The sequence below is a fragment of the Serratia quinivorans genome (assembly GCF_052113645.1).
In the GTDB taxonomy this organism is placed as follows: Bacteria; Pseudomonadota; Gammaproteobacteria; order Enterobacterales; family Enterobacteriaceae; genus Serratia; species Serratia quinivorans_B.
This window is the reverse complement of the sequence record NZ_JBIEIU010000025.1, coordinates 1-49,833: the sequence shown is the minus strand read 5'-3', so window position 1 is coordinate 49,833 and position 49,833 is coordinate 1. Positions and strand designations below refer to the sequence as shown.

Sequence of the window (49,833 nt, the reverse complement as noted above, 5' to 3'; positions counted from 1 at the left end):
CTGAGTCCGGTAGAATACCGAACCCAGGCCCTGAAAGCCGCTTAATATGAACCGTCCAACTTTATGGGGTCAGTCCACATGAACGGGCTTTTCGCTTTCTGCCATTCGGCCTTCTGCCGCTCGTCTCTCCCATCCTGTTCTCTGTTCTCTGTTCTCTATCGGTCGTTCTCCGCCTGAACGTTTTTGGGGCCATGTTGGCTTTTGACGACATCGACATGGCGCATTGTCGTCAGCTTGAGACATTTAACTTAATGATTTTATTTGATAAAAATCACTTTGGCTTAAGTCGTCGTTCTAAGGCGACATATCAGCAGACGTCATGCGGAGAGGGCAGAAAGGTATGCGGGGCGGTATTAATCGCAGTGATGATATTAAATTCTTTTAAATTCAACTAAGTAGATTTTTTGTCGCAAGGGTTGATGCGTTTTTTCCAAAGTTGGCACGCCAAGTGCAATATCTATGTTGTAGATGCTCATTCCACCTCTTATGTTCGCCTTAGGCTTCATAAACCCTGGGAATGACGCAGAGCCGATTTAGGGTGCCTATTGCCCACCAGAACGATGACGGCGTTGCTTGCAACACTGTCATCACACTCCGGGCATAACGTTGAGTGAGGCACCGCCCCTGTTGTCCTAGACCTGATTGCTTTTTTATACACTTGCCATCGCGGCAAGTGTTTTTTTTTGCCTGCGAGCTACCGACAGGCAAAAAAAAGCGCGACATAATGCCGCGCTTCGATCGTATTGATGATGTTGTCAGGGTTCGCCGTTTTGTTTCAGCGTTAGCATCAGGCCTTCACGACGCATCTGTGCGGCCTCGTCCGAGCGGTGCAGTTTCTCCAGCACATCAGCCAGCCAGGCATAATCGTAGGCATCCGGACGCTGTTTCAGCGCTTCCCGGAATGCATCGGCAGCTGGCTGCCATTCTCCGTGTTTCATCAACAACTGACCTAGCGTACTGTTCAGCAGCGGTGTTGCGCCATGCTGCTTCACCTGCTGGCGCAGCGCTTTCTCCAGCTGTTGCGGATTGCCGGATTTTAGGCGTGGGATCAACAGTACCAGGCGTTCGTCATACTGACGTTTCAGGCTGTCGAGCACGATTTCTTGCGCCAATTCATGGTCATTGCATTCGATCAGGTGTTCCACCATCGCAATTTGCAACGGCACCTCATGGCGGATTTTTCGGCTCTGATCTTTCCACCAACGTTTCAGGCCGTCGCTGCCTTCATCTGCCATCGCCTGATTCATCAGGCCAATATAGGCCTGCTGTTGCAGCGCCTGCAGCTCAGCCTCGGTGTGCAGGTTGATCTTGCTCATCGACGGCAGGATCTCCAACAGCGAGGCGAAGGCGCCGGTGCGCAAATAAGCCAGCTCTGCCAGCCGTAGCACTTCCGGATGACGTGGTGCCTGGTTCAGCAAGCGATCGACACCGTGGCGGGCGGCATGGTTTTCTCCCTGAGCCAGTTGGATGCGCACACGCGTGATATCTACTGGCAACTGGTCGGTGTCGGCGGCTTCGGCGGCGCGTTCCAGGTATTGGTTCGTGCGGAAGTCATCACCGCGTTGCTGCGCGGCTTCGGCGGCCAGCAGGTAGTTCACCACCGGCTGCTCGGCGTGATCGGCATTGCGCGTCAGCAATTTTTCAACCTGCTTGTAATCGCCTTCGGCCAGTTTGATCAGCGCGGCCTTGGTCTGCTTACGCGCACGGCTGCGTTTGCGGCCCAGGAACCAACCGCGGGTGCGGGCGCTGGTGCTGAAGATACGACGCAGGATCCATTCGATCACCAGCAGCACAACAAACAGCAGGATGCCCATGATCACCAGGCCGGTGACGCTGGTTTCGATGTTGTAGTTATCGGTCTGAATCAGCACATAGCCCTGATGGCCGGCCAACATAGGCCCGACCACTACGCTTGCGATCAACACCAGGAACAGAAATAGCACGCGTAACATGGCTTATCCCTCCTGATGAGTGGCAGGGGACTGGGCCATCAGATTACGCACCCGGGTCTGCATCAGTTTTTCCAGCAACGGCTGGCTTTTCAGCTGATCCGGCACGTCCATGGTGATCGACTGCTGGCTCAGGGCATCCAACTCTTCCAGGAAAGCTTTCGTGGCCGGGTCGGTGGTATCGAAGTAGGCGCGCACCCAGGTGGAGATGGTTTCCAGCGACTGTTTGTACACTTCGTTCTGATGGCGCGGGATCGCCTGTGCGGCGACCAGCAGGCGCGAACGGATATTTTCGCGCAGGTAAATGTCCTGATTTGGCGCCAGCAGCGGTTCGGCATTGCTGTCGCGGCGGCGGACGGTAATAAAGTCGGCCATAAAGTTGTGCCAACTTTTGGTCAGATTTTGCCGCCATTCGCCGATCGAGCTGGACAGCTCACTGCTGTCTTGATCCATCGGCGCTTCGTCGCTGTCGTTATCCGCCAGGCGCAGGTTATCCACCTGGTTGGACAACTGATTGGTCTTGAGAATGATGCCGTCGAAATCTACCTGAGTCAGGGTAGACAGCGTGCTGACGTCTTCGGTGATGGCGCGACGAACCTCGAGAAGGCTCGGGTCATTCATATCCGCCAGGCTGGCATCGGCGCTTTTCAGCAGGGCGGCGGCGGTAGTGACGTCTTGATCGCTCCACAGCTTACGCCCGGCCATTTTCACCAGAAAATCGGCCTGTGCCAGCAACCAGGTTTTGGCGTCGCTGCCGGAGATGACGGCGACTTTTTCTTGCAGCTCACTCAGTTGTCGCGCCAGGGTCGCCTGTTCGCGATCGGCGGCGTCCAGCGTTTTGCCCTGTTGTTGCAACAAGCCTTCCAGCGCACTTCTTTCCTGCTGTTGGCTCTGTTTCAACGTTTCAAGCTGTTGCTGCAAGGTTTGATTGGCGGCAATAAGCTGCTGCGCCTGTCGATGTGTGTGGTAATAACCACCGGCGGCCAGAGCGATAACCAGCACGATCGCGATCGCGCCCAATACCGGGCCGGTATTCTTACCTTTACGCTTGTCAGCGTCTGGCTGCTGGGGGCTCTCAACCGCAGAGGTTGGCTCTTCAACCGGGGCGGATGGGGTATTTTGTTCCGTCATAGTGGCACATCCCATAGTCAGGTTTATTGTAGCGCGCGGATCAGCGCGTCATTATCGGCGTTATCAGCTACCCGAATTGTGCTCCAGCCCAATTCCTGGGCGAGGGTAGCCAGGCGTTCACTCACTACGACCAGGCGGCAACGTAACAGCCACGAAGAACGGTAGTAATCAGGAACTAAAGTATAGAGCTGTTGTAACATTTCACCGCTGGTGACTACCAGCGTATCAACACCGGCGCGCTGCCAGTGGGCACTTTGCTCGCTGCCATCATAGTGCACCGGGCTGCGTTGATAACATTCATAATAGCTGACGGCAGCGCCGCGCTCGCTCAGCGTGTTGCCGAGCAGCTCGCGTCCGCCGTTGCCGCGCAGGATCAGCGCTTGCTTACCGTCCAGTTTCTGCAGGGCCGGCAGCAGTAACAAGGTTTCGCTGATCTCTTGATCGCGCGGATATTCCACCGGCAGGCTGCTGATGCGGTGCATCGCCAGCGCGGTGTTGCGGCCGATAGCATAATAGGCCAGCCTGGCAGGCCAGGTCAGCCCGGCACGACCCATCACCGAGTGGGCGTAGCTCACCGAATGCTGCGACAGGATAAACACCAGATCGCCATCATTAAGCTGTTGCAGCGCCAGCGGCAGTTTGGGCAGATCGCCGCCGGGGGCGAAGTCGATCAGCGGGGCATGATAGGCAACCCGGCCGAGTGCGCGCAGTCGGCTTACCAATTGCTCTCCTGAAGGAGAGGGGCGGGTTACCAGGATCGTCATGCCGGGGGATTTCCCTGATAAACGTCTTGGAGAATTTCACGAGCGCCTTGCGCCAACAACTCTTCCGCCAGCTCAATGCCCATCTGCTCGGCGAGAGCTGCCGGGCCGCGACGTTCGCCGCGCACCATCTGACTGCCGTCCGGGGAGCCCACCAACGCACGCAGCCACAGGCTGTCGCCATCCAGTTCGGCATAGCTGCCGATCGGCACCTGGCAACCGCCTTCCAGACGGGTATTCATCGCCCGTTCGGCGCGTACGCGGGTTTCGGTTGCGGTGTGATTGAGCGACGCCAGCAGCGCGCGCGTGGTTTCATCGTCGAGGCGGCATTCGATGCCCACCGCACCCTGACCGACTGCCGGCAGGCACTCTTCCGGGCTCAGCGGACTGCGGATGCGTTGCTCCAGTCCCAGACGCTTAAGTCCGGCGACCGCCAAAATAATGGCGTCGTAATCGCCGTTATCCAACTTGGCCAGACGGGTGCCGACGTTGCCGCGCAGATCGCGAACGATCAGATCCGGACGGCGCTCACGCAGCTGGCATTGGCGACGCAGGCTGGAGGTGCCGACCACGCTGCCCTGCGGCAGTTGATCGAGCGAGGCGAAACGATTGGAAACAAATGCGTCGCGCGGATCGTCCCGCTCGCAAATGGTCACCAAACCCAAGCCTTCGGGGAAATCCACCGGGACGTCTTTCATCGAATGAACGGCGATATCCGCACGGCCATCCAATAACGCCAGCTCAAGTTCTTTAACAAACAGCCCCTTACCACCGACTTTCGCCAGCGGCGTATCCAGAATAATGTCGCCCCGGGTGACCATTGGCACCAGTTCGACCTGCAGGCCTGGGTGGCTGGCCATCAGGCGCTGTTGCACATAATGTGCTTGCCAGAGAGCGAGCGGGCTTTGTCGGGTGGCAATTCGAATAATTTTGTCTAACATGCTTGTTACCGTTTTTATAATTCGCCGTTCATCCTACCACTGAGTGTGAAAACTGTCAGTGCCAGAAGCCACAGGCGAAGAAAGGACAACGGAATCAACGGGACGTGTGATGTGTTTTGGGGCAGTTAACACTGCGGGTAAATCGTTTGGAGTGGCGCTACAATAATAGTGAAGCGTTACTTCCTTTACGGTCAATCAGCAAGGTGTTAAATTGATCACGTTTCCAACAATAAGTCGCCAAATATTCTTCCAACACTAACGGCACTTATGGAATACGGGTTTTTTTCTAAACACCGGGATAATCAGGCGAGACGTCTTGTACCTCTACATCGAGACATTGAAGCAGAGACTGGATGCGATCAATCAATTACGAATCGATCGCGCCCTAGCGGCCATGAAGCCCGCGTTTCAACGGGTATACAGTCTGCTGCCTACCTTATTGCACCACCACCACCCACTGATGCCAGGTTATCTGAACGGTAACGTTCCCCATGGCGTTTGCCTCTACACGCCTGATGAAACCCAGCAAGATTACCTCAACGATTTGGAAGACAAATGGGGCAGCCCGTTTGACAAGCTGGCCAGCGGTGAACTGCCGATTACCGGCGTTTACTCAATGGGCAGCACATCGTCGATCGGCCAGAGTTGCAGCTCGGATCTCGACATCTGGGTGTGCCACCAATCCTGGCTGGACAACGAAGAGCGTAACCGCCTGCAACAAAAATGCAGCCTGTTGGAAAAATGGTCGGCGTCGATGGGGGTGGAAGTCAGCTTCTTCCTGATCGATGAAAACCGCTTCCGCCATAACGAAAGCGGCAGCCTGGGCGGCGAAGACTGCGGTTCCACCCAACATATCCTGCTGCTGGACGAGTTTTACCGCACCGCGGTGCGCCTGGCCGGCAAACGCATTTTGTGGAACATGGTGCCGGGCGAAGAAGAAGCGCATTACGATGAGTATGTGCTGTCGCTGTACTCGCAAGGTGCGTTAACGCCGAATGAATGGTTGGATCTCGGCGGCCTGAGCACGCTGTCCGCGGAAGAATACTTTGGCGCCAGCCTGTGGCAACTGTACAAAAGCATCGACTCGCCTTACAAGGCGGTGCTGAAGACTCTGCTGCTGGAAGCCTATTCCTGGGAATACCCGAATACCCAACTGTTGGCGATGGACATCAAGCAGCGCCTGCATCAGGGCGAGATTGTCTGCTTTGGCCTCGACGCCTACTGCATGATGCTCGAACGCGTTACGCATTATCTGAATCAAATCAACGACACCACCCGCCTCGATCTGGTCCGCCGCTGTTTCTACCTGAAAGTTTGCGAAAAACTGTCGCGCGCCAATGCGTGCGTCGGCTGGCGCCGTGAGATCCTCAGCCAACTGGTCAGCGAATGGGGCTGGGACGAAGAGCGCCTGGCGATCCTGGATAATCGCGCCAACTGGAAAATCGAACGGGTGCGTGAAGCGCACAACGAATTGTTGGACGCGATGATGCAAAGCTATCGCAACCTGATCCGCTTCGCCCGCCGCAACAACCTCAGCGTCAGCGCCAGTCCGCAGGATATCGGCGTGCTGACCCGCAAGCTGTACGCCGCGTTTGAGGCGCTGCCCGGCAAGGTGACGCTGGTAAACCCGCAGATCTCGCCGGATCTGTCAGAAGACGACTTAACCTTTATTCATGTGCCGATTGGCCGCGCCAACCGCACCGGCTGGTACCTGTACAATCAGGCACCGGCCATGGACTCGATCGTCAGCCATCAGCCACTGGAATATAACCGCTACCTGAACAAACTGGTGGCCTGGGCTTATTTCAATGGCCTGCTGACGCCAAAAACCCGTCTGCACATCAAGAGCGGCAACCTGTGCGATACCGCCAAGCTGCAGGAACTGGTGGCCGATGTGTCGCACCACTTCCCGCTGCGGCTGGCGGCACCGACGCCAAAAGCCTTGTACAGCCCGTGTGAAATCCGCCACCTGGCGATTATCGTCAATCTGGAAAATGATCCGACCGCCGCTTTCCGCAATCAGGTGGTGCATTTCGACTTCCGCAAGCTCGACGTGTTCAGCTTCGGTCAGCAACAGCAATGCCTGGTGGGCAGTATCGATCTGCTGTACCGCAACTCCTGGAACGAAGTGCGTACTCTGCATTTCAGCGGTGAGCAATCGGTACTGGAAGCGCTGAAGACCATTCTCGGCAAAATGCACCAGGACGCCGCACCGCCGGAATCGGTCGAAGTATTCTGCTACAGCCAGCACCTGCGCGGCCTGATCCGCACCCGTATACAGCAGTTGGTGTCAGAGTGTATTGAACTGCGCCTGTCCAGCACCCGACTGGAGCCGGGCCGTTTCAAAGCGGTGCGGGTTGCCGGCCAGACCTGGGGTTTGTTCTTCGAACGGCTGAGCGTGTCGGTGCAGAAACTGGAAAACGCAGTGGAATTCTACGGCGCCATTTCCAACAACAAATTGCACGGCCTGTCGATCAAAGTGGAAACCGATCAGGTGCATCTGCCGCCGGTGGTGGATGGCTTTGCCAGTGAAGGGATTATCCAGTTCTTCTTCGAAGACACCTCGGACGACAAGGGCTTTAATATCTATATTCTGGATGAGTCTAACCGGGTGGAGGTTTACCACCATTGCGAAGGCAGTAAAGAGGAACTGGTACGTGACGTTAGCCGCTTCTACTCTTCCTCGCACGATCGCTTCACTTACGGTTCCAGCTTTATCAACTTCAATTTGCCGCAGTTCTACCAGATAGTGCAGCTTGATGGCCGCACTCAGGTGATCCCGTTCCGCAGCAACGTGCTGTCGAGCCTGTGCGTTCCCCTGACTGACGGCGCGGCTCAGCCGCTGAAACAGCAGTTCCAGTTGCATTGATATCGTCAAGGTTCAGGATGCCGAACCTTGACGACCCATGCCGTTATGCTCAGGAAAACTCCACCTCTTCGCCGGCCTGCGCGCTGGCCGCTTCGCTCAATAACGGGTAGAAGGCGCGATCGCTGCGATCGCAGGTCCACACGCCATCACGGTAGTTAAAGTGGTAGCCGCCGGTTTTGGTTGCCAGCCAAATCTGATGCAACGGCTCCTGGCGATTGATCACAATTTTGGTGCCATTTTCGAAGCTTAACGTCATTACGCCGCCGTTAGTTTCGTAATCGATGTCCGCATCGCCGGCAAAATCGTCCAGTGTCTCTTCAATATTAAGCATCAGTTGGTCTGCCAACTGGTGAAACTCACTGTCGTTCATATTCAATTCCTATTGCTTTTCATGATCCACCTGCGATTATAGAGACCTTGGACGCATGAATTACAGGCATTAATGCAAATGAAAAAACAACTACGCTATGCGCTGATGGCAGTTCTGCTTGCCGGGCTCTCCGGCTGCGGTCTGAAAGGCCCGCTGTACTTCCCGCCAGCCGATCCGGCCAGCACGAAGAAACCGGCCACCCAGGTTCAGACCGGCGATCAGGTACAGAAAAATCAGCAGGATCTTTCTGGCTCTCAGCAAAAACCGTCGATGAGCGACCAGTAACACCTTGTTTGCGGCGGCGTGAGTCACCGCAAGCCCAAGACGGATAGCGGAGTATGATATGCAGTTCTCCAAAATGCACGGTCTGGGCAACGACTTTATGGTGGTCGATGCCGTTACACAGAATGTCTATTTTTCACCCGAGCTGATCCGCCGTTTGGCCGATCGGCATTTGGGCGTTGGCTTTGACCAACTGCTGGTGGTAGAACCGCCTTACGATCCGGAACTGGATTTCCATTACCGCATTTTTAACGCCGACGGCAGTGAAGTGGCGCAGTGCGGTAACGGTGCTCGCTGTTTTGCCCGCTTTGTGCGGCTGAAAGGCTTGACCAACAAGCGCGATATTCGCGTCAGCACCCAGACCGGGCGCATGGTGTTGAGCGTGACCGACGATGACCTGGTGTGCGTGAATATGGGGGAACCGAACTTCGATCCTCAGACCGTCCCTTTCCGCGCCACCAAAGAAGAAAAGACTTACATCATGCGAGCGGCGGAACATACGGTGCTGTGCGGCGTGGTGTCGATGGGCAATCCGCATTGTGTTTTACAGGTGGATGACGTAAAAACTGCCAAGGTGGAGTTGCTCGGGCCGGTGCTGGAAGGGCATGAGCGCTTCCCGGAGCGGGCCAATATCGGTTTTATGCAAGTTGTCAGTCGCGAGCACATCAAACTGCGCGTCTATGAGCGCGGCGCTGGCGAAACCCAGGCTTGCGGCAGTGGCGCTTGTGCGGCCGTGGCAGTGGGGATCCAACAGGAATTGCTGTCAGAAGAGGTGCATGTAGAACTGCCGGGTGGCAGCCTGCATATTCGCTGGAAAGGACCGGGCAGCCCGCTGTTTATGACTGGTCCGGCAACCCATGTATATGACGGATTTATTCATCTATGAAAAGCGTTGATGACCAGGCTGTCGCAGGCATTGAGCTTGATGACGACGCCGTAATGCAGTTTCTGCTGCAAAACCCGGATTTCTTTATCCGCAATGCGCGGCTGGTGGAACAGATGCGCGTTCCCCATCCCGTTCGCGGTACCGTATCGTTGGTTGAGTGGCATCTGGCCCGCCAGCGCAATCACATCAATCGGCTGGAAGAAGAAATCACCCTGTTGATGGAGCAGGCCAGCGCCAACGAAACGCTGTTTGCCAGCCTGTTGCATTTGCAGGCCAATCTGGCCACCGCGGACAGCCTGCAGGATATGCTCAACCGCCTGCAGCGTTGGGCGCGCGGTTTCGGTCTGGCCGGCGCCAATATCCGCCTGTTTTCCGAAAGCTGGAAAATCGGCGCGCCTTCCGATTTCACCCACCTTGCCCTGACGCGTTCTTCGTTTGAACCGCTGCGCATTCAGCGCCTGGGCGATCAGCAGCATTTCCTCGGCAGCCTGAATGGCCCCGAACTGCTGCTGTTGCTGCCGCAGGCCAAGCTGGTCGGTTCGGTAGCGCTGTCGATGCTGGGTGAGGACGGTGAACTGGGCATGGTGATTTTCAGCAGCCGCGATACGCAACATTATCAGCAGGGCATGGGCACGGTGATGCTCAACCAACTGGCGCGCATGCTGCCGGAATTGCTGGAACGCTGGGTCGAACGAGCATGATCCCGCTGGCGGCCAGCCTGCAACAGCCGGTGGACGCCTTCCTGCGCTATCTGAAGGTGGAACGCCAGCTCAGCCCCTTGACGCAGTTAAGCTATTCACGTCAATTACAGGCGCTGATGGCGCTGGCACAGGATATGGGCATCACGGAGTGGCCGTCGCTGGACGCCGCCAAAGTCCGCATGCTGGCGGCGCGCAGCAAACGTGCCGGCCTGCAATCTTCCAGCCTGGCGTTGCGTCTTTCGGCGTTACGCAGTTTTCTCGACTGGCAGGTCAGCCAGGGCATGCTGATCGCCAACCCCGCCAAAGGGATCCGAACCCCGCGCAGCGGCCGTCATCTGCCGAAAAACATCGACGTCGATGAAATGAATCAGTTGCTGGAGATCGATCTCAACGATCCGCTGGCGGTACGCGATCGCGCCATGCTTGAGGTGATGTACGGGGCTGGGCTGCGCCTGTCTGAACTGGTGGGGCTGGACTGTCGTCACGTCGATCTGGCCGCCGGTGAAATCTGGGTGTTGGGCAAGGGCAGCAAGGAACGCAAACTGCCGGTAGGCCGCACCGCCGTGACCTGGCTCGAACACTGGCTGGCGATGCGTGACCTGTTCGGGCCGACAGACGATGCGATGTTCCTGTCGAATCAGGGGAAACGCATCTCGACCCGCAACGTGCAAAAGCGTTTTGCCGAGTGGGGCGTCAAACAGGGCGTTAACAGTCATATCCACCCGCACAAGCTGCGCCATTCGTTTGCCACCCATATGCTGGAATCCAGCGGCGATCTGCGCGCGGTGCAGGAACTGCTTGGCCATGCCAACCTGACCACCACCCAAATCTATACCCACCTCGACTTTCAACATCTGGCGAACGTGTACGATGCCGCGCATCCACGCGCCAAACGGGGGAAATCCTGATGCACTTTTATCGTCCGCTACGCCCGCTGGCGGCACTGACCTTCGATCTGGACGACACGCTGTACGACAACCGTCCGGTGATCAAACAGACCGAATTGCAGTCGGTCGCTTTTCTGCAAAACTATCATCCTGGGTTGAATCACTTCCAGTCGGCGGATTTTCACCGCCTGCGGCAGGAGCTGCGCGAGCAGGATCCGGAGATTTATCACGACGTCACCCAGTGGCGCTGGCGAGCCATCCACCTGGCGCTGAGCCGTCAGGGGCTGCGCGATGCCCAAGCCGCTGAGGGGGCAGATGCGGCGATGCAAAATTTTGCGCTGTGGCGCAGCCGCATTGAAGTGCCTGAAGCCACCCACGCCACGTTAAAAGCGCTGGGCGAGCGTTTCCCGCTGGTGGCGATCACCAACGGCAATGCCGATCCTGCGCTGTGCGGACTGGACGGTTATTTTCAGTTTGTGTTGCGTTCCGGGCCGGATGGCCGCGCCAAACCCTATCAGGACATGTACCAACTGGCCGCCGAGCGGTTAGGGGTCGCTCCTGAACGCATTCTCCACGTCGGTGACGATTTAACCACCGACGTCGCCGGCGCATTGCGCTCCGGCCTGCAGGCCTGTTGGATCAACGACCGTCAGCGCAGCCTGATGCAGGCCGCCGATAGCCGGCTGCTGCCACATATTGAGATTTCGCAGTTGGCATCGCTGACAGCATTGTTATAATCCCTGCCAGAACTCTGTATAAATTCCCAGTGGAATCGCGTCGCTGACGCGCTTTCCCTTACCAATTAATGGTGCCTATGGACGTTTCCGATCTGCTCGACAGCCTGAATGAAAAACAACGCGAAGCCGTGGCGGCGCCACGTGGCAACCTGTTGGTACTGGCCGGCGCGGGCAGCGGTAAAACCCGGGTGCTGGTGCATCGCATCGCCTGGCTGCTGTCGGTAGAGAACTGCTCGCCGTATTCAATCATGGCCGTGACGTTCACCAACAAAGCGGCGGCGGAAATGCGCCACCGTATCGAACACCTGATCGGCACCAGTCAGGGCGGCATGTGGATCGGCACCTTCCATGGCCTGGCTCACCGGTTGCTGCGCGCCCACCATATGGACGCCAATCTGCCGCAGGACTTCCAAATCCTCGACAGCGACGACCAGTTCCGCCTGCTCAAACGCATCGTCAAAGCGTTGAATATCGACGAGAAACAATGGCCGCCGCGCCAGGCGATGTGGTACATCAACGGCAAAAAAGATGAGGGCCTGCGCCCGCAGCACGTTGAAACCTACAACAATCCGGTGGAAGCGACCTGGCTGCGTATCTACCAGGCCTATCAGGAAGCCTGCGATCGCGCGGGGCTGGTGGACTTTGCCGAGCTGTTGCTGCGTGCCCATGAACTGTGGCTGAATAAACCGCATATCCTCAATCATTACCGTGAACGTTTTACCAACGTACTGGTGGATGAGTTTCAGGATACCAACAGCATTCAATATGCCTGGATCCGCCTGCTGGCCGGCAATAACAGCAACGTGATGATCGTGGGTGACGATGACCAGTCGATTTATGGCTGGCGCGGTGCCCAGGTGGAGAATATCCAGCGTTTCCTGAAGGACTTCCCCGGTGCGCAGAGCGTCCTTCTGGAACAAAATTACCGTTCGACCAGCAATATTCTGAAGGCAGCCAACACCCTGATCGCCAACAACGGCGGGCGCATGGGCAAAAATCTGTGGACCGAAGGAGGCGATGGCGAACCCATCTCTATCTACTGCGCGTTCAACGAACTCGATGAGTCGCGCTTTGTGGTCGGCCGCATCAAAGCCTGGCAGGAAAATGGCGGCGCGCTGAATGACTGCGCCATTCTTTACCGTAGCAACGCCCAGTCGCGCGTGCTGGAAGAGGCGCTGTTGCAAACGGCGATGCCATACCGCATCTACGGTGGGCAACGCTTCTTCGAACGTCAGGAAATCAAGGATGCACTGGCCTATCTGCGGCTGATCGCCAACCGGAATGACGACGCTGCGTTCGAACGTGTCGTGAATACCCCGACGCGAGGCATTGGCGACCGGACACTGGATGAAGTGCGCCGTACGGCACGCGATCGCCAATTGACCCTGTGGCAGGCCACCCGCGCCTTGCTGCAAGACAAAGTGCTGGCCGGGCGTGCGGCGTCTGCATTGCAGCGCTTTACCGAACTGGTGGATTCGCTGGCACATGAAACCGCCGATATGCCGTTGCATGTCCAGACTGACCGGGTGATCCGCGACTCGGGGCTGTTCATTATGTATGAGCAGGAAAAAGGCGAAAAAGGTCAGGCACGTATCGAAAACCTTGAGGAACTGGTGACGGCAACCCGCCAATACAGCTATCAGGATGAAGATCAGGATCTGATGCCACTGCAGGCATTTTTGTCGCATGCCGCGCTGGAAGCGGGTGAAGGGCAGGCCGATGCCTATCAGGATGCGGTGCAATTGATGACCCTGCACTCGGCCAAGGGGCTGGAGTTCCCGCTGGTGTTTATCGTCGGTATGGAAGAGGGGATGTTCCCGAGCCAGATGTCGCTGGATGAAGGCGGGCGGTTGGAGGAAGAGCGTCGTCTGGCCTACGTTGGCCTGACGCGTGCGATGCAGAAACTGACGCTCACCTATGCCGAAACGCGCCGTTTGTACGGCAAAGAAGTTTACCATCGGCCTTCGCGCTTTATCGGCGAGCTACCGGAAGAGTGCGTGGAAGAAGTACGGTTGCGTGCCAGCGTATCGCGGCCGGTAAGCCATCGTCGTATGGGCACGCCGATCAGTGAAAACGACACCGGCTACAAGCTGGGTCAGCGAGTACGGCACGCTAAGTTTGGCGAAGGTACCATCGTCAACCTGGAAGGCAGCGGCGAACACAGCCGGCTGCAAATTGCGTTTCCGGGGGAAGGCATCAAGTGGCTGGTCGCGGCCTATGCCAAACTGGAGACAGTGTAAGGCGTAGTCAATCGTTAGCGGTATATACCCAAAATAATTGGAGTTGCAGCCAGGCGGCAAGTCCGCTCCCTCCAGGAAGTAAGTGACTGGAGGGAGTGGGCGCAGTCAACAACGCTGCAGCTTCAAGTATGAAGGGGATAGTGGTCGCCAATCTGCGCGGTGGCATACCACCGCATCACCGCCTCGGTTCCCTCACCGCCTTCCGGTGGCGCCCAGTGCATGCAATCGTCCTCCGACAGCGCCTGATATGGCCCCTGTTTGACTTCGAACACCACGCCACCCGGATCGACCGACAGCACGGCGTGCCAGGTAAACGCCGGCATCTCCAGCACTTTGGTTTCTTCGCCGAGCAAGGTGCGTTGGGTGACTACGCCATCCTCGTTAAACTGCAATACCACAAAACGGCCGCGCAACGGTGTCAGCAGCTCCCAGGTTTGCGGATGACGGTGCGGTCGGATATAGGTGCCAGGCTCCATGGCAATCGCCAGTCGCTGCACCGGATCGCTCAACTCGTCGTGTAACGTGCGGTGCGCGCGCAGGCGTGCCACTTTAGCGGCCTGCTCACTCATGGCGGTCAGGTCGTGGGCGGTAATCTGTTTCATCGTTAAAGTCCGCAAGCTTATCGTGGCTTCATATTAGCAATATTCACGGACGCGGTCAGAGATCCCCGCGACTTTTTCGTTACCCTTTATCGCGGATTAAACCGATTTTGTCCCGTGGGTTATGGCGATGAATTGTTGCGCAATTATCGTTCCTAACCGGTTGACAGACTTTTTCTTCTCGGCGTAACATGCGCGCACTATTATCAATGAGGACATACGCCTTGGACACACCCAGTAGATACTGGCTCACTGACCTGGACAACAACAGGTACAACTTCTAAGGCTATCCCATCGAGCTGATAGCCTTCGTGGTTGTCGGCGACCTCTTATGTGTCGCTACGAGTCAGATCCTTCATGGTCTGAAACAAGCTGGTGATGCAACACCCCTCTGTTTCTGTGCTTCCACGCGTTGTTTACCCCTGTCACCCTAAGGGAGTTTTAGCACATGCTGAGCGCGTTTAAATTAGATAACTGCCGCCTGTCCCGTCTGGAGTTGGATGACTCCGATGATCTCACCACCTCGTTGTGGGTTGATCTGGTCGAGCCGGAAGAAGGTGAGCGTGAGCGCGTGCAAAGCGAGCTGGGCCAAAGCCTGGCGACACGCCCGGAGCTGGATGATATCGAAGCCTCCGCGCGTTTCTTCGAAGACGAAGACGGTCTGCATATTCACTCCTTTTTCTATTTTGAAGATGCGGAAGACCATGCCGGTAACTCCACCGTGGCTTTCACCATTCGCGACGGCCGCCTGTATACCCTGCGTGAGCGCGAGCTGCCGGCGTTTCGCCTGTACCGCATGCGCGCCCGTAACCTGACGATGGTTGACGGCAACGCCTATGAGCTGTTGCTGGATCTGTTCGAAACCAAGATTGAGCAGTTGGCGGACGAAATCGAAAACGTCTACAGCGATCTGGAAAAGCTCAGTAGGGTGATCATGGAAGGCCATCAGGGCGATGAATACGACGAAGCGCTGTCGACGCTGGCCGAACTGGAAGATATCGGCTGGAAAGTGCGGCTGTGCCTGATGGATACCCAACGTGCGCTGAATTTCCTGGTGCGCAAGGCGCGGTTGCCGACCGGTCAGTTGGAACAGGCGCGTGAAGTGCTGCGCGACATCGAATCCCTGCTGCCGCACAACGAATCGCTGTTCCAGAAGGTGAACTTCCTGATGCAGGCGGCGATGGGCTTTATCAATATCGAACAGAACCGCATCATCAAGATCTTCTCGGTGGTCTCGGTGGTGTTCCTGCCGCCTACGCTGGTGGCCTCCAGCTACGGGATGAACTTTGAGTTTATGCCGGAGCTGAAGTGGTCGTTCGGCTATCCGGGCGCCATCAGCCTGATGATCCTGGCGGGGTTGGCCCCGTATCTGTACTTCAAACGCAAAAACTGGTTGTAAGCCGACGGGCGAAACTGTTCGCCCGATATTTCTGTCGCTGACCAACGCTTAGCCTGCTAAATAGAGGTAGAATGCCTCTTTGGCTTATCTGTCCGTAAGGCATGCGTTTTGATGGAGAGGTTTCCCCGCTTGATCCAATGGTCAATCCTGCTACTGGCTTCGCTGGTGCTGGGGTTTGGCCTGCAAACATTCCATATTCCCGCTGCGCTGTTGCTGGGGCCGATGATTGTCGGCGTGGCCATGGGGCTGCTGGGTGCCACGGTGCGCATTCCCGGTTACCTGTTTATCGCCGCACAGGCGGTGCTGGGCTGCATGATCGCGCAAAGCCTCTCTCCTGCCATTCTCACACCGCTACTCGATGACTGGCCGTTGGTGCTGTTGGTGCTGTTCGCCACGCTGCTGGCCAGTGGTGTTTCCGGCTGGTGCCTGGTGCGTTACAGCAGCCTGCCCGGGCCGACCGGTGCCTGGGGCTCATCACCCGGCGGCGCCTCGGCGATGGTGGCGATGGCCGGGGATTTTGGTGCCGACGTGCGGCTGGTGGCGTTTATGCAATACCTGCGGGTGTTGTTTGTCGCCACCGCGGCCGCGATGGTGGCGCGCATTGGGCTGGGTGATGAAGCCGGTCACGGCACTGCAATGCTGGAATGGTTCCCGTCGCTGGATTGGCGTTTCCCGGCGACGCTGGGCGTTGCCATTGTCGGTGCCTGGCTGGGCCCCCGGCTGCGTATTCCCTCCGGCGCGCTGCTGCTGCCGATGATCATCGGCGCGGCGCTGCACTCCAGCGGTACCATGGCGTTACAGGTGCCGGAATGGCTGTTGGCGCTGGCTTATACCCTGATTGGCTGGAGCGTCGGGCTGCGTTTCACCCGGCCGATCTTTTTGTTGGCGTTGCGCACTCTGCCGCAGATGGTGGTGTCGATCGTCGCCCTGATGCTGTTTTGCGGCCTGCTGGCGTGGATGCTGACGCGCTTCCTGCCGGTGGATTTAATGACCGCCTATCTGGCAACCAGCCCGGGTGGGTTGGATACCGTGGCGATCATCGCCGCCGGCAGCCGGGTAGACATGTCTTTTGTGATGGCGATGCAGACGCTGCGCCTGTTCACCATCTTGCTGACCGGCCCGGCGATGGCGCGATTCATTTCTAACCGCGCCACACCGGCCTCAACTTAGCTCCGTATCAACGCAGTTTGCGTTGGGTATAGAGCGCGTCGAGGATAAACAGCAGCAGCGCCGCCCAGATAAAGCCAAAGGTCACCAGCTTGTCCTGGCCGACGGTCTCACCGTAGAAAGTTACGGCCAGCAGGAACATCAGCGTGGGGCCGAGGTACTGGAAGAAGCCGAGTGTCGACAGGCGCAGGCGGGTGGCTGCGGCGGTAAAGAACAGCAGCGGTATGGTGGTGACGATGCCGGCCGCGACCAGCAGCAGGTTCAGTGACCCAGGGTTGGCACTGAGGTGGCTGGTCGGGCTGTCGGCGAACAGGAACAGATACGCCGCCGCCACCGGCAGCAGCCACAGGGTTTCGATCAGCATGCCGGTTTGTGCGTCAATGGCGATCTTTTTGCGCAGCAGGCCGTAGAACGCGAAGCTAAAGGCCAGCCCCAGGCCGATAATCGGCAGCGAACCGAACTGCCAAAGCTGGATCAGCACGCCGGCGAAGGCCAGAACTACCGCGATCCACTGCATACGGCGGAAGCGTTCGCCGAGGAACAACATCCCCAGCAGCACGTTCACCAGCGGGTTAATGAAATAACCCAGACTGGCCTCCAGCATATGGTGGTTATTCACCGCCCAGATAAACAGCAGCCAGTTACCGCCGATCAACACCGCGGTCACCGCCAGCAATAACAGCCGTTTGCGGTTGTGGCAGGCGGCGCGCACCTGCGACCAGTTACGGCCGAGCGTGATCAATGCCAGCATAAAGAAGAATGACCAGATGACCCTGTGGGTGAGGATTTCATCCGCGGGCACCTGTTGGATCAGTTTGAAATAAGCCGGAGCGATGCCCCAAATAAAATAGGCGGCCAGCGCAAAGAAGATGCCTTGCCGCGTTTGCTGTGCGTCCATGACGTTACTCGGATGGGAAAAACGGAGATGCGGTGAGTGTACTGAAGACCCTCACCGCATACAATCACCCGACCAGATAGGTCGCGGTGGCGCTGGCGATATGCAGGCCATCGTGGTTATGCAGTTCAACGCGGGCGACCGCGACTTTGTTGCCGCTGCGCAATACGCTGGCGGCAGCGACGAAGTGATCGCCACGGCCCGGACGCAAATAATCAACGCGCAGATCGATGGTGCCCATGCGCGACAGGCGGGTGGCGATTTCTTCTTCGAGCAGCGGATCCAGGCGCATCAGCACGCTACCGGCGCAGGCCAACCCGGCGGCGACGTCCAGCACTGAGGCGATCACGCCGCCGTGCAAGATCTTCTGGGCGGCATTGCCCACCAGCTTGGGTTGGTTGGTGAAAGTCAGTTCCACGTAGTCGTCATCAAAGCGGCGCAGCTCAAGGCCCAGTTCGCGATTAAACGGCATGTGATAAACAAAGATTTCGCCAATCTTCTGGCGTGCGGCTGCTAGTGTCAGTGGTGTGGTAGACATAATTATCCATTCTTGTTCTGTGTCGTAGGGAAAGCTAACTGGTCAGTCCAGGTTAACGGTTTGTTGATATTATGCCTATATTTTGTTGCTTTCCAGACTAATCCAATAAATACACGCCGTGCTGCTGTAAAACTCCCTTTGTGTGTAAAATGGCCTGTTTTTATTTCAGAGTTTGTCATTTTTGTTGGGGTGAGGAACGTTATGCGCATTTTGTCAGGGCTCGTTTTGGCCACGTTGGCGGCGGCGCCGCTGGTTCAGGCGGAAGAAGCCAAAGAGCAGCAAATTCATGATAAACCGGCAGTACGCGGCAGCATTATCGCCAACATGCTGCAGGATCACGACAATCCCTTTACGCTGTACCCGTATGAAACCAACTACGTGTTGTACACCGATACCAGCAACATCAACAAAGAGGCCATCCAGTCCTATAACTGGGCCGATAATGCCCGCAAGGACGAGGTCAAGTTCCAGCTCAGCCTGGCATTCCCGCTGTGGCGCGGTATTGCCGGCGACAACTCGGTGCTGGGTGCGTCTTATACTCAGCGTTCCTGGTGGCAGCTTTCCAACCACAGTGAGTCATCGCCGTTCCGTGAGACCAACTACGAACCGCAGGTGTTCCTCGGTTGGGCGACCGATTACAGCTTCGCCGGTTGGACGTTGCGCGATGTTGAAGTGGGCCTCAATCACCAGTCCAATGGCCGCTCTGATCCCACCTCGCGCAGTTGGAACCGCGGTTACGCACGCTTTATGGCGCAAAACGGCAACTGGCAGGTGGATCTCAAGCCCTGGTTCCGTTTCTCGGAAAGCAGCAGCAGCGACGATAACCCGGATATCACCAAATACATGGGTTACTACCGCCTGAAAGTCGGTTATGCCTGGGGTGACAGCGTGTTCAGCGTCGACAGCCACTACAACTGGAACAGCGGCTACGGCGGCGCAGAACTGGGCTGGAGTTACCCGATCAGCAAACACGTGCGTTTCTACACTCAGGTGTTCAGCGGTTACGGCGAATCCTTGATTGATTACAACTTCCGGCAGACACGGGTTGGCGTTGGTGTCATGCTTAACGATATTATGTAATCCGGCCGTCATACAGGCGGCGCATCGCCACAAAAAATGGGGAAGTGTGTGTCAACCGCAGCAGTGATAAACAAAGAGTTGCTGGCAGAGCAGGTATTACGCGATACCTTCGGCTATCAGCAATTCCGTCCGGGTCAACAAACGATTATCAACACGGCGATCGGCGGGCAGGATTGCCTGGTGGTCATGCCGACCGGCGGCGGTAAATCGTTATGTTACCAAATCCCGGCGCTGGTGATGGATGGCCTGACGTTAGTGGTTTCCCCGCTGATCTCGTTGATGAAAGATCAGGTCGATCAGCTGTTGGCCTATGGCGTCTCCGCCGCCTGCTATAACTCGACGCAAACGCGTGAGCAGCAGCTAGAGGTGATGGCGGGCTGCCGCAGCGGCCAGATCAAAATGCTGTACATCGCCCCCGAGCGGTTGATGATGGACAGCTTCCTCGATCTGCTCGACCACTGTCCACCGGCTTTGCTGGCGGTAGACGAGGCGCACTGCATTTCGCAGTGGGGCCACGATTTCCGTCCTGAATACCGTGCATTGGGGCAGTTGAAGCAACGCTTCCCCGCCATGCCGGTCATCGCCCTGACGGCCACCGCCGATGAGTCCACCCGTGGCGACATTGTGCGTTTGCTGGCGTTGCAAGATCCGCTGGTGCAGGTCAGCAGCTTTGACCGACCTAACATCCGTTACACGCTGGTGGAGAAGTTTAAACCTCTCGATCAACTGTGGCGCTTCGTGCAGGACCAACGCGGCAAAAGCGGCATTATCTACTGCAACAGCCGCGCCAAGGTGGAAGACACTACCGCGCGCCTGCAAAGCCGCGGACTGAGCGTGGGGGCCTATCACGCCGGGTTGGACAACGATCGCCGCGCCCAGGTGCAGGAAGCGTTCCAGCGTGACGATTTGCAGGTGGTGGTGGCGACCGTCGCCTTCGGTATGGGCATCAACAAACCCAACGTGCGCTTTGTGGTGCACTTTGATATTCCGCGCAATATCGAATCTTATTATCAGGAAACTGGTCGCGCCGGGCGTGATGGCCTGCCGGCCGAAGCGATCTTGCTGTATGACCCGGCCGATATGGCCTGGCTGCGCCGCTGCCTGGAAGAAAAGCCTGCCGGGCAACAGTTGGACATCGAGCGTCATAAGCTGAACGCCATGGGCGCATTTGCCGAAGCGCAAACCTGCCGCCGTCTGGTGCTGCTCAACTATTTTGGTGAGGGTAAACATCAGAACTGCGGCAACTGCGATATCTGCCTGGATCCGCCCAAGCGCTATGACGGGCTGGAAGATGCGCGCAAGGCTCTGTCTTGCGTGTATCGCGTCGGCCAACGTTTCGGGCTGGGGTACATTGTCGAAGTGTTGCGCGGCTCGAATAACCAGCGTATCCGCGAATACGGCCATGAAAAGTTGCCGGTGTACGGCATTGGCCGCGACCAAACCACCGAACACTGGACCAGCGTGCTGCGTCAGCTGATCCACCTGGGCTTTATCACCCAGAACATTGCCATGCACTCGGCGCTGCAACTGACCGAGGCGGCACGCCCGGTGTTGCGCGGCGAGCTGGAGCTGCAATTGGCGGTACCGCGTATTCAGAGCCTGAAGTCGCGTGGCAGTGCTAACCAGAAATCCTATGGCGGCAATTACGACCGCAAACTGTTCGCTAAACTGCGCAAGCTGCGAAAGTCGATTGCCGACGAAGAAAATATTCCGCCTTACGTGGTGTTTAACGATGCTACGCTGCTGGAAATGGCGGAGCAGATGCCCATCAAGGCCGGCGATCTGTTAAGCGTTAACGGCGTTGGGCAGCGTAAGCTGGAGCGTTTTGGCGCCCCGTTTATGGCGATGATCCGCGACCATCTCGATAATGACGAAGATTAAGGGCAGTAAATCATGCTGATGTTATTTCTGACCGTGGCGCTGGTGCACCTGATTGCGCTGATGAGCCCGGGGCCGGACTTCTTTTTTGTTTCGCAAACCGCCGCCAGCCGTTCACGCCGTGAGGCGATGATGGGGGTGGTGGGCATCTCGCTGGGCATCGTCGTTTGGGCGGGCGTGGCGCTGATGGGCTTGCACCTGATCCTGCAAAAAATGGCCTGGCTGCATCAGGTTATCATGGTGGGTGGTGGGATTTACCTGTGCTGGATGGGCTGGCAACTGCTGCGTTCCGCGCGTTCCCAGAATGCGCAATCTGCGCCTTCGCCGGAAGTGAAGGTAGCCCTGCCGAAGCCGGGACGCAGCTTTATTCGCGGCTTTTTGACCAACCTGTCAAACCCAAAGGCGGTTATCTATTTCGGCAGCGTGTTCTCACTGTTTGTGGGTGATGACGTCGGCGCCGGTGCGCGCTGGGGGCTTTTCCTGCTGATCATTGCCGAGACTTTTGTCTGGTTCAGCTTAGTGGCGGTGGTGTTTGCTCTGCCGGCAATGCGTCGGGGTTATCAACGCCTGGCGAAGTGGATCGACGGGTTGGCGGGCGTATTGTTCACCGGTTTCGGTTTGCACCTGATCTTTACCCGTTAATTATTTAGGCAGCAGGCGCTAAAGGTTTTGAAAAGAAATCAGGAAAATCAATTTATTGATTTTCGGCTGATCACACAAAGGGGGAAAAACCACGCTTTTATCCCCCTTTGTCAATAATCTGAGGGCCGAACAGCGATGTTCGGCCCTTTTGCATCAGGCTTTTCGGGCCGTAGCCAGCAGCCCTGCGACCAGGATGAACAGCGAGCCGAAGATGCGGTTCAGCAGTTGCATTTGGCGTGGGGTCTTCAGCCAACCGGCAATACGGGTCGCCAGGGTGGCGTAGCCAATCATGACGATGATATCCACCACCACCGTGGTGACACCGAGCACCAGGTACTGTTCGGTCTGCGGCTGGTTGGGCAAAATAAACTGCGGGAACAGCGCAGCCAGGAACACGATGCTTTTCGGGTTGGTCAGATTCACCAGGATGGCCCGGCGGAACAGGCGGCGACGCGGCATAGTCCCCGCCAGCGTATGCAGATCCAGCGAACCGGCGGCGCGCCACTGCTGAATGCCGAGCCACACCAGATAGGCGGCGCCCAGCCATTTCAGCAATTCAAACGCCATCAGCGACTGCGAAACCAGTGCCCCCAGGCCAATGCCCACCAGCACGATATGCAGGCTCAGCCCGACCTGCAGGCCGGTGATCGATGCCGCCGCGCCGCGATAACCGTGGCTGATGCCGGTGCTCATGGTGTTAATCGCCCCGGAACCGGGGGACAGGCTGAGGATAAGGGTTGTCAGCAGGTAGGTTAACCACCAGTCCAAAGTCATTGCAGTGCTCCCGGAAAGCGCCAATTTGTGCCAAAATGATTCGGTTTTTGTAAGAATTGAATCACAATACGCTAGTATTATTTCTTGTGCCAGCGGTCACATTTATACCGCTGGCGGCTCAGGGAAAAGCATTTGATGACGTCGTTTACTCTCAGCACCGATGACTGGTTAACGCGTGAAACGCAGTTTGCTGCTTTCGCCACCGGACCGCTGCTGGATTTTTGGCGGCTGCGTGAGGAAGGTGAGTTCAGCGGTGTCGGCGGTGTGCCCATCCGCTTCGTGCGGTTCAGCTCCGCGCGTCATCGGCGGGTGGTAGTGATCAGCCCCGGCCGAATCGAAAGTTACGTTAAATATCCTGAAGTTGCCTACGATCTGTTCCAGTGCGGATACGATGTGATGATCCTGGATCACCGCGGGCAAGGCCGTTCCGGCCGTTTACTGGCAGATACGCACCGCGGTCATGTGATAAACTTCGCCGATTACGTCGACGATTTCACCCGGTTTTATCAGCAGGAAGTCGCGCCACGCGGTTACCGGCAACGCTTTGCGTTGGCGCACTCGATGGGCGGCGCGATCCTGGCGCAGTTCCTGGCTCGTCAGCCACAGGCCTTTGACGCCGCCGCGTTTTGTGCGCCGATGTTCGGCATTTATTTACCGATGCCGGGTTGGATGGCGAACCGTATCCTTAACTGGGCGGAGAAGTACCCGGCGGTGCGCGATTACTATGCGATAGGCACCGGGCAGTGGCGGCCTCTGCCGTACGTGGTCAACGTATTGACCCACAGCCGTGAGCGTTATCGGCGCTGCTTGCGTTATTACGCCGATTATCCCGAGCTGCAGGTGGGCGGGCCAACTTACCATTGGGTGCGGGAAAGTCTTCAGGCCGGGCGGGATATCATCGCTCAGGCGGCTAATATCACCACGCCGCTATTATTATTGCAGGCCGGTGAGGATCGGGTGGTCGACAACCGTGCTCATCAGGCTTTTTGTCAGGCATTGTCAGAAGCGGGGCACCCTTGTGAAGGGGAAAAACCGCAGGTTATCGAAGGCGCACGGCATGAGATCCTGTTTGAGCGGGACGCGATGCGCGCCGAAGCATTGAACGCAATCCTGCATTTCTTTGCTCAACACTTAGGTGGTATCCCTACCGCCGACCACTCCATCAGAGGTTAGAACATACCGCTATGTATCACGTCGTCGCTTCCGATTTAGATGGCACGCTGCTATCACCTGACCACACTCTGTCCCCTTACGCCAAAGAGACCTTGAAGCTGCTGACGCAGCGTGGCGTACATTTCGTCTTTGCTACCGGACGTCACCATATCGACGTTGCGCAGATCCGCGATAACCTCGACATCAGCGCCTTTATGATCACCTCTAACGGCGCTCGCGTGCACAACACCGACGGCGAGCTGATTTTCAGCCATAACCTGGCCGAAGACATTGCCCGCGATCTTTACGGCATGCTGTATAATGACGCGGATATCACCACCAACGTCTACCGTAACGACGACTGGTACATCAACCGCGAAAGCCCTGAGCAGAAAGAGTTCTTCCAGGAATCCATCTTCCAGTACCAACTGTTCGAGCCGGGCCTGCTGGAAACCGACGGCGTGTGCAAGGTGTACTTCACCTGCGACGATCACGAAAAGCTGTTGCCGCTGGAAGATGCCATCAATGCACGCTGGGGCGATCGGGTTAACGTTAGCTTCTCGTTCCCAACCTGTCTGGAAGTGATGGCGGGCGGTGTGTCAAAAGGGCATGCGCTGGAAGAGGTGGCCAAGATCATCGGTTATACGCTGAAAGAATGCATTGCCTTCGGCGACGGCATGAATGATCTGGAAATGCTGTCGATGGCCGGCAAAGGCTGCATCATGCGCGACGCGCACCAGCGTCTGAAAGACAAGCTGCCGGAACTGGAAGTGATTGGCTCCAACGTCGACGACGCAGTACCGCATTACCTGCGCAAGATGTTCCTGGGCTGAAATGAACAGGGCGCCTTGAGGCGCCCTGAATTCGAGAACAACGTTGAGATTAAGCCCGAGATACCCGGGCCTAGCGCACCGAGGGGCGCTCCGGCAGCTAAAGCTGCTACGACCCCATCGGCACGCTCTCCCTAATAACGAACTTTATTCGTCATCTGGGAGAGGTTGATCTTTACTACTTGTGCTGGCCCTGCTTTTGCAGGAACTGCACACCCTTGTCAGGGAAGTCGGTGAACAAGCCGTCCACGCCCGCCTGGTTGTAAATCACGTCATACAGCTGATTCACGTCGGTCACGTAGTCTGGCAGCGCGTCGGCGCGGATGGTGAACGGGTGAACCGCCAGTTTGTTGGCATGTGCTTCTTTCACCATGTCGGTCAGTACCACTTTGCCCGGCTTGGATTTTTCCGCCACTACCAGCATGTGGTAGTCCGGCCCGATGCCGTCGGCGTACTGGGCGATCTGCTTCATCGCGCCCGGCTTGAACATCCAGTCATAGTCGTACTCCACCCACTTGCCGTCGGCCTTCTGCTCGTAGGTTTCCTGCCATTTGTTGTAGGCGATCAGTTGGATCAGCTTCAGATCCATGCCCATCTTCGGTTCCAGCTCGGTTTTAATCCGCTTCAGCTCGTTGGCGTCGAAGCATTGCAGATAAACGTTATCACCCTTGCCGGTGTAGCCGTACTGCTTCAGCACCGCCAGCACCTTGCTTGAGATGTCTTTGCCTTCCTGCTTATGGAACCACGGCGCTTTGATTTCCGGATAAATACCGATGTTTTTACCGGTTGAGTGGTTCAACCCCTGCACAAACTCGATCTCTTCCTGGAAGGTATGGACGCGGAAGTCAGATTTGCCCATCGGGAAACGGCCCGGGTAACCCTGTACCTTTTTACCGTTTTCGATCTCAAAGCCTTCGGTGAACTTCAGCGATTTGATTTCAGGCAGCGTAAAGTCGATGGCGTAATAACGGCCGTCTTTGCGTGCGCGGTCCGGGAAACGTTCGGCTACGTCGGTGACGCGATCGAGATAATGGTCATGCAACACCACCAGCTCGTTGTCCTTGGTCATCACCAGATCCTGCTCGAGGAAGTCCGCACCCTGCGCATAGGCCATGGCCTTTGCCGGCAGCGTATGTTCCGGCAGATAACCGCTGGCGCCACGGTGGGCGATCACCACCTTGTCGGCGGCATGTGCGGCACTGACCATTGAAGTGGCCAGGATAATCCCTGTCAGCAGGGCTTTGACTTGAGTCCGCATTCTGTTGTTCTCCATATAGTAGGGGCAGGGGTAGTAAAAAGGCCGGTGATTAACCGGCCTTTAAATAATGCGAAAGTTGTATGACGCTTAACCGCGTTTGTTGGCAGCGATTTCCGCGTGGTGTTTTTTCTCGCTCATCATGGTCAGCAACAGCAGCACGACAGCCCCGATGCTACCGCCAATCATCACCATAAAGCCGCCGTCCCAACCGAAGTAGTCAACGGTGTAGCCGACGATGGCGCTGGCCGCAACGGAACCGCCCAGGTAGCCGAACAGACCGGTGAAGCCTGCGGCGGTACCGGCCGCTTTCTTCGGCGCCAGCTCCAGTGCGTGCAGGCCGATCAGCATGACCGGGCCGTAAATCAGGAAGCCGATGGTGATCATACAGGCCATATCGATGCCAGGGTTACCGACCGGGTTCAGCCAGTAAACCACGGTAGCGATGGTCACCAGCGTCATGAAGAACACGCCAGTGGCGCCGCGGTTGCCCTTGAACACCTTGTCCGACATCCAGCCGCACAGCAGGGTGCCCGGGATACCGGCATATTCGTACAGGAAGTAGGCCCAGGAAGACTTGTCCAGCGCGAAGTGTTTCACTTCTTTCAGGTAGGTCGGTGACCAGTCCAGAATGCCGTAACGCAGCAGGTAAACGAACACGTTGGCCACGGCGATGTACCACAGCAGTTTGTTCGGCAGAATGTATTGCATGAAGATTTGCTTGGCTGTCAGCTCTTCTTCCGCTTTATCGCTGTAGTCGTCCGGGTAATCGTTTTTGTATTCTTCAATCGGCGGCAGACCGCAAGATTGCGGGGTATCACGCATCAGCGCAAAGGCGATCAGGGCCACCAGAATGGCGCCGAAGGCCGGCATGTACAGCGCAGCGTGCCAGTCGTTGAACCAGGCCATGCCCAGCAAGAACAGCAACGGTGGCAGACCGCCACCTACGTTATGGGCGCAGTTCCAGACCGAAACGATACCGCCACGCTCTTTCTGCGACCACCAGTGCACCATGGTGCGGCCACAAGGCGGCCAGCCCATGCCCTGGAACCAACCGCACAGGAACAGCAGCACGAACATGACCGCGATGCTCGATGTCGCCCATGGAACGAAGCCCATAAACAGCATGACCGCAGCAGCCAAAATCAGGCCGGCGGGCAGGAACACGCGTGGGTTGGAGCGGTCAGAAACCGACCCCATGATAAATTTGGAGAAACCGTAGGCGATGGAAATACCGGAAAGCGCGAAACCGAGGTCACCGCGGCTGAAGCCCTGGTCAATCAGGTAAGGCATGGCCAGGGTGAAGTTCTTGCGCACCAGGTAGTAGGCGGCATAACCGAAGAAAATCCCCATAAATATTTGCCAGCGCAATTTACGATACAGCGGGTCGACTTTGTCGACCGGCACACGTGAAATGTGTGCTGCCGGCTTAAAAATACTCAACATGAGCGCCTCCGATGGCTTTATCTAGTTATCACATCAATATGATCTTTTACGTTCATTTGATGATTGAGCGGATATCGAATGTGGTGTTTTTTTGTTCCATAACGAGCGTCATCCTAGTCAAAACCGCCTGGTGTCGCTGTGATGAATGGCGCAAATGTTACACTTTTATGAAACACCGGCGGATTTTGAGCGATTCGTTAACGTTATGAAATAGAAAAACGCCTAAAAATCGTGATTGTGATCACATTCGTGGTTTTTTGTGGACATTTTACTTTCGTTTTAAGTTCGTTATTGTTCCTTATCAAACAAAGACCCCAATGACTGTGGCCCAATAGGGCAATAACCACGGATCCAGAGGGAGCGTCATGAGCAGCCATTCAGCAGAAAACGAAACGGATGTGATCATCATTGGCGGCGGCGCGACCGGCGCGGGCATTGCTCGTGACTGCGCACGCCGCGGCCTGCGTTGCATACTGCTGGAGCGTCATGATATCGCCACCGGCGCGACCGGGCGCAACCACGGCCTGCTGCACAGCGGTGCGCGTTATGCGGTAACCGACGGCGAATCGGCGCGCGAATGCATAGAAGAGAACCGCATCCTCAAACGCATTGCGCACCACTGCATCGAGCGAACCGACGGGCTGTTTATCACCCTGCCGCAGGATTCACTGGCTTATCAACAGCAGTTTATTGTCTCCTGCCACAGCGCAGGTATCAACGCTGAAGCTATTGATCCGCAGTTGGCGTTGCGGCTGGAGCCGGCGGCTAATCCGGCGCTCATCGGTGCCGTGCGCGTGCCGGACGGCACTGTCGATCCTTTCCGTTTGACCGCCGCCAATATGCTCGATGCCCGTGAGCATGGCGCACAGATCCTCACTTATCACCAGGTGGTCGGTTTATTACGCACGGGCGATCGCGTTACCGGAGTGCGTGTTTTCGACCATCAATCGTCGCGCCGTTATGATATTCACGCCGAAGTGGTGGTCAACGCCGCCGGTATCTGGGGTCAGCAGATTGCAGAATATGCCGATCTGCGAATTCGCATGTTCCCGGCCAAGGGCGCTTTGCTGATCCTGGGTCATCGCATCAACAACATGGTGATCAACCGCTGCCGCAAGCCGGCGGACGCCGACATTCTGGTGCCGGGCGACACCATCTCGCTGATTGGTACCACCTCCACCCACATTGACTATGACCAGATCGACAACATGCTGGTGACCCCGCAGGAAGTGGACATTTTAATCCGCGAGGGCGCGCTGCTGGCACCTGAATTGGCGCAAACCCGAATTCTGCGTGCTTATGCCGGCGTTCGGCCTCTGGTAGCCAGTGACGACGACCCTAGCGGTCGCAACGTCAGCCGTGGCATCGTGCTGCTCGATCATGCCAGCCGCGACGGTCTGGAAGGCTTTATCACCATCACCGGCGGCAAGCTGATGACCTACCGGCTGATGGCGCAGTGGGCGACCGATAAAGTGTGTGAAAAGCTTCGGGTAGACAGCCCCTGCACTACCGCACAGGAGGCGTTGCCGGGTTCTCGTCAGTCGGCGGAAGAAACGGTGCGTAGCGTGGTGTCTTTGCCTGCCAGTATTCGTGGCTCGGCGGTTTATCGCCACGGCGACCGTGCAAACCGCGTACCGGCGGGGGATCGGTTGGACAACAGCCTGGTGTGCGAATGCGAAGCGGTGACCGCCGGCGAGGTGCGTTATGCGGTTAACTCTCTCACCGTCAATAACCTGGTCGATTTGCGTCGCCGTACCCGCGTTGGCATGGGCACCTGCCAGGGGGAGCTTTGCGCCTGCCGTGCCGCGGGGCTGCTGACACGCTTTAACGTCACCACCCCGCAGCAGTCGATCGACCAGCTATCGCATTTCCTCAACGAGCGTTGGAAAGGCGTCCGGCCTATCGCCTGGGGCGATGCGCTGCGCGAAAGTGAATTTACCAGTTGGGTTTACCAGGGATTGTGCGGGCTCGATGCCCGGGGGGAACAGGAGGCCGATGATGCGATTTGACGTAGTGGTGATTGGCGGTGGCCTGGCGGGTATGGCCTGCGCCATCCGCCTGGCGGAACAGGGCAAGCGCTGTGCGGTGGTCAGTTCTGGCCAGAGTGCACTCTATTTTTCATCCGGCTCGCTTGATCTGTTGGCGCAACTGCCCGACGGCACCCCGGTGACAGAGCCATTGGCGGCGCTGTCCGCACTGGCAACACAGGCACCCCGGCATCCCTATGCGTTGATCGGTGCCGAGCGGGTGGCGGCGCTGTCGGGTGAAGCCGCTTCACTATTGCAGCGCTGTGGGCTTGCTCTGCAGGGTGACAGCGAACGCAATCATCTGCGCATCACGCCGCTGGGCACGCGCCGGACCACCTGGCTCAGCCCGCAGGCTATCCCCGTTACGCCGTTAGGCGGTGAACTGCCGTGGCGGCACATTGCGGTGATCGGCATTGAAGGATTTTTGGATTTTCAGCCACAGTTGGCCGCCAGTTCCCTGACGCAGGCCCTGGACGTTCGGGCTGAGGTGGCGGATATGCACTTGCCGGCGCTGGACCGGCTGCGCAATAACCCCAGTGAGTTCCGAGCGGTAAATATCGCCAGGGTACTGGATCTGCCGGAAAACCTGACGCCAATGGCGGACGAGCTTCGGCGGTTGGCTGCGGACGCCGAGGCGATATTCTTGCCGGCTTGTCTGGGGCTGGAGGATGACGCGCCATTGGCGGCGCTGCAGGCGGCGGTCGGCAAACCGATTCGCCTGCTGCCGACGCTGCCGCCTTCAGTGCTCGGGATGCGGTTGTACCAGGCACTGCGCTCGCGATTACAGCAATTGGGCGGCGTTTTTATGCCGGGGGACAGCGTGCTGCGGGCGGATATTGAAGCCGGGCGAGTCACCGGTGTTTATACCCGTAACCACACCGACATTCCGTTGGTGGCGCAGCAGGTGGTGCTGGCCAGCGGCAGTTTTTTCAGTAATGGGCTGGTGGCGGCCTTCGACGGCATACGTGAACCGGTATTTGGACTGGATGTCGACAGTAAGGCGGAGCGTGCAGACTGGAGTTGTCGCGAGCTGTTTGCTCCGCAACCCTATTTGCAGTTTGGGGTACGCACCGATAACCAGCTGCGTGCCCTAAGGCAGGGAGAGCCTTTGAGTAACCTGTATGCCATAGGGGCGGTAACCGGCGGCTACGATCCGCTGCAGCAGGGCTGCGGTGCAGGTGTTTCGTTGGTGGGAGCATTGCATGTCGCGCAACAGATTGCGGCACAGGAGGAGCAACCATGAGCCTGCACAAAGACAACAGTTTTGAGAACTGCATCAAGTGCACCGTCTGCACCACCTATTGCCCGGTGGCCAAGGTCAATCCGCTTTATCCCGGGCCCAAGCAGGCGGGGCCGGACGGCGAACGCCTACGGTTAAAAGATCCGGCGCTGTACGACGAAGCGCTGAAGTATTGCACCAACTGCAAACGCTGTGAGGTGGCCTGCCCGTCCGACGTCAAAATTGGCGATATCATTCAGCGGGCGCGTGCCGACTTTGCCCAGAGCAAGCCGACGCTGCGCGACGCCATCCTCAGTCATACCGATATCATGGGCTCACTGTCGACGCCGTTTGCGCCGATCGTCAACGCTGCCACCGGGTTAAAGCCGGTGCGCGTTCTGCTGGACAAGGCGTTGAAAATTGATCACCGTCGCGAACTGCCCAAATACTCGTTCGGCACCTTCCGCCGCTGGTACCGCCAGCAAGCGCAGGCCCAACAGCGTTACGCCGAGCAGGTGGCTTTTTTCCACGGCTGCTTCGTCAATTACAACCATCCACAGCTGGGTAAGGATCTGATCAAAGTCTTCAATGCGATGGATATCGGCGTGCAGCTGCTTAAGCGCGAAAAATGCTGCGGTGTGCCGCTGATTGCCAACGGCTTTATCGCCCAGGCCAAGAAACAGGCCAAGGTGAATGCCGAATCGCTGCATGAGGCGGTGTTGGAGCGCGGCATCCCTGTTGTGGCCACATCATCAAGCTGTACTTTTACGCTGCGTGACGAATACCCGCATTTGCTGGAGGTGGATACCTCGGCGGTGCGTGAACGGGTGGAGCTGGCGACGCGCTATCTGTACCGCCTGCTCAATCAGGGGCGCAGCCTGCCGCTGAAGCGCACGCCATTGCGGGTGGCCTACCATACGCCCTGTCACATGGAGAAAATGGGCTGGACGGCTTATACGCTGGAATTATTGCGGCAGATGCCGGGGCTGGAGCTGGTGGTATTAGATTCACAGTGTTGCGGCATTGCCGGCACCTACGGATTTAAATCCGAGAACTATGCGACTTCGCAAGGGATTGGCGCATCGCTGTTTAGCCAGATTGAGGAGAGTGGGGTCGATTTGGTGGTGACGGACTGCGAAACCTGTAAATGGCAAATCGAGATGTCGACCAGCAAGCGCTGCGAACACCCGATTACCCTGTTGGCACAGGCCCTGGCGTAGGGCGCAGCAGTGTGAACTGCGCCCTATAGGCTGAGTCAGTAAAAGTTTACTTGTTCAGTTTCAGCGTTTTGATGATGCCTTCGGCTTCACTTTGCGCCTGCTGCTGGTTATCCGCCGGCAGCGTCACCTGAATGGTCAGCATGTTGTTATCCAGCGTGCCAATCAGGATGGAGGAGTAGGCCTTCTCGCCGCCGCTGGTAATGATGCTGTCCAACTGACGCAGCGGCACGCCGTTAACGTCGATGGCTTTGTTGGTGATCACCTGCAGGTTGGCGTCACGCGAGCGCTGGGTATCTTCCAGACGCTTGCTCAGGGTTTCCAGGCTGTCGGCGGTTTTGTCGCCGAGGATCACGATCACCGCGCGTTGGCCGGTGCTGTCGGCGTAAACGTGCATGTTGTTCGCCTGATTACCCAGCTTGCCGCTTTGGTCCGCCATGCCGGTCGGCAGGGTGAACGCCAGCTTACCCTCCAGCAAGCTCACCTGTTGCCCGGCCGGCGCGCTGGCCGCCGCATCGCCCGCCGGCGCCTTGGTGTCTTTGGTGTCGCCGTCACAGGCCGCCAGGCCAAGCACTAACAGGCTGATACCCATCAATTTTGCTACTTTACGCATTGGGCTTCCTTATTCCTTTCAGGTAGGGTTTCACTGCCGTATCGCAACCTATTCCAGGGTGAAATGCAAGGCAGATGTTGTCACAAGGTTTTTTCAAGTAATAGCCGATAATCAGCCACTTCGCCTTTCTTTTCCAGTTGAACAATCTGATAGTGATGGCCGATGAGCATCATCAGCATCGCGCGGAACTGATTCCGGGTTTTTACCCTCAGTTGGCAATAGCCTTGCGCCCGCGCCCAGCGTTCCTGTTCGGCCAGTAACGTCAAGGCCACACCGTGACGACGAAACCCCGGCACTACGCCGCCCAGCCAGCTGTAAAACACCCTGTCTTGCTGCTGATAACCGAGTTTGAAACCGGCCGCCTGGCCGTCGACTTCGGCGATCAGCGCGTGCATCGGGGCTGCACCAATACGCTGTTGCAGGTCGCTCAGACTGTGCAAATTGCCGAATTCGGGGATGTGCTGATACAGGCGGTGGATATCTTCGAGGGTGGCGTGGCGGGTGGTGACGGTCATGGCGGCCTCCGGATGGGTAGGCCGCCAATGATAACACGGGTTAGCTCGGTTGCAGGCTGCTGTCACCCTGACGGGCGGCAATGCGTTTGAGCAGCATATTCAGCAGCACGCCGTACATCGGCAGGAAGAACAGCATGCAGATCAGCACTTTGAAGCTGTAATCCACCAAGGCAATCTCGACCCAGTTATTGGCCATAAAGGCGTCGCTGCTCTTGTAGAACGCGATAAAGAAGAACGACAGGGTATCGCTGATATTACCGAGGAACATGGCCGCGGCAGGGGCTACCCACCAGGCGCTGCGCTGGCGCAACCGGTTGAAGACGTGTACGTCGAGGATCTGACCGAGCACGTAAGCCATAAAACTGGCGACGGCGATGCGCGCGACAAACAGATTAAAGCTGCCCAGTGCGGCAAATCCCTGCCATTCGCCCTGATAGGTCACGGTAGAGATCACGTACGAGATGAACAACGCCGGTACCATCACTGAAAGAATGATACGTCTCGCCAGCGGGGCGCCAAAAATACGCACCGTCAGGTCGGTCGCCAGGAAGATAAACGGGAAGGTAAACGCACCCCAGGTGGTATGAAAGCCGAAAATGGACATCGGCAACTGCACCAGGTAGTTACTGGAGGTAATGATGACAATATGGAACAGCGATAGCCAGACCAACGCGGTGAGGCGCTGTCGAGCGGTAAACGAATACATGTTGTAGCCTTTTTAATAGTGGGGTGAGGGAACCCAAAATGTCTTGTCAGTGCAACTAAATAAGCTGCGGGGCCGCATGATACGCGTTTGCGCAACCAATGCAATGGTTAAATTTAACGCAAACGTTAACGCATCTTGCACAGAAAAACTACCGGCGTAAACTAGGCGCTAATGAGATGCGGCGAGCGTACGCCGATCGCTTTTGACCGAGAAAAATTGCATGACTGACTTGTTTGCCCAGGCTGACCAGACGCTTGATGCGCTGGGGCTGCGCTGTCCGGAACCGGTAATGATGGTGCGCAAAACCGTGCGCCACATGGATAACGGCGAAACCTTGCTGATTATTGCTGATGATCCGGCGACCACCCGTGATATTCCGGGTTTCTGTCGCTTTATGGAGCATACGCTGGTGGCGCAGGAAACCGATAAGACACCTTACCGCTATTTACTGCGTAAAGGGGTTGAGCGCTGATCACCGCGCGCCCGCCTGGCGTTGTTGCAATATTTGCAGTGCGTCCGCTGCGCGAGCATGCAATGCCAACCCATCGAAATCCAGTGGGCGGTAATAGTGAGGCGGCACCGGCAGATTGCGCATGGCATCCGTCGGCCAAAGTTGCAGCTCGCCCAGGTCTGCCAGCCTGACCCCCTGAACCTGCAGTGGCAACATCAGGCGTTGTGGGGCGGTATTTTCGAAGGGGGGCAGAGCAGGCAGGCGATTGCTGCCGGTCGTGTAATCCCGCTTTAACACCAAAAACTTCTCCGGCACCCGGCGATGGCTGTCCCACCAGTCACCGTCAATGCCGTCAAACTGCCGCTGGGTTGCCGTGATGGACACGGCGCCGAGCTGGTGCAGGGCCTGAGGGAGCAATTGCTCCATGGCGTTGTTATAAGCGGTGAGCGATACCCCTTGCCCTTGCAAGATAGCGTCGACGGCCAGGCGTGATCCCAGCAGGTTGGAATACAAATCTTCCGGTGAAAAAGCCGAGATCTCCTCGGGGAACCCCGGTACCGACCGGTAGCCATACCACTGTGCCACCTCATGCCATGCCGCCATTTGAAAGGCCAGCTCACCTGCCAGATAAGCCGCCAGCGTATAGCGCTGTGCTGCGTCCTGCGGCGGCGTGAAGGCATTCAGTTGTATGCGGCGCGTTGCCAGCTCAGGGCTAAGGTCGATATGCCACTGCCGGCCCAGCCGGGGTAACAGTTGGCTAAACAGGAACAGGGTATTGTCGGCGGTATCGCGTACGTGAGCGATATCGATAAATCCGCCCCTGTGGGTGTAGATCAATCCCAGTTGCTCGCTGCCTAACCCCAGCAGGTTGTCGATGGCGCTGAAAGCACTGTCGTTATAGTGGTGGGTGCCAAGCCGGTCGGCGTCCACCACATTACTCAATTGGTAAAACGGCACCGGGATACCCAGGGCTTGCGCCTTGAGGTTATAGCCAAAGGCGCAACAGGGGCGCAAACCATCCGGCGGTGACAGCGGTGCAGCTACCGGCCAGGCAATCCGGCTTTCGCGGGTGGGTTGCGAAGTCATCAAGGTTTCCAGCGGCTTGGCCGGCAGCGCCGGGGTAAACAACAATAAAAATGCCAGCGCAACAGAACGCATCAAAAAGCTTCCCCAACCTGAAAGTAAAATCCCGTGCTTCCCCGTCCGATGCCAAAATCGAGCCGTACGTTCATTTGCGGTTTGAATTCAAAGCGGTACCCCGCACCCAGCGTGGGTAACCACGGGCCCCGGCCCAGATCGCCGCTCTTGCTGCTGAGCGTTCCGGCACCGGCCCAAAGCACATAACCGTGGCGCCAGTTCAGCTTGCGACGATACTCAATCTGGCTGCTGAACACATTTCTGTCGCGATAGCGGCCTTGATAATAGCCGCGCATCCGTTTGTCGTCGCCCAGTTCAGACAACCTGTCCCAGGGAACCTCGCCCGTGGTCAGGCGGCTGTAAGCATCCAATGCCAGTACGCTTTTCGCACTCAAACTGTGGTAGGCATTGTATTGGCCCTCTACGGCATTGAAACGGCTGTCGCTGCCCAGCTCCGGCGCAAAATAGGTGTCGCTCAGGCGAAGATACTGACCACGGCTGGCATTGGAAACGAAATCGCGCGTATCGTAACTCAGCGAACCGCTGACTCCTGAACTTAGCGATGAAACGCCGGCTTTTTGGGCCCTTAACAGGCTGCTGTTATCCTCATCAGTTTTGCTGGCGTGCGTCGAGGAAAAATCCCAGCCAACCCCGGCGTAGGTGGCGCCGGCAATGCGATACAGCAGCTGTGGCGCTATCTGGAATGACTGCTGAGTGTACTTTTCCTTGTTACCGTTGTTGCGCCCAGCCTGGTAGCCGGTGCCCCAGAAATAGGTGGGCATGTTATTGAGCGAGCCATCGGCAAAGAAGCGCCATTGGTCGTCCGCAAAAAAGCTGTGATTTTGGAAACCGACACCGAAGGCGCCGGTGGAGCTGAAAAAGCCCTTTAACGCCAGCGTCGAATTTTGGCTGACTTTATCCTGGCTGTCCGGTCGGTAAATCCCCACCACGGCGGTGCCGATGCCCAGGCCGAGTTCTGGCGTATAAAACGGGCCGGGCAAGACACCCCAATCGATGGCTTTACTGCTGTCGAAATGGTTGTCAGACCCCAGAGGGGCCAACATTTCATCTATCTGCTGACGTGACAACAAAGCGGCGTGGGCACCGGGCAGCAGAACCAACAAGGCCAGCGGCAAACTGCGGATCGATATCGCCATCAGAAGCGATATTCACCCGAGACCATAAAGCTGTTGCGTTCGCTAAAGCCAAACTCGGTCAACAGGTTAAAATGTTTGGTGATCTCGTATTGCGCGCCGATCAGCACGTTCCACGGTGATTGCAGGTGCTGCTTCACGTCAAAACGGCCTTCCCCCTTTTGATTGGCCATCATCATCAGGCTCTGAAGTTCTGTCGGCATTTTTAAATCGCTCAGGCTGCCTTTAAACCTTTGCTGCACGTCCTGATACATGGTGCCGACCCACAGGTTGAGATGGCTTTGGCCACTGATACCCGGCACCAGGAAGCGGTAACCAACCCGAGGCGATACCGTCAGCGCGGAAATCTGGCCATCAAGGATATCGAAATTGGTGCGGGTGTAGTTGGTATCGACCGAGGTGAACCAGTTCTCATACCCGCCGACCAGCGTGAAACCGGCGCCGTAAGTGGTACCTTTAAAATCGAGTTTGAAATCCAGATCGCGCAGTTGCCCGCTTTTGTTCATGTTGTGAACGACCCCGGCGATCATTTTGTCCATAAATCCTTTTTGTTGGCTGGGATCGGCGTCTACGGAGACCTGGGACAAGGAGCTGCCTTTGGTATGGCCCACGATGCCGTAAACATTGAGGAATGGCAGCACCCAGGTGTCCAGACGCATGGTTTCCGTTTTGCTCTTTTCGCGGGTTTTGCCCACGTCGATGTTGAACAAATTGGATGGCAGGGGGCTTTTACCCAGGCTCAGCCCGGAAAATTGGATACTGTCGACATCGATATTCTGCCGCATGTTCATGTAGTTGAAGCCGATCCCGAAGGGTTCCGGCAGATCATAACCGCGGGCTCGTGCTTCATCTCCCCAAATCGGCAGCAGGCGATGCTCAGGCTGGGGTTTTGCCTTGGGCACATCGTTATGCTGGGCTGCCGGCAGGGCGTTTTGAGCGACAAACAGGGGGCGATCGGCGGTATCAATGAGCTGCTCGGTGGCGGCAGAATCAGGCTGCTGCGCCAGAGCCAGTGTAGGGATAAAAGGGACGACGATCAGGTTCAGGAGTTTAAAATATAGCGGTTTCATTCATTCGGCCATGACTCTGATAAGTATAAGTAGGCTTATCGGGTTTCAGGAATAGGTGGCGGAAGAATATAGAAAGGCATGTTATTTTTATGGTTATTACGTGCGACTTGCCGATGTTATTTTTCGGCTAAGTGAATCAGGATGCCATTGCCGGCATCCTGATATGTGCTTCTTATTACTGACGTTTCTTCAGCAAGCGCAGGGCATTGGCGGTAACCAGTGCGGTGGCGCCAGAGTCCGCCAGTACCGCCAGCCACAGCCCGGTCAGGCCCATCAGGGTGGTGATCAGGAATATCCCTTTCAGCCCCAGCGCAATGGTGATGTTCTGGCGGATATTGGCGTGAGTGGCGCGTGATATGCGGATCATTTCCGCCACGCCCAGCAGCCGATTGTGCGTCAGCGCCGCGTCGGCGGTTTCCAGCGCCACGTCGGTGCCGCTGCCCATGGCAATACCGATGCTGGAGGCTTTCATCGCCGGCGCATCGTTGATGCCGTCGCCGATCATCGCCGTTGGCCGCAGTTCGCTCAGCTCGGTTACCGCCCTCACTTTATCTTCCGGCAGCAAGCCGGCACGGTAATCCAGCCCCAATTCAGCGGCAATCGCCGCCGCCGCGCGCGGGTTGTCACCGGTTAACATCACCCCGTTGATCCCCAGCGCATTCAATTCGGCAATCGCCTGTTTGGCGTCGCTGCGCAGCGTGTCGCGCAGTGCCAGCAGGCCGATAGGCAACCCCTCTTCCAGCACCACTACCGCCGTTTTACCGGCATTTTCCAGCCGTTCCACCTGATTGGCACCCTGCTGATTGAGCAAGCCTGCGGCCAGTTTGGCCGGCGTGCTGATCAGTACGGTTTTGCCGTCGACCATGCCTTCCACACCGACGCCCGCCAGCGCACGGCGATTTTGTGCCGGAGGCAGAGGAGCACCATATTGTTCGGCACGGTTGATAATGGCCTGCGCCAAGGGGTGATGGGAACCGGCCTCTACCGCGGCGGCAAGGGTCAGCAATTGCTGTTCGCCGATGCCGTTGAGCGGCAGGACATCGGTGACCGTCGGTTTACCTTCCGTCAGAGTCCCGGTTTTGTCGAAGGCGATGGTCTGCACCTGGCCCAACTGTTCCAGTGCCGCGCCCCCTTTAATCAATGCGCCGCGACGGGTTGCCGCCGCCAGTCCGGAGGTGATTGCCGCCGGCGTAGAGATCACCAGCGCACAAGGACAGCCGATCAGCAGCAGGGTCAGGCCGCGATAAATCCAGACATCCCAGGGTTGCGCATACATCAACGGCGGCACCAGGATCACGGCGATAGCCAGCAGCATGATGGCCGGGGTGTAGTAACGGCTGAAACGGTCGAGGAAACGCTCAATCGGCGCACGGCGCTCTTCGGCTTCCTCAATCAGTTGCAGGATGCGGTCAATGGCGTTTTTGCCCGGTTCGGAAATCACCTTCATCTGCGCGGCCTGATCGACCGACAGGCTGCCTGCGGCCACTTTCTGGCCCTGCTGACGTTCGACCGGTACCGACTCGCCGGTCAGGGCGCTTTCATCGAAGCTGGCGAACGGGTTGAGCAGTTCGGCATCGGCCGGCAGGCGGCCACCGGGAGCGATTTCAATCACATCGCCGGGGCGCAGACTGGCGACCGGTACGCGCTTGCGTTCAGTTCCCTGCAGCAGCAGGGCATCTTCCGGCACCAACTCCATCAGTGCCTTCACCCCACTGCGGGCACGATTGGCGGCGTAGGATTCGAGCATCTCGCCGACCATAAACAGCAACAGCACCATCGCCGCTTCGGCGGTAGCGCCGATAAACAGCGCGCCGATGGCCGCCACGCTCATCAGCGTTTCAATGGCAAACGGCGTGCCGGAACGGATCAATCGCAGCGCTTTGGTGGCAACCGGTGCCAGCCCCACCAGCGTAGTGGCGATAAAGGCAATACGGCTCAGCTCAGGGTTGACCATGCTGAGCGCCCAACTGACGATCATCAGCGTGGCGAGCAACAGCAACGGGCCGAACTCCCCCAGACGCGAAGCTTTTTCGGGTTCGGCTTGGGTCGCTTGGCTGCCGAGCAGGGTAAAACCAGCCTGTTTTACCGCATCCTGAATGCGCAGGCTGAGATCGGACTGGCCATCAACCACCAGTTTTTCAGTGGCAAACAGTACGCGTGCGTTTGCCACGCCTGGAATGGCAGTAACGGCATTCTCAATTTTTTTGGCGCAGCTCGGGCAGTCCATGCCAGTGACTTTCCAGCTGTAGCGCTGGCTACCGGGGAGAGGGGCGGCGGCTAGCCTGTCGCTTTCCTCGTCCGGATCCCCATGATCGTCAGTGCTGCAACAGCCGGCACCCTGATCGTGGGTATGTGCGTGTTCGCCAGAGTGGGTGACGTTTTGTTTTTCACTGCTGCAACCGTGCTGGGTTTTGCTGTGGCTGTGATTGCACCCACAGCCGCCTTCGGCAGAGTGATGTTCCTGGTGATTATGGTTTTCATGGTTATGCATAACGTCCCCCCTCAGGGCAGTTAATGAGCTTCTTGGCACAGACTCTACACCCTGGAGTCAACTCCAGAGTCAAGCGGCGGATGAGAATAATTGCTAACTGTGTGGAGAAGGGGAAATTAGGGCGATGCAGGCCCCTTAGGCGAAAACAGAAAATGTTATTCCTGCAGGCACCCAAAAAGTTACTTCGGCTAATAATAAAGCGCTATTAATCTATAACTCTTTAGCAAAATTTAACTTTTAGCCATCTAAAGACCAGCACGATCCGCTTGACCCTGCAGGCCGCATTTTTGTTGGAGTTTGTTACCAACTAATGTCAGTCAGGTTTCATTATTATTGTAAAGAATGCAAAAAACCAGCATAAACCTCCTTCGTAAGGATAATAAATGGCTGATTATTTTATGTTCAGTTTTTCACCCCTGCCTATAATTGGAATCGATTACCCGTTATGGGGGTAATCTTATTTGCTGATATATATGCATTAATTCTCTCTGGTACATTGCCGGTAACGGCGCATAAACCCCTTCCGTAAGCCTGGGATAGGTCTTCCGTGGCTTTCTGGCAGGTTATGTCTATCTGTCTGATTGAAAACAATCAGCTAATGAGTGGAATCGAACCAATGCAATCGACTAAAAAGGCAATTGAAATTACTGAATCTAGCCTTGCAGCTACGGGCTCGGGTTACAATGCTGTAGATGATCTGCTGCATTACCATGAGCGCGGCAACGGGATCCAGGTTAATGGCAAAGACTCATTTTCCAACGAACAAGCTGGGCTGTTTATTACCCGTGAGAACCAAACCTGGAACGGTTACAACGTTTTTGGCCAGTCGGCTAAATTAACGTTTTCCTTCCCGGATTATAAATTCTCCACCACCAACGCCGGCGGTGATACCGGGTTGAGCAAATTCAGCGCAGAGCAGCAGCAGCAGGCTAAACTGTCGCTGCAATCCTGGTCCGACGTGGCTAATCTCACCTTCACCGAGGTGGGCGCCAACCAGAAGGCCGATATCACCTTCGGTAACTACAGCCAGGATCGTCCCGGTCATTATGACTACGATACTCAGGCCTATGCTTTCCTGCCGAATACGGTTTATCAGGGCCAGAACCTGGGGGGGCAGACCTGGTACAACGTGAACCAGTCCAACGTGAAACACCCGGCCAGCGAAGACTATGGTCGCCAGACGTTTACCCACGAGATTGGTCATGCGTTGGGGCTGAGCCATCCGGGCGACTACAACGCCGGTGAAGGCAACCCGAGCTACGCAGACGTCAGCTACGCCGAGGATACTCGCGAGTTCAGCCTGATGAGCTATTGGAGTGAAACCAACACCGGTGGCGACAACGGCGGGCACTACGCGGCGGCACCGCTGCTGGACGACATTGCCGCTATTCAGCACCTGTATGGCGCCAATCAGTCCACCCGTACCGGCGACACCGTGTATGGCTTCAACTCCAATACCGATCGTGACTTCCTCAGCACCACCAGCAATTCGCAAAAAGTGATCTTTGCGGCCTGGGATGCGGGCGGCAATGACACCTTCGATTTCTCCGGTTACACCGCCAACCAGCGCATTAACCTGAACGAGAAATCTTTCTCCGACGTGGGTGGGTTGAAAGGCAATGTGTCGATTGCGGCGGGCGTGACCATTGAGAACGCCATTGGCGGTTCGGGCAATGACGTGATCGTCGGCAATGCGGCCAACAACGTGCTGAAGGGGGGCGCGGGCAACGACGTGCTGTTCGGCGGCGGTGGGGCCGATGAGCTGTGGGGCGGTGCGGGCAAAGACACCTTTGTCTTCTCGGCGGTCAGCGATTCTGCACCGGGCGCTTCCGACTGGATCAAGGATTTCCAGAAGGGCATCGATAAAATCGATCTGTCATTCTTCAACCAGGGTGCACAGGGCGACGATCAGATCCACTTCGTCGATCATTTCAGCGGCGCAGCGGGCGAAGCCTTACTGTCCTACAATGCGTCGAATAACGTCAGCGATTTGGCGCTGAATATCGGTGGCCATCAGGCAGCGGACTTCCTGGTGAAGATTGTCGGCCAGGTCGACGTCGCCACTGACTTTATCGTGTAACAGCTACGGACATAACGCCCGGTGCGGGTTGGCCGGGCGTTAGGCCGGGGGCGATATGCAAGGCCGCTTCGCGCCCCCGAACCTTACAGGTACAGCGAACGTACGATCAGGAAATGGCCGGAGAAGTAGCAGAAGGCCACCAGCGCATCCGCGGCGCGGAAGGTAAAGCGATAGCGGTTAAGCAGCCACACCACGTTGGCCAACAGCAGCAGTGAAGTGCCCGCCAGCAGCGAGAAACCGAAGTCGGTGCTGCGCATAAAGTATTGCTCGCCCGCCAGCCATACCATCAGCAGCGTCATCGCGACATAAGTGGCGATCGGCCAGCGCATCTCTTCCAGCCGCGTCCAAATCGTCGCCAGTAACAGCACGCCGATAATCAGCAGCGCCAACGGCAGCGGCCAAAACAGGCTGAAGGTCATCTGGCTGGCGAAGCTCAGGGTATACAGCAAGTGCGACAGGAAAAAGGCGCCGATGGCATACAGCACGCGTTCACGTGGCAGCAATAAAAGGGTGTCGGCAATCAGCGTTGCCAGCAGGCCAAGGACGATCAAATACCCCGCGGCACCCAGAACCGGTGCTTGCCAGGCCAGCAATAACAGCAGCAATAGAGTGATGGGTTTAAACACCCAGCGTTGCCAGCGCGGTCCGCGGTAGGAGGCATCGACGAACAGCCAACCGGAAAAGAATACGGCAAGGAACGGCCAACTCATTATGTCTTCCTTATTCATTATGATAGGAACCGCAGCCTCCGGCTCCAAAGGGTCACCAGTGTCACTTCTGATTGCAGTGTAGGCAGGCCCTCTGCAATCGACAATGCTTTCTTGCGCATGAACTGTAACTTATTACGTGATAAGAAATGAACGAGAGCTTTCTTTTGATCAAACCTGCGGATAATAGGCAGCTCGAACGCTACGGAGCCTTTGCGGGGAGTAATAACTGTTTGATACGAATGCTAATTACTTCGGAAATAAATACGGCGCATGACAATAATAGCTAAGGATTAATCCTAGAGCGACATTACTATTTTCAAAGTGGATAGGTGCATTCACCATTTTTGGCTGTTTTTTATACCAGTAACATGCTTCTTGATAGGGAGGCATTTTTAGGGACTATATACAATTGGAAGTAAGAAAATATCTGAATGAATCGGAAATAAAAAACATGGTTAAAAATATAACGGGGGGGTTGAACTCGATAAGAGACAGCTGCATGATCACCATGTGTTTTATTCACGGCCTGCGGGCCAGCGAACTGAGCTCTCTTACCGTAGATAATATTGAGCTTGCCGAACGGCGAATTTTTATTCCACGTCTCAAAAATGGTTTATCGGTTCAACACCCATTACAGCGGGATGAAACCATAATGCTTGAACGCTGGTTGGATTTTCGCAAAGACAGCCGGCACGCCGGACAGCCTTGGTTATTTTTGTCGCGCAAAGGGGGTCGATTATCGCGTCAGCAAATTTATCGACTGATCCGCGATTATGGCAAAGCGGCGTGTCTTGAAGTCCCTGCCCATCCTCATATGTTACGCCATGCCTGCGGTTATAGTTTGGCGAATAAAGGTATGGATACCCGACTGATACAAGATTATTTGGGTCACCGCAATATCCAGCATACGGTTTTATATACTGCCAGTAATTCCCAACGTTTTAGGAAAATTGAATTTTAACTTCTGGCTAAGGTCCGTATTTATTGCAATAAGTGGCTGACATCAGGGAGCCGGTCCGTTTGGGGCAAGTGGCGTTGTCTGAAGGCCATTGTGGGCCGGCAATATTCCCTGATGGGGACCGACTACAATTGAAGTTCGCTCCATGGTCGCTGCAACAGCTGCGCCCAGATGCTTTGTCGGTCTTCACTGCATACCCTGGGGCTCTTCGTTCGCAGCGGCAAAGATTGGCTTACCGTACGTATCCAGACCCGCAGTTCCTGACGATGCGTGCGCGGGTGGGTGTAAACGTATTGATCACAGGTGATGCACGGGCTATGAACGATATAGCGCAGAATGTAACCCGCTTTGCGGCGCGGTACGTTAAAGGCCTGCATGATGCGTTGGCGATTTAAATAGTGATTTTGCAACATCCCCCAGGTCGCGACAATACGACACAAGGGCTGCTCAGCCAGGTGTGCGACCGTTTCTGGCAGGGTAATATTCTCGTCATGCTGAAGCTTCATAAAACCCCCAGCCTCCTTAATCAGTGAATTGTTGTTGGATAGCCTTTAGACACCGAGGTGTGACGTTGGCCTTCATCAAGCTGTCTTGCATCTATTTTTTATTTTATCCTTTAATTTCAATGTAGTAGATTGGTTTTGGTCATGCGAAAAATGCGACAATTTGGACCAAAGTGTGACATTTAGTGAATTAAACTGCTTTTTTTGTTTTTAGAGGCACAATATGACCGGATATAACGATTCGAACCGGTGGTATTAGTGGAAGTATCTGAAAATAAAATGACGTTGCCACGCTGTTTAATTGAGTTAATTTATTTAACAAAGGTTCGCTTCGGCGGGCCTTTTTTATTTTATTGCATGGGTTATTGATATTGAAGGGAATAAAATTATTGTGCAGAAATGGGGGGTATTCTTATTGACTCGAAATTGTACAAAACTAAGATATGTAACACTTTGGTCCAAAGTGACCTATTTTTTACCCCACTTTTTTTGCCATAATCCAATAAAGCGATTGGGGTTACTGGCAGTATATATCACCGTATGTCGGATGTTTCGGTGCCCCAGATAATCCTGAATCAAACGTGTGTCGACGCCAGAATCCGCCAGTGCATAGCCACAGGCATGTCGCAGCATATGCGGATGCGATGACACCGTTATATTGGCAGCCTCGCCGTAACGTTTAATCAGGTAATGCACGTGCTTACGTGTCAATTTACCGCCTTTTTGCGACAGGAAAAGCCATTCGCTGTCGGCATCGCGCCACTTGCTGCGCAGATTCAGCCAGCACATCAAATCCGGCAATTCATCCTTCGCCAGGGGATGCACAGTAGAAAAACCGTTCTTCAGGCGACGGATATAAATCACGTTATCGCGCAGATCGATATCGGATATTTTCAATTGACAGGCTTCGCTGGCGCGCAGCCCATGAATAAAACACATCTTTATTAAGCAACGGTCACGCTCCGGATGTTTTCCGATATGTGTGGCAGACAGGATGTCATCTATTTCACCGAGGGTGAGGTGTTTTCGAGTTTTCATTATTTTGGCTCCATATGACCTCTCAGGCCCAATGCCGGATGAGGATCTTACTGGAGAGAAAATAGCCTGTTTCCATTTTTACGCATCTCTTTTGTTGCGTACGAAGGGCGACAGCTGATCTGACAGGAGGAGTAAAAACCACCATGCAGCAGGAATTAACCGCGATGGCAGCACCAACCATACTCACCCGCAAGGCCGCCCGTGCCGTTGCCGGAAAAGCCGCAAATCTGGAGCAGCGCATCATGCAACTCAGCGGCATGGCTTACGGCGTAGAAGATTGGCTGTGCGCTTTGCACAAGGCCGCCGAATTGTGGCGTTGCCTCAGTGAGACGCCCCTGTTGGCTGAAAACGAACGTCACTATGCCCGACTACGTCACCGCCATTGCGCACACCCGGCGACCCATTTGCTGGTACGTCAACGCTATCAGGCCGATCGCCAGCAGTTCTGAATCCACAACAGAGGGACTCACTTATGCCAGCAACCTCTCTTCCACCGCGTCTGCGCGTGGTCGTGATGATGGAGCCGGGACTGGTGCGTGAAGGCACCCTGAAGGTGCTCGAATTTACCCAGCAGGCTATCGCATCGTTAACCGTGGTCGACGATCTATTGACTCTGCGGCAGGTGCTGTCGCAAGACGCAGCGGATGTCATCCTGACCGGCCTCACCGGGCATCGCGACAGGCTGCGCGATTTTTTCCTTTTCTATTCCCACTACTTGCGCTTCAACATCGACACCACCTGGCTGCTGTACAGCGAGCCGCTAACGCCGTTACTGACGACCCTGAGTCCGTTGATGCCAAGTGAAGGGCCGTTGTGCCTGCCGCATGATCTGCAGCCGCACCAGTTGCACGACTTGCTGCTAAAGCGCCAGACCCTGGGCCACCCGGCTTTTATGGCTCAGGATCTGTCGTGCTGGACGCCATCCGATATCGTACTCAGCTGGCCGGAGCTGCAGGTTCTCAGTCACTTTGTCTGTGACGCGCTTGAACACCTCACTACGTCGGCCGGCGGATTCACCACGAAGACCCTGAGCGCCCATAAACGTAGCGCGATGCGCAAACTGGGTGTGCACTGTGATCAAGAACTCCATGCGTTGCTGCATGGTTCCCGGTTATGCCCCACAAGGAGGCTTCCTGATGTTGCCCTCAGCCAGGGATAAAGGCATCCGCCGATACACCTGGCTGGCGATGCTGCTGGTTTGCGGCATGTTTTGGTGGGGAGTGATTTGGTGTGTCCTGAAATTCGTCGGTCCTTAATGACGGCTCGGTCGGCAACGCGCAGGGAGAATAAAAGTGACGACCTCTGTTTGTTCTTATTCGTTATGGGCAAAAGTATTGAGCTGCCGCCGGCCATTGCCGAGCCGGCTTGTGACATGTTTTACGGACAGGCTTCCCGCGATCCACAGCTGCGTACTTTCTGCTGGGGTGGCAGTGGTCTTGTTGGGGGCGGGAACCCAGGCTGAGGGGAGCAGGCTACCGCAGTTACTGGCGCAGTGTCGTCATGATGCCAGGACGCTCGACGCTTCGCCCGCGCGCAACTCTGGGCATTATCTCCATGCGCTGGGTGACCGATTCGCTCAATGGGGGATTGGCCCAGAAAACGGTGCCGACCCTTCGCTGACTCGCCGCCAGCGCTGCGAGATCTATCGCTTCTGTGACCAGTTGCATCGGCAGGCCGGCAGGCAACTTTTGGACCAGCTGTTTCTGCCGCAAGGCGGGATGGCGGAAGTGGATTACCGTACGGTGGCCGTCACGGCCCCTCGTTTAAGGAGAAACAATGACGCGTCTAAAAGTGATGGTTATGGAGCCAGATCCCTGGTTTCGACTCGGGGTGTTGACGGTGCTGGCGTCACTCCCGGCCCAGTTTGAAGTCTGTGGCGTGACTGACCGGCTGTCGGGATTGCGTGGCCTGTTGCAGCAACGACCGCAGCCGCTCGACCTGTTGTTATCAGACACCCATGGGCAGGGCGAAAGTCTGGATGACTTCTTCGCCTTCCGCGGGCGATTCTGCAACCGGCACTCTAAGGCCACTTGGCTGATGTGGAGCGACGGTTACACACCTTTTCTGTCGGGCCTGTCTACCAAACTGAAACTGCCGGTTTGCCTGCAAAAAACGCTGCGTCCGGCCGAGCTGAACGCGTTGTTGGTGCTGCGCCATCGATTGGGGCACCAGCGTTTCCTGACCGAACACTGTCGGACCCAGATGCGCGTCTGTTGCCATCTGACGCAAAAAGAGCTGTTGGTCATCAGTGCGCTGGCACATGGCGAACCGCAAAAGCAACTGGCGCGGCGGCTGGGCCGCAGTGAAAAAACCATCAGTTCACACAAGGTCCATGCCTTGCGCAAGCTGGGGGCCACCAGCGATCGGCGGTTGTTTCATCATCCGGGGGAAAATCGCCTGCTGGATATCCTGCGCTATGCGGGCATCAACATTCCCCACACTCCTCAGGGAAGTTACTCGGCATGAGCGTATCTAAATGATATGCATGAATTTGCGCCAAGCAACACCGGTGTCAGGTCAGGGGGGTTGTGCTATGTTTACGCTGATGACACCGCGTAGGGAATGGGAATGAAAGATGAGTAAGCCGCCGCTGTTTTTTATCGCCGTGATCGCGTTGATCGCCGTACTGGCGACACATCGCTATTTCAATCAGCGCCGTACGGAAGCGGAAAACGACCGCGCACCGGTGCGCAGCCTGCAGGTCACGGTGAGTGATAAACGTGAGTTCCCGGTCGCCAAGACCCGTTCGCGTCAGCGCGAACAGAGCGTCAATGAGCCGATGCATTATGAGGTGGTATTCAGCCCACAGCGTGGCGGCGAGGAGATCCGGCTGCGGTTGAAGCCGTGGCAGTACAACCCGATCGAAAAAGGGGCGCAGGGTACGTTGAGCATGCAGGGCACGCGTTTCGTCTCCTTTACTGTCCAACCGTAGGGCGCCGGAGCCAGCGCCCGTGCAGCGTTATTTTCTTTTGATCGGCGGCTGTTTTTTCTGCCAGGCCAGCAGTTCGAATACGCCAAAGATGAAGATCTTGGCTTCCTGCCAGTAGCTTATCGGCTGATCTTTCGGCTGCGTGGATTTCAGCAGAACCAGTTGCAGCCCGTGCATCACCACCATAAAGAACAGCGCCACGTCGATGAAGTACTTCAGCGGCTTGGGGAAGGGGTGAAACAGGTTGGAGAGCAGAAAGCCCCATACGCACAGCATCAGCAGGCGACCCAGATTAATCAGCATTTTCGGTTTTCTCTTGCGAACGGATATAAAGACGATAAGCCACCTGACCGGCGACTTTTTCACGGTGTAATTGCCAGTTGGCCGGGACGTCAGTGGCGGCGCTTTCGGCTTCGGCTTCTACGTAGACCCAGGCCTCATCGGCCAGCCAGCCTTGCTGCTCCAGCAGCGTGACGGTTTCAGCCAGCAGCCCTTTACGAAAAGGCGGATCGAGAAATACCACGTCAAACGGTTGGGCATTGCCCGCCAACCAGTTCAGCGCGTTGGTATTGACCACCGTGCCATTTCCCTGCAGCAGGGCCAGATTTTTTTCCAGTTGCTGCGCCACCGGACGTTCAAACTCCAGCAGCGTGACGCTGCCGGCATAGCGCGACAGCGCCTCCAGGCCGAGCGCGCCGCTACCGGCGAAACAGTCCAGGCAGCGTGCGCCCTGGATCACCGGCGCCAGCCAGTTGAACAGGGTTTCACGGACGCGATCGGTGGTCGGACGCAGTCCCGGGCTGTTTGGCACCGGCAGTTTTCGCCCGCGCCATTGGCCGCCGATAATGCGAATTTGTCCGGCTGCCGCCTGGGGCGATTTTTTTGCCGATGCCCGTGGCGATATTCTTGTCATAGATTTGCTTTGATTGTTTCTCTGGCGGTGAGGCCGAATAGGTTAACGATAAGTTGGCTCTATTCTACCGGTGAGACGCGTCGGGGGAAACGGTAAAACTTTGTTGCCTGATTTCACAGTGGAAAGCATGCCGGATGCGTGTTGCTGCGCGAGGGAAAGTGATAGACTCGGCGAATTATTGTCTGCATAAGCAAGCCTTAGGTACGGAGTAGAGTCATAACATGGCAAAAGATAAGAAACGTGGGTTTTTCTCCTGGCTGGGCTTCGGCCAGAAGGAAGAAGAGCAACAGCAACCTGAGACGTCGGTAGAACCGGCGGAAAATCAGGCCGTGGAGACCCCGGCTGAACCGGTCGCTCCCAAGCTGGATGACCAGCTCCCCGCCCAGGAATCTGAACCTGCCGCCTCCGTAGAGACCCCTGGGGAGTGGGATGGCAGCCTGACCGGCGAGCACATCGCAGAAAGCGTGCCGACCCTCGTCGAGCACCCTGCACCGGCAGAAGCGTTGGCACAAGAGATTGTCACCCTCACCGAACAGGTGGCGGTGGAGCAGCAGCAACCGACAGAGGAAGAGATTGTCGAACCTGTTGCCGTGGCACAGCCAGAACCGGTTATCCTGCCTGAGCCTGAGCCTGAGCCTGAGCCTGAGCCTGAGCCTGAGCCTGAGCCTGAGCCTGAGCCTGAGCCTGAGCCTG

General features: G+C 56.6%; 47 protein-coding genes and 1 pseudogene. 25 read left to right on the top strand and 23 right to left on the bottom strand.

Translation table 11 applies throughout. The annotated features are described in order from the left end of the window. Nucleotides 1-755: 755 nt before the first annotated feature. Genes hemY through hemC form a run of 4 tightly spaced genes read right to left on the bottom strand, consistent with a single transcriptional unit; the run spans nt 756 to nt 4,782 of the window. The gene (hemY, locus tag ACGS9J_RS25745; protein WP_442233449.1) at nt 756-1,952 is read right to left on the bottom strand and encodes a protoheme IX biogenesis protein HemY; all 1,197 of its coding nucleotides are present in this window, start codon (nt 1,950-1,952) and stop codon (nt 756-758) included. 3 nt (nt 1,953-1,955) lie between these two features. Then, the gene (hemX, locus tag ACGS9J_RS25740; protein WP_442233448.1) at nt 1,956-3,080 is read right to left on the bottom strand and encodes a uroporphyrinogen-III C-methyltransferase; all 1,125 of its coding nucleotides are present in this window, start codon (nt 3,078-3,080) and stop codon (nt 1,956-1,958) included. A gap of 23 nt (nt 3,081-3,103) precedes the next feature. Then, nucleotides 3,104-3,844, bottom strand: coding sequence for a uroporphyrinogen-III synthase (gene hemD, locus ACGS9J_RS25735; protein WP_442233447.1), 741 nt, complete (start codon nt 3,842-3,844; stop codon nt 3,104-3,106). Beyond that, nucleotides 3,841-4,782: a hydroxymethylbilane synthase gene (hemC, locus tag ACGS9J_RS25730; protein ID WP_442233446.1), complete on the bottom strand. Its 942-nt coding sequence runs from the start codon at nt 4,780-4,782 to the stop codon at nt 3,841-3,843. Before hemC ends, hemD begins: the two co-directional genes overlap by 4 nt. A 316-nt stretch (nt 4,783-5,098) precedes the next feature. Here hemC and ACGS9J_RS25725 point away from each other — a divergent pair, with 316 nt between their 5' ends. Continuing rightward, a complete protein-coding gene (locus tag ACGS9J_RS25725; RefSeq protein ID WP_442233445.1) occupies nt 5,099-7,651 on the top strand; it encodes a class I adenylate cyclase in 2,553 nt (850 codons plus the stop codon). 49 nt (nt 7,652-7,700) lie between these two features. Here the strand turns inward: ACGS9J_RS25725 and cyaY are convergent, their stop codons facing one another. Then, nucleotides 7,701-8,021 carry an iron donor protein CyaY gene (cyaY, locus tag ACGS9J_RS25720; RefSeq protein ID WP_442233444.1) on the bottom strand — a complete coding sequence of 107 codons (321 nt, stop codon included), beginning with the start codon at nt 8,019-8,021 and terminating at the stop codon, nt 7,701-7,703. 78 nt (nt 8,022-8,099) lie between these two features. Here cyaY and lptM point away from each other — a divergent pair, with 78 nt between their 5' ends. The 6 genes from lptM to uvrD all read left to right on the top strand — a co-directional run bounded on the left by lptM (nt 8,100) and on the right by uvrD (nt 13,754). Then, on the top strand, nt 8,100-8,306 hold the full coding sequence (gene lptM, locus ACGS9J_RS25715; RefSeq protein WP_442233443.1) for an LPS translocon maturation chaperone LptM: 207 nt from the start codon (nt 8,100-8,102) through the stop codon (nt 8,304-8,306). 58 nt (nt 8,307-8,364) lie between these two features. Further along, complete coding sequence (gene dapF / locus ACGS9J_RS25710; protein ID WP_442233442.1) at nt 8,365-9,189, top strand: diaminopimelate epimerase; 825 nt, start codon at nt 8,365-8,367, stop codon at nt 9,187-9,189. Then, nucleotides 9,186-9,890 carry a DUF484 domain-containing protein gene (locus ACGS9J_RS25705; RefSeq protein ID WP_442233441.1) on the top strand — a complete coding sequence of 235 codons (705 nt, stop codon included), beginning with the start codon at nt 9,186-9,188 and terminating at the stop codon, nt 9,888-9,890. Before dapF ends, ACGS9J_RS25705 begins: the two co-directional genes overlap by 4 nt. After that, nucleotides 9,887-10,798 carry a tyrosine recombinase XerC gene (xerC, locus tag ACGS9J_RS25700; protein WP_442233440.1) on the top strand — a complete coding sequence of 304 codons (912 nt, stop codon included), beginning with the start codon at nt 9,887-9,889 and terminating at the stop codon, nt 10,796-10,798. Before ACGS9J_RS25705 ends, xerC begins: the two co-directional genes overlap by 4 nt. Next, complete coding sequence (gene yigB, locus ACGS9J_RS25695; RefSeq protein WP_442233439.1) at nt 10,798-11,514, top strand: 5-amino-6-(5-phospho-D-ribitylamino)uracil phosphatase YigB; 717 nt, start codon at nt 10,798-10,800, stop codon at nt 11,512-11,514. The genes xerC and yigB overlap by 1 nt, the downstream gene beginning before the upstream one ends. 77 nt (nt 11,515-11,591) lie before the next feature. Further along, nucleotides 11,592-13,754, top strand: coding sequence for a DNA helicase II (gene uvrD / locus ACGS9J_RS25690; RefSeq protein WP_442233438.1), 2,163 nt, complete (start codon nt 11,592-11,594; stop codon nt 13,752-13,754). A 122-nt stretch (nt 13,755-13,876) separates the two neighbouring features. Here uvrD and ACGS9J_RS25685 read toward each other — a convergent pair whose 3' ends face one another. Continuing rightward, the gene (locus ACGS9J_RS25685; RefSeq protein WP_442233437.1) at nt 13,877-14,356 is read right to left on the bottom strand and encodes a WbuC family cupin fold metalloprotein; all 480 of its coding nucleotides are present in this window, start codon (nt 14,354-14,356) and stop codon (nt 13,877-13,879) included. Nucleotides 14,357-14,801: 445 nt separating this feature from the next. Here ACGS9J_RS25685 and corA point away from each other — a divergent pair, with 445 nt between their 5' ends. Both corA and ACGS9J_RS25675 read left to right on the top strand, forming a co-directional pair. Continuing rightward, the gene (gene corA, locus ACGS9J_RS25680; RefSeq protein ID WP_442233436.1) at nt 14,802-15,752 is read left to right on the top strand and encodes a magnesium/cobalt transporter CorA; all 951 of its coding nucleotides are present in this window, start codon (nt 14,802-14,804) and stop codon (nt 15,750-15,752) included. 111 nt (nt 15,753-15,863) lie between these two features. Further along, entirely contained in the window at nt 15,864-16,922 is a 1,059-nt protein-coding gene (locus ACGS9J_RS25675; protein WP_442233435.1) for an AbrB family transcriptional regulator, read from the top strand. Between the two features lie 7 nt (nt 16,923-16,929). On the opposite strand, the gene rarD is transcribed toward ACGS9J_RS25675, so the two are convergent. Next, complete coding sequence (gene rarD / locus ACGS9J_RS25670) at nt 16,930-17,817, bottom strand: EamA family transporter RarD (protein WP_442233434.1); 888 nt, start codon at nt 17,815-17,817, stop codon at nt 16,930-16,932. 64 nt (nt 17,818-17,881) lie between these two features. After that, a complete protein-coding gene (locus ACGS9J_RS25665) occupies nt 17,882-18,352 on the bottom strand; it encodes a thioesterase family protein (protein ID WP_442233433.1) in 471 nt (156 codons plus the stop codon). A gap of 201 nt (nt 18,353-18,553) precedes the next feature. Here ACGS9J_RS25665 and pldA point away from each other — a divergent pair, with 201 nt between their 5' ends. The 3 genes from pldA to rhtC are packed head-to-tail and all read left to right on the top strand — an operon-like array spanning nt 18,554 to nt 21,952. After that, nucleotides 18,554-19,432, top strand: a complete 879-nt coding sequence (pldA, locus tag ACGS9J_RS25660) for a phospholipase A (RefSeq protein WP_442233432.1) — start codon at nt 18,554-18,556, stop codon at nt 19,430-19,432. A 48-nt stretch (nt 19,433-19,480) separates the two neighbouring features. Next, on the top strand, nt 19,481-21,313 hold the full coding sequence (recQ, locus tag ACGS9J_RS25655; RefSeq protein ID WP_020824780.1) for an ATP-dependent DNA helicase RecQ: 1,833 nt from the start codon (nt 19,481-19,483) through the stop codon (nt 21,311-21,313). A 12-nt stretch (nt 21,314-21,325) separates the two neighbouring features. Further along, nucleotides 21,326-21,952: a threonine export protein RhtC gene (gene rhtC, locus ACGS9J_RS25650; RefSeq protein WP_442233431.1), complete on the top strand. Its 627-nt coding sequence runs from the start codon at nt 21,326-21,328 to the stop codon at nt 21,950-21,952. Nucleotides 21,953-22,105: 153 nt separating this feature from the next. On the opposite strand, the gene rhtB is transcribed toward rhtC, so the two are convergent. Continuing rightward, nucleotides 22,106-22,726 (bottom strand): homoserine/homoserine lactone efflux protein, encoded by a 621-nt coding sequence (gene rhtB, locus ACGS9J_RS25645; RefSeq protein ID WP_442233430.1) that lies wholly within the window; start codon nt 22,724-22,726, stop codon nt 22,106-22,108. A 135-nt stretch (nt 22,727-22,861) separates the two neighbouring features. Between rhtB and pldB the strand changes: the two genes are divergently transcribed. Further along, the gene (pldB, locus tag ACGS9J_RS25640) at nt 22,862-23,899 is read left to right on the top strand and encodes a lysophospholipase L2 (RefSeq protein ID WP_442233429.1); all 1,038 of its coding nucleotides are present in this window, start codon (nt 22,862-22,864) and stop codon (nt 23,897-23,899) included. Nucleotides 23,900-23,910: 11 nt separating this feature from the next. Continuing rightward, the gene (gene yigL, locus ACGS9J_RS25635; protein ID WP_442233428.1) at nt 23,911-24,711 is read left to right on the top strand and encodes a sugar/pyridoxal phosphate phosphatase YigL; all 801 of its coding nucleotides are present in this window, start codon (nt 23,911-23,913) and stop codon (nt 24,709-24,711) included. 175 nt (nt 24,712-24,886) lie between these two features. On the opposite strand, the gene glpQ is transcribed toward yigL, so the two are convergent. Together glpQ and glpT are read right to left on the bottom strand one after the other, a co-directional pair. Continuing rightward, nucleotides 24,887-25,966 (bottom strand): glycerophosphodiester phosphodiesterase, encoded by a 1,080-nt coding sequence (glpQ, locus tag ACGS9J_RS25630; protein WP_442233427.1) that lies wholly within the window; start codon nt 25,964-25,966, stop codon nt 24,887-24,889. A gap of 87 nt (nt 25,967-26,053) precedes the next feature. Next, nucleotides 26,054-27,409 carry a glycerol-3-phosphate transporter gene (gene glpT / locus ACGS9J_RS25625; protein WP_037426293.1) on the bottom strand — a complete coding sequence of 452 codons (1,356 nt, stop codon included), beginning with the start codon at nt 27,407-27,409 and terminating at the stop codon, nt 26,054-26,056. A gap of 365 nt (nt 27,410-27,774) precedes the next feature. Here glpT and glpA point away from each other — a divergent pair, with 365 nt between their 5' ends. From glpA to glpC, 3 genes are read left to right on the top strand one after another with little or no spacing between them, the layout of a single operon-like run. Continuing rightward, entirely contained in the window at nt 27,775-29,418 is a 1,644-nt protein-coding gene (glpA, locus tag ACGS9J_RS25620; RefSeq protein WP_020824787.1) for an anaerobic glycerol-3-phosphate dehydrogenase subunit A, read from the top strand. After that, nucleotides 29,408-30,679, top strand: a complete 1,272-nt coding sequence (glpB, locus tag ACGS9J_RS25615) for a glycerol-3-phosphate dehydrogenase subunit GlpB (RefSeq protein WP_442233450.1) — start codon at nt 29,408-29,410, stop codon at nt 30,677-30,679. The genes glpA and glpB overlap by 11 nt, the downstream gene beginning before the upstream one ends. Continuing rightward, on the top strand, nt 30,676-31,875 hold the full coding sequence (gene glpC, locus ACGS9J_RS25610) for an anaerobic glycerol-3-phosphate dehydrogenase subunit GlpC (RefSeq protein ID WP_442233426.1): 1,200 nt from the start codon (nt 30,676-30,678) through the stop codon (nt 31,873-31,875). Before glpB ends, glpC begins: the two co-directional genes overlap by 4 nt. A gap of 46 nt (nt 31,876-31,921) precedes the next feature. On the opposite strand, the gene ACGS9J_RS25605 is transcribed toward glpC, so the two are convergent. The 3 genes from ACGS9J_RS25605 to ACGS9J_RS25595 form a co-directional block, all read right to left on the bottom strand. Then, nucleotides 31,922-32,485: a DcrB family lipoprotein gene (locus ACGS9J_RS25605; RefSeq protein WP_442233425.1), complete on the bottom strand. Its 564-nt coding sequence runs from the start codon at nt 32,483-32,485 to the stop codon at nt 31,922-31,924. 80 nt (nt 32,486-32,565) lie between these two features. Continuing rightward, nucleotides 32,566-33,000 carry a GNAT family N-acetyltransferase gene (locus ACGS9J_RS25600; protein ID WP_442233424.1) on the bottom strand — a complete coding sequence of 145 codons (435 nt, stop codon included), beginning with the start codon at nt 32,998-33,000 and terminating at the stop codon, nt 32,566-32,568. A gap of 40 nt (nt 33,001-33,040) precedes the next feature. Beyond that, complete coding sequence (locus ACGS9J_RS25595) at nt 33,041-33,706, bottom strand: 7-cyano-7-deazaguanine/7-aminomethyl-7-deazaguanine transporter (protein ID WP_020824792.1); 666 nt, start codon at nt 33,704-33,706, stop codon at nt 33,041-33,043. 220 nt (nt 33,707-33,926) lie between these two features. On the opposite strand from ACGS9J_RS25595, the gene tusA reads away from it, so the two are divergent. Then, the gene (gene tusA, locus ACGS9J_RS25590) at nt 33,927-34,178 is read left to right on the top strand and encodes a sulfurtransferase TusA (protein WP_442233423.1); all 252 of its coding nucleotides are present in this window, start codon (nt 33,927-33,929) and stop codon (nt 34,176-34,178) included. Here tusA and ACGS9J_RS25585 read toward each other — a convergent pair whose 3' ends face one another. From ACGS9J_RS25585 to ACGS9J_RS25570, 4 genes are all read right to left on the bottom strand, one after another. Beyond that, a complete protein-coding gene (locus ACGS9J_RS25585; RefSeq protein ID WP_442233422.1) occupies nt 34,179-35,315 on the bottom strand; it encodes a DUF4056 domain-containing protein in 1,137 nt (378 codons plus the stop codon). Further along, complete coding sequence (locus tag ACGS9J_RS25580; protein WP_442233421.1) at nt 35,315-36,451, bottom strand: BamA/TamA family outer membrane protein; 1,137 nt, start codon at nt 36,449-36,451, stop codon at nt 35,315-35,317. Before ACGS9J_RS25580 ends, ACGS9J_RS25585 begins: the two co-directional genes overlap by 1 nt. Further along, nucleotides 36,451-37,518, bottom strand: a complete 1,068-nt coding sequence (locus tag ACGS9J_RS25575; protein ID WP_442233420.1) for a hypothetical protein — start codon at nt 37,516-37,518, stop codon at nt 36,451-36,453. The genes ACGS9J_RS25580 and ACGS9J_RS25575 overlap by 1 nt, the downstream gene beginning before the upstream one ends. Before the next feature lie 175 nt (nt 37,519-37,693). Then, nucleotides 37,694-40,009 carry a zinc/cadmium/mercury/lead-transporting ATPase gene (locus ACGS9J_RS25570; protein WP_442233419.1) on the bottom strand — a complete coding sequence of 772 codons (2,316 nt, stop codon included), beginning with the start codon at nt 40,007-40,009 and terminating at the stop codon, nt 37,694-37,696. A gap of 616 nt (nt 40,010-40,625) precedes the next feature. On the opposite strand from ACGS9J_RS25570, the gene ACGS9J_RS25565 reads away from it, so the two are divergent. After that, complete coding sequence (locus ACGS9J_RS25565) at nt 40,626-42,089, top strand: serralysin family metalloprotease (RefSeq protein WP_442233418.1); 1,464 nt, start codon at nt 40,626-40,628, stop codon at nt 42,087-42,089. Nucleotides 42,090-42,172: 83 nt separating this feature from the next. Here ACGS9J_RS25565 and ACGS9J_RS25560 read toward each other — a convergent pair whose 3' ends face one another. Then, on the bottom strand, nt 42,173-42,799 hold the full coding sequence (locus ACGS9J_RS25560) for a lysoplasmalogenase (protein ID WP_442233417.1): 627 nt from the start codon (nt 42,797-42,799) through the stop codon (nt 42,173-42,175). Nucleotides 42,800-43,208: 409 nt separating this feature from the next. Here ACGS9J_RS25560 and ACGS9J_RS25555 point away from each other — a divergent pair, with 409 nt between their 5' ends. Further along, nucleotides 43,209-43,760 carry a tyrosine-type DNA invertase gene (locus ACGS9J_RS25555; RefSeq protein ID WP_442233416.1) on the top strand — a complete coding sequence of 184 codons (552 nt, stop codon included), beginning with the start codon at nt 43,209-43,211 and terminating at the stop codon, nt 43,758-43,760. A 122-nt stretch (nt 43,761-43,882) separates the two neighbouring features. Here ACGS9J_RS25555 and ACGS9J_RS25550 read toward each other — a convergent pair whose 3' ends face one another. Further along, nucleotides 43,883-44,263, bottom strand: coding sequence for a CaiF/GrlA family transcriptional regulator (locus ACGS9J_RS25550; RefSeq protein WP_442233415.1), 381 nt, complete (start codon nt 44,261-44,263; stop codon nt 43,883-43,885). Nucleotides 44,264-44,728: 465 nt separating this feature from the next. Continuing rightward, nucleotides 44,729-45,298, bottom strand: coding sequence for a tyrosine-type DNA invertase (locus ACGS9J_RS25545; protein ID WP_442233414.1), 570 nt, complete (start codon nt 45,296-45,298; stop codon nt 44,729-44,731). 143 nt (nt 45,299-45,441) lie between these two features. On the opposite strand from ACGS9J_RS25545, the gene ACGS9J_RS25540 reads away from it, so the two are divergent. The 4 genes from ACGS9J_RS25540 to ACGS9J_RS25525 all read left to right on the top strand — a co-directional run bounded on the left by ACGS9J_RS25540 (nt 45,442) and on the right by ACGS9J_RS25525 (nt 48,230). Further along, nucleotides 45,442-45,747, top strand: a complete 306-nt coding sequence (locus ACGS9J_RS25540; protein WP_442233413.1) for a hypothetical protein — start codon at nt 45,442-45,444, stop codon at nt 45,745-45,747. A 23-nt stretch (nt 45,748-45,770) separates the two neighbouring features. Beyond that, nucleotides 45,771-46,457, top strand: a complete 687-nt coding sequence (locus ACGS9J_RS25535) for a hypothetical protein (RefSeq protein ID WP_442233412.1) — start codon at nt 45,771-45,773, stop codon at nt 46,455-46,457. Between the two features lie 617 nt (nt 46,458-47,074). Next, nucleotides 47,075-47,764, top strand: a complete 690-nt coding sequence (locus ACGS9J_RS25530; protein WP_442233411.1) for a helix-turn-helix transcriptional regulator — start codon at nt 47,075-47,077, stop codon at nt 47,762-47,764. Nucleotides 47,765-47,873: 109 nt separating this feature from the next. Beyond that, nucleotides 47,874-48,230 carry a DUF2500 domain-containing protein gene (locus tag ACGS9J_RS25525; RefSeq protein WP_442233410.1) on the top strand — a complete coding sequence of 119 codons (357 nt, stop codon included), beginning with the start codon at nt 47,874-47,876 and terminating at the stop codon, nt 48,228-48,230. A 27-nt stretch (nt 48,231-48,257) separates the two neighbouring features. Here ACGS9J_RS25525 and ACGS9J_RS25520 read toward each other — a convergent pair whose 3' ends face one another. Continuing rightward, nucleotides 48,258-48,530 (bottom strand): DUF1145 family protein, encoded by a 273-nt coding sequence (locus ACGS9J_RS25520; RefSeq protein WP_006317223.1) that lies wholly within the window; start codon nt 48,528-48,530, stop codon nt 48,258-48,260. Next, nucleotides 48,520-49,140, bottom strand: a complete 621-nt coding sequence (rsmD, locus tag ACGS9J_RS25515; RefSeq protein WP_442233409.1) for a 16S rRNA (guanine(966)-N(2))-methyltransferase — start codon at nt 49,138-49,140, stop codon at nt 48,520-48,522. The genes ACGS9J_RS25520 and rsmD overlap by 11 nt, the downstream gene beginning before the upstream one ends. 221 nt (nt 49,141-49,361) lie before the next feature. On the opposite strand from rsmD, the pseudogene ACGS9J_RS25510 reads away from it, so the two are divergent. Beyond that, nucleotides 49,362-49,833: pseudogene (locus ACGS9J_RS25510) on the top strand (signal recognition particle-docking protein FtsY); the annotation flags it as partial.

What these genes read in the sequence shown, in the direction of transcription:
- glpB (WP_442233450.1), top strand. Translation starts at nt 29,408, where the DNA reads ATGCGATTTGACGTAGTGGTGATTGGCGGTGGCCTGGCGGGTATGGCC.
- yigL (WP_442233428.1), top strand. Translation starts at nt 23,911, where the DNA reads ATGTATCACGTCGTCGCTTCCGATTTAGATGGCACGCTGCTATCACCT.
- ACGS9J_RS25705 (WP_442233441.1), top strand. Translation starts at nt 9,186, where the DNA reads ATGAAAAGCGTTGATGACCAGGCTGTCGCAGGCATTGAGCTTGATGAC.
- yigB (WP_442233439.1), top strand. Translation starts at nt 10,798, where the DNA reads ATGCACTTTTATCGTCCGCTACGCCCGCTGGCGGCACTGACCTTCGAT.
- dapF (WP_442233442.1), top strand. Translation starts at nt 8,365, where the DNA reads ATGCAGTTCTCCAAAATGCACGGTCTGGGCAACGACTTTATGGTGGTC.
- ACGS9J_RS25535 (WP_442233412.1), top strand. Translation starts at nt 45,771, where the DNA reads ATGCCAGCAACCTCTCTTCCACCGCGTCTGCGCGTGGTCGTGATGATG.
- ACGS9J_RS25685 (WP_442233437.1), bottom strand. Translation starts at nt 14,356, where the DNA reads ATGAAACAGATTACCGCCCACGACCTGACCGCCATGAGTGAGCAGGCC.
- ACGS9J_RS25530 (WP_442233411.1), top strand. Translation starts at nt 47,075, where the DNA reads ATGACGCGTCTAAAAGTGATGGTTATGGAGCCAGATCCCTGGTTTCGA.
- ACGS9J_RS25545 (WP_442233414.1), bottom strand. Translation starts at nt 45,298, where the DNA reads ATGAAAACTCGAAAACACCTCACCCTCGGTGAAATAGATGACATCCTG.
- glpC (WP_442233426.1), top strand. Translation starts at nt 30,676, where the DNA reads ATGAGCCTGCACAAAGACAACAGTTTTGAGAACTGCATCAAGTGCACC.
- rsmD (WP_442233409.1), bottom strand. Translation starts at nt 49,140, where the DNA reads ATGACAAGAATATCGCCACGGGCATCGGCAAAAAAATCGCCCCAGGCG.
- glpQ (WP_442233427.1), bottom strand. Translation starts at nt 25,966, where the DNA reads ATGCGGACTCAAGTCAAAGCCCTGCTGACAGGGATTATCCTGGCCACT.
- uvrD (WP_442233438.1), top strand. Translation starts at nt 11,592, where the DNA reads ATGGACGTTTCCGATCTGCTCGACAGCCTGAATGAAAAACAACGCGAA.
- ACGS9J_RS25585 (WP_442233422.1), bottom strand. Translation starts at nt 35,315, where the DNA reads ATGCGTTCTGTTGCGCTGGCATTTTTATTGTTGTTTACCCCGGCGCTG.
- corA (WP_442233436.1), top strand. Translation starts at nt 14,802, where the DNA reads ATGCTGAGCGCGTTTAAATTAGATAACTGCCGCCTGTCCCGTCTGGAG.
- glpA (WP_020824787.1), top strand. Translation starts at nt 27,775, where the DNA reads ATGAGCAGCCATTCAGCAGAAAACGAAACGGATGTGATCATCATTGGC.
- ACGS9J_RS25595 (WP_020824792.1), bottom strand. Translation starts at nt 33,706, where the DNA reads ATGTATTCGTTTACCGCTCGACAGCGCCTCACCGCGTTGGTCTGGCTA.
- ACGS9J_RS25560 (WP_442233417.1), bottom strand. Translation starts at nt 42,799, where the DNA reads ATGAGTTGGCCGTTCCTTGCCGTATTCTTTTCCGGTTGGCTGTTCGTC.
- ACGS9J_RS25665 (WP_442233433.1), bottom strand. Translation starts at nt 18,352, where the DNA reads ATGTCTACCACACCACTGACACTAGCAGCCGCACGCCAGAAGATTGGC.
- glpT (WP_037426293.1), bottom strand. Translation starts at nt 27,409, where the DNA reads ATGTTGAGTATTTTTAAGCCGGCAGCACACATTTCACGTGTGCCGGTC.
- cyaY (WP_442233444.1), bottom strand. Translation starts at nt 8,021, where the DNA reads ATGAACGACAGTGAGTTTCACCAGTTGGCAGACCAACTGATGCTTAAT.
- ACGS9J_RS25525 (WP_442233410.1), top strand. Translation starts at nt 47,874, where the DNA reads ATGAGTAAGCCGCCGCTGTTTTTTATCGCCGTGATCGCGTTGATCGCC.
- hemC (WP_442233446.1), bottom strand. Translation starts at nt 4,782, where the DNA reads ATGTTAGACAAAATTATTCGAATTGCCACCCGACAAAGCCCGCTCGCT.
- hemY (WP_442233449.1), bottom strand. Translation starts at nt 1,952, where the DNA reads ATGTTACGCGTGCTATTTCTGTTCCTGGTGTTGATCGCAAGCGTAGTG.
- ACGS9J_RS25520 (WP_006317223.1), bottom strand. Translation starts at nt 48,530, where the DNA reads ATGCTGATTAATCTGGGTCGCCTGCTGATGCTGTGCGTATGGGGCTTT.
- ACGS9J_RS25605 (WP_442233425.1), bottom strand. Translation starts at nt 32,485, where the DNA reads ATGCGTAAAGTAGCAAAATTGATGGGTATCAGCCTGTTAGTGCTTGGC.
- hemD (WP_442233447.1), bottom strand. Translation starts at nt 3,844, where the DNA reads ATGACGATCCTGGTAACCCGCCCCTCTCCTTCAGGAGAGCAATTGGTA.
- rhtB (WP_442233430.1), bottom strand. Translation starts at nt 22,726, where the DNA reads ATGACTTTGGACTGGTGGTTAACCTACCTGCTGACAACCCTTATCCTC.
- hemX (WP_442233448.1), bottom strand. Translation starts at nt 3,080, where the DNA reads ATGACGGAACAAAATACCCCATCCGCCCCGGTTGAAGAGCCAACCTCT.
- lptM (WP_442233443.1), top strand. Translation starts at nt 8,100, where the DNA reads ATGAAAAAACAACTACGCTATGCGCTGATGGCAGTTCTGCTTGCCGGG.
- tusA (WP_442233423.1), top strand. Translation starts at nt 33,927, where the DNA reads ATGACTGACTTGTTTGCCCAGGCTGACCAGACGCTTGATGCGCTGGGG.
- ACGS9J_RS25550 (WP_442233415.1), bottom strand. Translation starts at nt 44,263, where the DNA reads ATGAAGCTTCAGCATGACGAGAATATTACCCTGCCAGAAACGGTCGCA.
- xerC (WP_442233440.1), top strand. Translation starts at nt 9,887, where the DNA reads ATGATCCCGCTGGCGGCCAGCCTGCAACAGCCGGTGGACGCCTTCCTG.
- ACGS9J_RS25565 (WP_442233418.1), top strand. Translation starts at nt 40,626, where the DNA reads ATGCAATCGACTAAAAAGGCAATTGAAATTACTGAATCTAGCCTTGCA.
- ACGS9J_RS25675 (WP_442233435.1), top strand. Translation starts at nt 15,864, where the DNA reads ATGGAGAGGTTTCCCCGCTTGATCCAATGGTCAATCCTGCTACTGGCT.
- ACGS9J_RS25575 (WP_442233420.1), bottom strand. Translation starts at nt 37,518, where the DNA reads ATGAAACCGCTATATTTTAAACTCCTGAACCTGATCGTCGTCCCTTTT.
- pldA (WP_442233432.1), top strand. Translation starts at nt 18,554, where the DNA reads ATGCGCATTTTGTCAGGGCTCGTTTTGGCCACGTTGGCGGCGGCGCCG.
- rarD (WP_442233434.1), bottom strand. Translation starts at nt 17,817, where the DNA reads ATGGACGCACAGCAAACGCGGCAAGGCATCTTCTTTGCGCTGGCCGCC.
- ACGS9J_RS25600 (WP_442233424.1), bottom strand. Translation starts at nt 33,000, where the DNA reads ATGACCGTCACCACCCGCCACGCCACCCTCGAAGATATCCACCGCCTG.
- ACGS9J_RS25580 (WP_442233421.1), bottom strand. Translation starts at nt 36,451, where the DNA reads ATGGCGATATCGATCCGCAGTTTGCCGCTGGCCTTGTTGGTTCTGCTG.
- rhtC (WP_442233431.1), top strand. Translation starts at nt 21,326, where the DNA reads ATGCTGATGTTATTTCTGACCGTGGCGCTGGTGCACCTGATTGCGCTG.
- ACGS9J_RS25540 (WP_442233413.1), top strand. Translation starts at nt 45,442, where the DNA reads ATGCAGCAGGAATTAACCGCGATGGCAGCACCAACCATACTCACCCGC.
- pldB (WP_442233429.1), top strand. Translation starts at nt 22,862, where the DNA reads ATGACGTCGTTTACTCTCAGCACCGATGACTGGTTAACGCGTGAAACG.
- ACGS9J_RS25570 (WP_442233419.1), bottom strand. Translation starts at nt 40,009, where the DNA reads ATGCATAACCATGAAAACCATAATCACCAGGAACATCACTCTGCCGAA.